Raw genomic sequence first — 56599 nt, 5'->3', positions numbered from 1 at the left:
CAAGCTGCGCCAGAAGATGGGGATGGTGTTCCAGCACTTCAACCTGTTCCCCCACATGACGGTGAAGGAAAACCTCTGCATGGCCCCCACCCTCCTGAAGCTGAAGTCCAAGGAGGAAGCCGCCCAGAAGGCGGAGGAACTGCTGGCCCGCGTAGGCCTGTCGGACAAAGCCGACGTCTACCCCGCCAGCCTGTCCGGCGGCCAGCAGCAGCGCATCGCCATCGCCCGGGCCCTGGCCATGGACCCCGACGTGATCCTGTTCGACGAGCCCACCTCGGCCCTGGACCCCGAGATGGTGGGCGAGGTTCTGGCCCTGATGAAGGAGCTGGCCCACACCGGCATCACCATGCTGGTGGTCACCCACGAGATGGGCTTTGCCCGCGAGGTGTCCAACCGGGTGATCTTCATTGATGAGGGAACCATCCAGGAGGACGAGCCCCCTGAGGAGCTGTTCTCCAACCCCAAGAACCCCCGGCTGAAAGCATTCCTGTCCAAAATGCTCTGATAGCAACAAAAACCCGGCAGACGGTGCCCCGTGCACTGCCTGCCGGTTTTTTTGTTGGGTTATTTCTGACGAAGATACTCGAACCCATCCAGCAAAAAACCGGCAGCCCATGTTTTCCACAGGCTGCCGGGGAAGGGTGAAAAATTACAGGTTGCTGTTTTCCGAGCCGGCGTCGGTGCCGGTCTCCTGGGTGTAGAGGATCATCAGATGGCTGGCGCTGGCCTCCAGGGTTTCCTTGGCCTGGCGGAGGGCGGCCTCCTCGGCGTCGTTCATCTTCTCAGGGTGGTCCTTGCGGATGCTCTTGCGCAGGGCGGCCAGATCCGCCTTGATCCGGTTCTTTTCCTCTTTGTCGATCTCCTTTTTGCACTTGGAGAGGGCCTCGTCCACCTTATAGGCCAGAATCTCGGCCTGGTTGTGGAGCTCCAGACGGCCCTTCCGGCGGCTGTCCTCCGCCTCATAGGCGGCGGCGTCCGCCATGGCCCGCTGGATTTCGCTCTCGGACAGGTTGGTGGAACCGGTGATGGTGATGTTCTGTTCCCGGCCGGTGCCCAGATCCTTGGCCGAGACCTTCACCACGCCGTTGACGTCGATGTCAAAGGTCACCTCGATCTGGGGCTTGGAGGAGAACCCGGCCCGAATGCCGCCCAGCTTGAACTTGCCCAGAGACTTGTTGTCTTTGGCAAAGCGGCGCTCTCCCTGCAGGACGTTGATTTCCACCGAGGTCTGCATGGGACGGGCGGTGGTGAAAATCTGGCTCTTGCGGGTGGGGATCATGCTGTTGCGGGTGATGAGGGGGGTGGCGATGCCGCCCAGGGTCTCAATGGACAGGGTCAGGGGGGTGACGTCCATCAGGACCAGGCCCTGCGCTGCCGCGCCGGTGGCGCCGGCCAGCTTGCCGCCGCCCTGCAGCAGGCCGCCCTGGATGGCGGCGCCCATGGCCACGCACTCGTCGGGGTTGAGGGTGTGGCTGGGCTCCATCCCCAGCAGCTCCTTCACCTGGCGGGTCACCGCCGGCATCCGGGTGCTGCCGCCCACCAGCAGGACCCGGCCCAGATCGGAGGCCGACAGTCCTGCATCCCGCAGGGCGTTGTTCACCGGCTCGATGGTGCGGGCCAGCAGGTCGCTGGTCATCATCTCAAACTGCGGACGGGTCAGGGTGGCGTCGATGTGATGGGGGCCATCCTTGCCCACCGCGATAAAGGGCAGATTGATCTGGGCCGAGGGGGCGCTGGACAGCTCCTTCTTGGCCTTTTCGGCCTCCTCTTTCAGACGGCCCATGGCGGCGGGGTCCCGGGTCAGGTCGATGCGGTCGGTCTTTTTGAACTCCTGCACCAGCCAGTCCACGATCCGGGCGTCAAAGTCGTCGCCGCCCAGCCGGGTATCGCCGCCGGTGGCCAGCACCGTAAAGGTGCCGTCCTCGATCTCAATGATGGACACGTCGAAGGTGCCGCCACCCAGGTCATAGACCAGAATCTTCTGAGGGGCCTCGTTGTCCAGACCATAGGCCACTGCGGCAGCGGTGGGCTCGTTGATGATCCGCAGGACGTTGAGGCCCGCAATGCGGCCGGCATCCTGGGTGGCCTTGCGCTGGCTGTCGTCAAAGTAGGCCGGCACCGTGATGACCGCCTCGGTGACCTTCTCGCCCAGATAGCTCTCGGCGTCCCGGCGCAGCTTGGACAGAATCATGGCGCTGATCTCCTGGGGAGTCAGATCCTTGCCGTCGATATGCACCCGGTAGTCGCTGCCCATCCGGCGCTTGATGCTGGACACCGTCCGGCCTGCGTTGGTGGCCAGCTGGCGCTTGGCCGCGCCGCCCACCAGACGCTCTCCGTCCTTGGTAAATGCCACCACCGACGGGGTGGTGCGCTCGCCCTCGGCGTTGGTGATGACCACCGGCTTGCCGCCCTCTACCACCGCCACACAGGAATTGGTGGTGCCCAGGTCGATCCCGATCACTTTGCCCATATGTGAAACCCTCTTTTCCTTCTATGCCTATGCCGGGACAAAACGCGCGTCCCGATTTCAGTCTTTGTTTCCCCTTTATTGTAGCGTGTGAATATGGCTGTTTTTCAGCTTAAATGTAAAGATTCTATGTTCACCTGGGCTTCCAGCTCCTTCATCCGCTCGGGAAGCCCCGCGGTGCCGGCGTAGGTCTTGCGGATATAGGCCTGCATCTCCCGGACGGCGGTGCGCAGTTCCCGCTCCACCGCCTCGTCCTTCTCCTCCCGGGACAGCAGATTCAGTCCGTGGATGGCCTCGGCCAGAAGCCGGACCATCCGGTCGGTGTCGGTGCTGCTGGCCTCGGTCTGGGCCAGCCGCAGGCACACCACCGGCCAGCTGGTGATATCCATATCCATCTCGGCCATGGACCGGGCCTTGCGGTAGGCCATCAGGGCCTTGCCAGGGTCCCCCGGGGTCCGGGCGGTGCCTGCGCCGTACCGGTCCCCCAGAGCCACCTGGGCCAGCACATCCCCCCGGGCGGCGGCCTTTTTCCACAGGCTCAGGGCCTTGCGGCGGTCTTTGGCGATGCCCAGGCCCCGGTCATAGCATTCGGCCAGACGCCGGATGCCCTCGGGATAATCCAGGGCCGCCGCCGTGGCGAAGAGGGGCTCCGCCTCCTCCCATTTGCCCTGGCCGGCCAGTTCCTGCCCGCGGCGGGTTTCGGCCTCGCCGGGGGTATCCTCACCGCCCCGGGCATACACCAGGCCCCGCATGATGCTCTTGTCCAGCGCGGCCGACCTGCCCCAGGGATTCACCACCAGGCCGGTCCAGTCCTCCCGGCCCAGAGCGTCCTCCAGCACCTGCTGGAAGGGCAGCTGCACCACCGGCAGGCCCAACGTGGCGGGGTTGCCGTCCGCCTCCTCCGGCTTGGTGAACACCGGCAGCATCTTCTGACCCTTGGGGGTGGTGAGCACCCAGAAGGGCAGTCCTTCCGCCCGCTGGGCCGGGATGGGACTGCCCGCCCAGCTGAACTGGCTCCGCTGCCCGCCGGGGGACAGCTGAACCGGCACCAGCACCTGGGTCTGCATCTGCAGGGCATAGTTCAGCCCCTTGATGAGGGCCCAGAAGCGGTTTTCCCGCTCGGCGTCCCCCGCCTGATACAGCCGCTGGATGGCCAGTTCCACCGCCGGGCACCCGGTAAACACCGGGCTGTACCGCAGCGGCGCAGGCTCTTTTCTCCGGTTTTTGACCGGCCGGTACCGGATCTGTTTCTTCCCGCTTGCCATGGGTGACCTCCTGCCTCTCCATCGGCGCGCCGCAGACGGCACGCCCTCCGGGAACGCCCGCGGCGGAGCCGCGTCCTTCCGGCGTTTCCCGGGGCCGTCCCGAGCAGTTTTTCTGCCCCTGAAGGACGGCGTTTAAGGCTTTTTTTCTGTATTTGCTTTAGTATAGCAGGATTTTTCCCTTTCGACAACCAGTTCCCGGGGAGCTGAAACGCGGTCTTGGCTCTTTTGCCGAAAATCAGGACTTATATCTGGTAATTTCGCCCGCCGAGCGGTATAATGAAATCAAAACCAATCACATTACAGTGACAAAGCGCCGGGAAAGGAGCGTTATTCATTTGAAACAGATGCTTGTCTATCTGAACGGCTACAAAAAGGAGAGCTTCATCGCCCCCCTGTTCAAGATGCTGGAGGCCTGCTTTGACCTGCTGGTTCCTCTGGTGATGGCCGACATCGTCAACGTGGGCATCGCCGCAGGCGATTCCCGCTACATTCTGACACGGTGCGGGCTGCTGCTGTTGCTGGCTCTGGTGGGCCTGGCCTGCAGCGTCACCGCCCAGTATTTCTCCGCCAAGGCGGCGGTGGGCTATGCCACCGCCCTGCGGCACGCCCTGTTTGCCCACATCCAGTCTCTGGGCTTCTCCGAGATGGACACCATCGGCACCAGCACCCTCATCACCCGGATGACCAGCGACATCAACCTGGTGCAGAGCGGCCTGAATATGTTCCTGCGCCTGTTTTTGCGCAGTCCCTTCGTGGTGATCGGCGCCATGGTCTGCGCCTTCACCGTCAACATCCAGGCGGCCTTGATCTTTGTGGTGACCATTCCGGCGCTGTCGGTGGTGGTGTTCAGCATCATGGCCGTCACCCATCCCCTGTACAAAAAGGTACAGGGCAAGCTGGACAAGGTCTTGGGCCTCACCCGGGAAAACCTCACCGGCGTCCGGGTGATCCGCGCCTTTGGCAAGGAGGCCAGCGAGACCCAGCGCTTTGAGGAGACCAACGGCGGCCTGACCACTCTCCAGCTCAAGGTGGGCCATCTGTCCGCCCTGACCAATCCCCTGACCTATGTGCTCATCAACCTGGCCATTGTGGCCCTGCTCTACACCGGCGCCATCGAGATCAACGTGGGCCGGATGGCCTCGGGCGACCTGATCGCCCTGGTGAACTATATGAACCAGATCCTGGTGGAGCTGGTCAAGCTGGCCAACCTGATTGTTCAGATCAGCAAGGCGGTGGCCAGCGCGGGCCGTGTCCAGGCCATCCTGAACACCAAGCCCGGCATGGCCTTCCCCCAGGTCATCACCGGCAAGGCTCCCGCCCGCGACGGGGACGCCGTCCGCTTTGACCATGTGGGCCTGACCTACGCCGGAGCCGGCGCACCCAGCCTCACCGGCATCACCTTTACCGCCCGCCGGGGGGAAACCATCGGCGTCATCGGCGGCACCGGCGCCGGCAAGTCCAGTCTGGTGAACCTGATTCCCCGCTTTTACGACGCCACCGACGGCGCAGTGGAACTGTTCGGCCGGCCGGCCTCGGCCTGGCCCCGGGAGATGCTCCGCAGCCGGGTGGGCGTCGTCATGCAGAAAGCCCAGCTGTTCACCGGCACCATCCGTTCCAACCTGCTTTGGGGCAACCGCAGCGCCACCGACGCCGACCTGTGGGCGGCTCTGGAAACCGCCCAGGCCGCTGAATTCGTCCGGTCCAAGCCTCTGGGTCTGGACGAGCCGGTGGAACAGGGCGGCCGGAACTTCTCGGGCGGCCAGCGCCAGCGCCTGACCATCGCCCGGGCTCTGGTGTCCAAACCCGACATCCTGATTCTGGACGACAGCGCCAGCGCTCTGGACTTTGCCACCGACGCCGCCCTCCGGAAGGCCATCGCCGCCCTGCCCGGCAGCATGACCGTCTTTATCGTCAGCCAGCGGGCCGCCAGCCTCCAGCACGCCGACCGGATTCTGGTGCTGGACGACGGCCACATGGTGGGCTGCGGCACCCACAGCGAACTGCTGGAGCGCTGCCCCGTCTATCAGGAAATCTATGAGAGCCAGTTCAAGAAGCCGTCCGAACTGCTGAAAGGGGGTGCCCCGGCATGAGTAATCCCAAGAAAAAGAGTCCTCTGTCCTCGGCCGAGAGCCAGGAGGCCATGCGCCGGGTGCTGGCCTATATCCGCCCCTACCGCATCTTTGTGGCGGGCAGCCTGCTGGTGGCCGCCGTCAGCGTGGCGGCCCAGCTGTATATTCCTCTGCTGTGCGGCGACGCCATCGACCTGATGATTGGTCCCGGCCAGGTGGACCGCTCGGGGGTGTGGGGCATCATCCTGCAAATTCTGGTGGTGATGGTGCTGGCCGCCCTGGCCCAGTGGCTGCTGAGCGTCTGCAACAACAAGATCACCTTCTCGGTGACCCGGGACCTGCGCAACGACGCCATTCACAAAATCCAGTCCCTGCCCCTGTCCTATCTGGACAGCCACCTCTCCGGCGACATCGTCAGCCGGATGGTGGCCGACGTGGACACCTTTGCCGACGGCCTGCTGATGGGCTTCACCCAGCTGTTCACCGGCGTGCTGACCATTCTGGGCACCCTGCTGTTCATGTTCCGGGAGAATGTGCTGATTTCCCTGGTGGTGGTGCTGATTACCCCCCTGAGTCTGGTGGTGGCGGGCTTCATCGCCCGGCACTCTTACGGCTATTTCCACCAGCAGAGCGCCGTCCGGGGCGAGCAGACCGCCCTGGTCAACGAGATGATCGAGGGCCAGAAGGTGGTCCAGGCCTTTGGCCACGAGGCCGAGAGCATGGCCGCCTTTGACGAGGTAAACCAGCGGCTGCAGGATGTCAGCCTGAAAGCCACCTTCTTCTCCAGCCTGACCAACCCCGCCACCCGCTTTGTCAACAACATCGTCTATGCCGGCGTAGGTCTGGTGGGCGCCTTCTACGCCGTGGCGGGAGGCATCACCATCGGCCAGCTGAGCGTCTTCCTCAGCTACGCCAACCAGTACGCCAAGCCCTTCAACGAGATTTCGGGCGTGGTCACCGAGCTGCAGAACGCCCTGGCTTGTGCGGCCCGGGTGTTTGCCCTGCTGGACGCCCAGGACCAGATCCCCGAGGCGGCAGACGCCGTCACTCTGACCCCCGACGGCCACGTCCAGCTGCAGGACGTCTCCTTCCGCTATCTGCCCGACCGGCCCCTGATCGAGCATTTCACCCTGGACGTCCAGCCCGGCCAGCGGATCGCCATTGTGGGCCCCACCGGCTGCGGCAAAACCACCCTCATCAACCTGCTGATGCGGTTCTATGACGTGGACGGCGGCAGCATCTCGGTGGCCGGCACCGACATCCGCCAGGCCACCCGGGCCTCTCTGCGGGGCAGCTACGGCATGGTCCTGCAGGACACCTGGCTGCGGGCCGGCACCGTCCGGGAGAACATCGCCTACGGCAAGCCCGACGCCACCGACGAGGAAATCATCGCCGCCGCCAAGGCCGCCCACGCCCACAGCTTCATCTGCCGTCTGCCTGAGGGCTACGACACCGTTCTGGCCGAGAACGGCGGCAACATCAGCCAGGGCCAGAAACAGCTGCTGTGCATTGCCCGCGTCATGCTCTGCCTGCCCCCCATGCTGATTCTGGACGAGGCCACCAGCTCCATCGACACCCGCACCGAGGTCCGCATCCAGAAGGCCTTCGCCAAAATGATGCAGGGCCGCACCAGCTTTATTGTGGCTCACCGGCTGTCCACCATCCGGGAGGCCGACGTCATCCTGGTGATGCGGGACGGCAAGATCATCGAGCAGGGCACCCACGACACCCTGCTGGCTCAGGACGGCTTTTATGCCAAGTTGTACAACAGCCAGTTTGAAGGGGTGGACCAGGCCGACAGCGCCTCCTGATCCCTGTTTTTTCGCGCTCCTGCGCCCTCCGGGCGCGGGGGCGCTTTTGTTTTCACTTTTTTAACACTTTATCCATGCCTGTGCCGCATAACAGGGCTACACTTAGCATGTCAAGAAAATTGTACGGTAACGTACAATCCACCCAGAGGAGGAGACTGCAGTATGAAAGAAGTCAAAAGTCCCAAAAAGCCTCTGATCTACTACTATGTGCTGGTGCTTGCCATCCTGTTTCTGTTCAATATGATTGTGCCGACCTTCCTGATGGCGCCGCAGATCGAGACCGTCGATTACGGCACCTTCATGGACATGATCGAGGAGCAGGACATTGGCCGGGTAGAGATCACCGACAACGAGATCACCTTTACCAACAAAGACGACTCCAAGATCTATCAGACCGGCGTCATGTACGACCCGGGCCTCACCGAACGGCTTCACGAGTCCGGCGCAACCTTTGCCAGCGATGTGGGGGACGAGGGTTCCCCCATCCTGAGCTTCCTGCTCTCCTTTGTGCTGCCGCTGGTGATTTTCATCGGCCTGGGGCAGTACATGAGCAAAAAGATGATGGAGCAGATGGGCGGCAAAAACGCCATGTCCTTCGGCATGGGCAAGAGCAACGCCCGGGTCTATGTCCAGTCCTCGGACGGCATCCGGTTCGCGGATGTGGCCGGCGAGGATGAGGCCAAGGAAAACCTGGCCGAGATCGTGGACTATCTCCACAACCCCAAGAAATACACCGACGTGGGCGCTTCGATGCCCAAGGGCGTCCTGCTGGTGGGCCCTCCGGGCACCGGCAAGACCATGCTGGCCAAGGCCGTTGCCGGCGAGGCCGGAGTCCCCTTCTTCTCCATCTCCGGCTCGGAGTTTGTGGAGATGTTTGTGGGCATGGGCGCATCCAAGGTGCGCGACCTGTTCAAGCAGGCCAAGGAAAAAGCCCCCTGCATTGTGTTCATTGATGAGATCGACGCCATCGGCAAAAAGCGCGACGGCCAGCTGAGCTCCAACGACGAGCGGGAGCAGACCCTCAACCAGCTGTTGACCGAGATGGACGGCTTTGAGGGGAACAACGGCGTCATCATTCTGGCGGCCACCAACCGGCCCGAATCCCTGGACCCCGCCCTGACCCGGCCCGGCCGGTTTGACCGCCGGGTACCGGTGGAGCTGCCCGACCTGGCCGGCCGTGAAGCCATCCTGAAAGTCCACGCCCGCAAGATCAAGACCGAGCCGGATGTGGACTTCCACACCATCGCCCGGATGGCCGCCGGCACCTCGGGCGCCGAGCTGGCCAACATCATCAACGAAGCCGCCCTGCGGGCGGTGCGGGCCGGCCGGACCACCGTATGCCAGGCCGACCTGGAGGAGAGCATCGAGGTGGTCATCGCAGGCTACCAGAAGAAAAACGCCATCCTCTCGGACCAGGAGAAAAAGGTGGTGGCCTACCATGAGATCGGCCACGCCCTGGTGGCGGCCAAACAGTCCCACTCGGCGCCGGTGCAGAAAATCACCATCATCCCCCGCACCTCGGGTGCGCTGGGCTACACCATGCAGGTGGAGCAGAACGACAAGAACCTGCTGACCAAGGAGGAGCTGGAGGACAAGATCGCCACCCTCACCGGCGGCCGGGCCGCCGAGGAAGAGGTCTTTGGCCAGATCACCACCGGCGCTTCCAACGACATCGAGCAGGCCACCAAGCTGGCCCGGGCCATGATCACCCGCTACGGCATGAACGACGAATTCGATATGGTGGCCTTTGAGACGGTGAACAACCAGTATCTGGGCGGAGACACCTCTCTGGCCTGTTCCGCCGAGACCCAGCAGGCCATCGACCAGAAGGTGGTGGCCCTGGTCAAGCAGCAGCACGCCAAAGCCCGCAAGATTCTGGCGGACAACCGGGAGGCCCTGGACCGTCTGGCCCGGCACCTGTACGAAAAAGAGACCATCACCGGCGAAGAATTCATGCAGCTTCTGGCGGAAGGGGGCGCACAGCAATGAGAGGTCGTTCCGGTTTTGGCTGGAGCCAGTTCCTGATGGGAATCTGTCTGATTCTGCTGGGCGCCTTCACCTTTATACGGCCCCGCAGCATGTTCACCGGCATTGCGGTCCTCTACGGCATCGCCGCCGTGGTCACCGGCATCTATGACATTGTCATTTACATCAAGGAGGAGCGGTTCACCGGCTTTGGGCCGGTCATCTCGCTGGTGTCCGGCATTCTGAGCATCATGACCGGCATCGCCCTGCTGGCCTACCCCGGCATCGCGGAGGGCATTGTCTCCCTCCTGTTCCCCCTGTGGTTCATCACCCACTGCATCAGCCGCTTGACCCATGTGGGCATCATCCGGCTGCTGGGCGGCTCCTTCTACTACTATTTCTCCCTGATCGTGAACATCCTGGGGCTGATTCTGGGCTTTATGATGCTGTTCCAGCCCTTCCTGGCCCTGTTTACGGTGGGGTATCTGGTGGCGTTCCTGCTCATTGCCTTCGGGATTGACTGCATCCTGATGGCCTTCACCGACATGGGTTCCCGCTGGTAAATTGCCATTCCCCGGCCCATTCCATGGGCCTTCCTGCCAAAACACCCCTGCCTCCCTTTCGGGAAGCAGGGGCGTTTTTTCTGGTCATTTTTTACAGGGTGTCCACCACCGTGGGTTCTGCCGGAGGGTCCAGCAGGGTGGAGTGGGCCACAATGTAGGCGGCGGCCCGCTGGGCGGCCAGTTTCTGACGGACCTTTCGGGCGTCGTTGGCGGGGAAGGTCTTTTCCCCGTCCCGGCGAGGGTCCCAGGCTTCCAGCTGTGCCTGGACCTCCTCCTGGGTGGGCCAGAAGCCCTCCTTGTCCGCCACCATCAGCAGGCCCAGACGGCTGCGGAGGTTCCGCTCGGCCTCGGCGTGGAGCTCGGCCCGGAATTCTTCCACCGTCTGGCCCCGGACCTGCAGGTACTGGTCAAAGTTGACCCGCTGGGCCTGCAGACTCAGGTTGAAGCGGCGCTGCTCGGCAAAGTAATTCCCCGCCACCAGCTGTTTGGGCAGGGGGCCGGTGACCTGGTCGCCCAGCTGGGACACCAGTTTCCGCTCGGCCAAAAGCCGGGCCTGCTGGCACCGTCTGGCGTAAATCTCCGCCGTCACCCGCTGGCGCAGGGCGGCTTTGCCGGCCTCGTCGGCGGCCCGGTCCTCGGCGCCGTGGCGCTGGTTGATTTCCAGCTCCAGGGTCAGCCGGCGGATGGGCCGGGGCTCAATGGCCTGGACAAAGCCGGTATACCGGCCCAGGGTCAGGGGCGGCAGGGCGAAAAACTCCGCCTCCGCCCGGAATCCCTCTTCCTCGTTGACCGCCAGCAGGCTGAAGTCCGGGTCGGTCACCGGCACCAGATCCGCCTGGGCCACTGCCTGAGCCCAGACCGGCGAAAAGCCATCCGGCGCCAGAATCGCCGCGTTGACCGCCTCGGCCAGCTGGTCCTCTTTGGACTGTTCGGGGTGGGCGGCCTGCTGGGCCGCCAGGGCCCGGCCCAATTCCTCTGCATCGGCCCGGAAAGTGATCTTCCAGGCCCCCGGCTCGCCCTGATAGAGATGTTCCAAAAGCATTGCGTTCTCCCCCTTACATTCCCATCAGCACAAAGCCCAGCAACAGCAGCAGCGCCGCCAGCACATAATAAATCGCCTCGGCGCCCAGCACCGCCTTGTCCCCCTCCACATAGACCTTTTCGGGGTGGTCGGGGTCATAGTAGAGGGTCACCTGGCTGCCCTGGGAAAAGCCCTTGGCCTTGCGGGGCATGGGGTAGGGCAGACGGCGGGTATTGCCCGCCGGCGTGGTAAACTCCAGCGCCAGGGATATGCCCTCCCGGGTCTGGATGGTGCCGGCCACCTGGGCCTGGACCTTCTCCCCTCTGGTTACCAGCGCGCGGCGGCTTTTGGTGGCCCGCAGGCCCATCACCAGCATCAGCAGCGCGCCCGCTGCAAAAATCACAACATTCATTCCATGCTTCTCCTTTGATGCGATAAGATGGATTTTATTGTACCATATTTGCAGCGCGCAGAATGCAGCAAAATCCGCCCGAAAATTTGTCAGAAAAATTTGAAAAAGCCTGTTGACAACCGCCGCCTTTTGCGCTATAATAGCAAACGTTCCGGGCGACCAGACAACACAAACAAAACAAAATATGCGGATATGGCGGAATTGGCAGACGCGTTAGATTCAGGTTCTAATCGGGGCAACTCGGTGGAGGTTCAAGTCCTCTTATCCGCACCAAGACGATCTCAGAAATGAGATCGTCTTTTGTTTTATCCGGCAGCCGGCGGGCGTCCTGACAGGGCGCCCGCTTTTTGTTTTGCAGAGCAGCAGGCTCTCCCCTGTTTTGCGGTCGGCTGGAAAACATGGTATAATACCCGAAGGATATGACTTTTGACCGGCGCACAGCCAGGAGAATCACACAAAACAGGAGAATGACTATGAAGCCTTTTCAGTACGATGTCCGGCCCGGGCGTTACCGCCATTTCAAGGGAAACGAATACCAAGTGATCGGGATGGCCCGCCACAGCGAGACCGAAGAAGAAATGGTGGTCTACCGTCCCCTGTATGGGGAGGGCGGCCTGTGGGTGCGTCCGGCCTCCATGTGGTGCGAGCAGGTGGACCGGGACGGCAAGGTGCAGCCCCGCTTTACCTATATAGGAGAATAAGGCCTATGCAGATTTATGATGCCTTTGGGTCCCGGCCGGGCTGCGGCCCGGCCCGGCTGCCGGACGGCACCCCGGCGGTGCTGGCCTGTGAGCATGCGGCTTCCATCCTGGTCAACGGACAGCCTGCCTTCCGGGTAGTGTGCACCCCGGCGCTGCTGCCCCAAATGGCGCTGGGCCGTCTGCTGACCGAGGGCTGGATCGCATCGGCCGGAGAGGTGGACCGGATTTCGGTCTGCGCCGACGGGTCCCGAATCGAGGTGGAGCTGATCCACCCGCTGGCGGCCCCCCGGGCCGCCGTCCAGGAGGTGGCCAGCAGCACCGACAACCTGCCTCTGGCCCGGCCTGCGGAACTGCATTCCCTGCGCCCCTCTCCTTCCCTGGCCCTGGAACCCGAATGGGTGGACACCCTGACCGCTGCCATGAGCGCCGGGCTGCCCCTGTACCAGGCCACCCGGTCGGTTCACAGCTGTCTGATCATGCGCCGCGGGCAGATTCTGTACCAGTGCGAGGACATCGGCCGCCACAACGCCCTGGACAAGGCGGTGGGCTGTGCTCTGCTGGGCGGTGTGCCGCTGGCTGAGTGCATCCTGTACACCAGCGGCCGGGTGCCGGAAGACATGGTGCGAAAAGCCATCCGGGCCGGGGCCGGAGCCCTGGTCAGCAAGAGCATGCCCACCCTTTCCTCCCTGGATTTGGCAGGGAAATACGGCCTGCAGCTCCTGTGCGCCAGGAAGCACCCGCGCTCTGTGTCATAAAATGTAAAAGGATGGCTACAAAATGAGAAAAATTTAACAGTTTGCGTTGACTTACTTTTCAGACCCATGATAGAATACCAGTGAGGAGACCGTTCCGCTTGTTGCAGCAGGCCGAGCGGTCATTTTCATGGAGGGATCTTTCCCCTATGCAGACAAAAACAGGTAGGTGATAGCATGAAGCAGGCAACCAACCCGTTTGCCCCGGCTCCGCTGTGGCGCAAACGACTGCCGGGCTATGCGGCCATGGGCGTTGCGACCATTGCAATGGCGGTCGGTCTGATCTCCTTGCAGAACGCACGCACCACGGTTGCAGGTACTCTGCTGCCGGTGTCTGAGGCGGATGCAGCCGCCTACGGCATCAGCGCAGTGTACCAGCTCGACGATGGCAGCTACCGCGTGGAGGGAACCAAAAAAGGCTTCCAGAGCGATGTGCAGGCTGCCGTGACCATGGACGCGGAGGGCAATGTTTCCAAGGTGGAGATTCTCTCTCAGGGAGAGACCGACACCCTGGGCGGCCAGTGCGTCAACCCGGAGTTTACGTCCCAGTATGAGGGCGTGGCTCCCTTCACGCTGGCAGGCAAAACCTACACCGTGACCGATCCGGCCACCGGTGCAGTCTATGCCGCTGCCGGCGCAGCGTCGGAGGAAGCTCCTGCCGCCGAGGACTTCGACCCCACCCAGTGGAATGTGTCGGATACTTCCGCGGAAGCAGAGGCCACCCGCAAGATGTATGCAGCCGGTCTGACCCTCTCGGCCATGAACGGCCAGCCCCTGAGCGATGAACTGGCTCCGCCGCTGGACTCCAGCCCCGAGGCTGTGGCACGGCGCAACCTGTACACCGCCGGCCTGAGCAAGAGCGCCATGGACGGCCAGGAGCAGGCAGTACCCTTCGCCGATCAGACCCCCGAGCAGCAGGCCGCTTACCGCATGGCTCAGGCTGGTCTGACCACGACCCAGACCGAGTCCGGCGCGGTGGGCGCCAACCTCACCGAGGTGGACGCCCTGTCCGGCGCCACCATTACCTCTGCGGCGGTAACGGACATCGTCAACAATTCGTATTTCTATGTGACCGAGGTGCTCTGCGCAGAGTGACCTCAACGGAGGAATAGAAGCTATGGCAAAAATTGATTTTCTGACGGCTGACATGACCCGCCGCCAGTTCATGAAGATCTCGGGCAAGAGCCTTGCAGGGCTCACCCTCTCTGCATCCATGCTGTCCCTCTTCGGCTGCTCTCAGGAGCAGGTGGACAGCGGCGCCGTGGCCACCTGGGCTCTGCCCCAGGGCCTGCTGGTGGTCAATGCAGACCTGTGCACCGGCTGCCAGCGCTGCGAGATCAACTGCACCCTGTCCAATGACGGCGTATGCTCCTCTTACATCAGCCGCGTCAAGATCCAGCGCCGCCTGAACCTGGACGGCGCCGGCAACGGCCTGCTGTCGGGCGACGAGAACTGCTGGGTCTACTTCCCCGACACCTGCCGCCAGTGTGAAGATCCCGCCTGCGGCAACGCCTGCCCGCAGAAGGCTATCACCACCAATGCCCAGGGTATCCGCGTGGTGGATACCGACAAGTGCATCGGCTGCGGCGCCTGCGTCGAGGCCTGCCCCTGGCACATGCCCACCGTCAACCCGGAGACCGGCAAGTCGTCCAAGTGCATCGCCTGCGGTGCCTGCGTGGCTGGCTGCCCGTCCGGCGCTCTGTCCATCGTGGACTGGGATGCCGTCACCAGCGCAGCACAGGCTGCTTACATGGAACTGTAAGGAGGAACTACAATGGCTGAAACTTATGGCTGGGCAGGTAAAATCCTGCGCGTCAACCTGACCACCGGTGAGATCACCACCGAGGACGACACCAAATACCATGAATATATCGGCGGCATGGGCATGGGCTACCGCATCATGTACGATGAGGCTCCCATGGATCTGGATCCGTACGATGAGAAGACCCCCATCATCTTCGGTGTGGGCCCCCTGACCGGTTCCGGCGTGCCCTGCTCCGGCCGCATGAACGTCACCTTCCGTTCCACCTGGTCCAAGGGCAAGTCCATCATCGACGGCCACATCGGCGGCCACATCGGCCCCATGCTGAAGTATGCCGGCTACGACGGAATCGTCATCACCGGTATCTCCTCCACCCCCGTCTACCTGCGCATTGAGGACGACCAGGTCTCTCTGGAGGACGCATCCGCTATCTGGGGCAAGGGCACCTTTGCTTCCAACAAGTGGCTGATCGAGCAGACCGGCCGCGAGTTCGAGTCTGCTTCCATCGGCCCCGCCGGTGAGCACCTGGTGGACTACTCCACCATGAACACCAGCTTCGGCAACTCCGCCGGCGCCGGCCTGGGCGCCGCCATGGGCAACAAGAAGCTGAAGGGCATCGCCGTCCGCGGCACCGGCAGCGTCAAGGTTGCCGATCCCCAGAAGGTTCTGGAGCTGTCCAACTACATGCTGGGCAACCTGATCGGCGGCAACAACAACCACAACGTCCCCGCACAGCCCCAGAGCTGGGCTGAGTACAGCGCCACCTCCGGCAAGAACCGCTGGTCCGGCGCTCCCGGCCGTATGTGGAAGAAGGCCCCCGGCGGCCCCATCGACACCGGCGAGCAGCCCTACAACGACATCAACAAGATCGCTCTGCGCTGCTTCAAGGGCTACTTCGACTTCGGCGCTCCGGCTGCTGAGTACACCGTCAAGAACGGCGGCTGCTCCTCCTGCCCCATCCGCTGCTACACCGAGTACGACATCGATCCCCTGGCCGATTACGATCTGCCCACCCACAACTCCAACACCTGCATGCCCGTCCTGTACGGTGACCGCGTCTACCCCTACGGCCTGCACGACTTCAAGTACGAGGGCGACGCCAAGCTGGTCATCAACCTGGCCTGGGCTCACGCTGTGGACGATATGGGCGTCTGGGACAACTACGGCAACCTGAACCGCGACCTGCAGTGGTTCCTGAACCTGCCCCGCGAGGAGGCTCTCAAGTACGTCAGCGCCGAAGAGTACGATTCCCTGCCCTGGGAGTGGTGCAAGGCCGGCGATCCCCGCTGGGAGGTTGAGCTGATCCGCCGCATGGCTTACGGCGAGGGCGACCTGTCCGTCATCGCCAAGGGCACCCTGGCCATGATGGAGAAGTTCGGCCTGCCCAAGAGCTGGCTGGACCGCGACGACGGCACCACCAACTCCAACCTGATGTACAACGGCTATCCCAACCACCACGGCCCTGCTGAGGCATGGCAGGTCGGCATGCTGTACAACCTGGTTTACAACCGTGACTGCATGGTCCACGAGATCGTCTGCGAGACCGGTTCGGGCGCGCCCTTCGAGGTGACCAAGAAGGTCATGGAAGACTTCTTCGGCGAGGGCTGCTACGACCGCGCCAAGGCCTACACTCCGATCAACGAGAACAAGGTCAAGCTGGCTGCCTACTGCGTCAACGACAAGAATTTCCACGACTCCGCCACCCTGTGCAACTGGATGTGGCCCATGACCCAGTCTCCCTCCAAGGAGCGCAACTACAAGGGCGACCTGGATCTGCAGGCCGATTTCATGACCGCCGTCACCGGCGAGACCTACACCCAGGCCAGCCTGCAGGAGACCGGCGAGAAGATCACCCAGATGCTGCGTGCCATGACCGCCATCAGCTTCCAGCTGAACTGCGGCAGCGCCAACCTGCGCCAGGAGCACGACGCCATCTGCGACTGGGTCTTCGACAAGGAGCCTGACTTCCAGGCCTTTGAGGAAGGCACCACCAAGCTGGACCGCGATGACATGAAGAAGGCCATCGACATGTTCTACACCCACTACGGCTGGGATCTGAACACCGGTGTTCCCACCCGTGAGACCCTGGAGAAGTTCGGCCTGTCCGACATGGCCGACGATCTGGAGGCCCGCGGCATCTACAGCCAGAGCACCGCTGCTGCCGAGACCACCGCAGAATAATCCATACTTCAGAAACGAGAGGAACCAATCATGCTGTTTGGCAGACGTAAACCCGGTTACACCACCACGGTGGACGGCTCGGACCCGGAGCAGATCATTCTGGACCTGCAGAAGGCCGAAATGGCAGCCAAGAAAAAGCCCAAATCGGAGGTTTTTGACATGGACGCCGCCAGCGAGACCGCCCGCCGCCTGAAGGAGACCGGAAGTGTGTTTGATGGCAGCGCCGCCAAGACGGGCGAGGACGTGATCGCCGCCGTGGAAAAGGAGACCGCGGCCCTTGCTGCAAAGCAGGCCGCCGCATCCGACGCTGCAGCCGCATCCACCCCGGAAGCCGCCGCGGAGAATCCGGCCGGGCAGGACCTGCTGGATTTCCTGGCAGCTGCCCCAGAGGCAACCAACGACCCCTTTGCGGATCAGCCCACCGTCACCGCCCCTGAGCTGCCCCAGCTGACCCCCGCGCAGGAGCTGGCGGGCTATATCCGCTCCCGCTCCGCCTCCGCGCTGGTCACGCCCCATGCTCTGCTGGTGAGCGAGGTGGAAAACGCCGACGAGCTGCTGGCTCAGATGCCGGAGGATCCCCAGTGCCAGGACATTGTGTCCCGCAAGGGCGCCAAGGACATCTACTACTACTCCAACGCCAACATGAGCGACAATTACGCTATGATTGCCCAGCTCATTGAGGACAAGGATCTGTGCACCATGGTGTCCGAGATGGTGCGGTTCAACGCCCGCATCTATCCCAGCGCCACCCCGATGCGGTATTTCCGCCGCTCGCCCTACAACCTGTCTCAGGAGGAGGTCGAGCAGACTTGGCAGGCCATGCAGGCCCGTCCGGAATACGCCGACATCGAGGAGCTGACCAACAACCAGAACGAGCGGTTCCTCTTCTCTACCAAGTATCTCACCCGCCGCTATGCCAAGGCCATCAGCGACGTGGACGATTACTGCGACTAATCTCTTTTCACAACTGAATACGGGTACAAGAGCTTCTTTGAGCAAAGGCGTCTAAACCCCGGAGGGGGCAGGACGCCGCGCCGCAATGCCAAGGGTCCGGCACCCCGGGCCGGCATTCAAGGGTGGAGGGGGAAACCCCGCCGCCTTCCCGCAGAAGAAACGCTGCAATTTGAAAAAAAGAACTCCTCCCATCCCACACAAGAGCCTGTGCTGACCGCAGGATCGCTGCCACTGCAAGGGCAGCCGCCAGCGGCGGGGGCTTCACCGGCGTGGCAGGCTGCAAACTGCTGTTTTGCCGGGCATTGTGCGGATATTCTGCGGAGGCGTTTTGGTTTTCAAAATCAAAACGTCTCCGCTTTTTTCACCTGCCTTTGAACAGAATATCCCCGGGCCGGGCCCTCTGAGCCATAGCAGAGCAGGCCCCGCCCGGGCCTTTTGGAGGATTTTTTCATGAAACAGCCTTTTTGCGCTCCCGCCAAGGCCCTGCGCTGCGTCCTGGACGCGGCGGCAGCTCTGCCCCGGCCCGAGGCGGAACTTGTTCCCCTGGACGCAGCCTGCGGCCGGATCGCGGCCCGGGACCTGTGCGCCCGGATGGACCAGCCTCCCTTCCACCGCAGCCCCCTGGACGGCTACGCTCTGCACAGCGCCGACACAGCCGGGGCCTGCCGGGAAAATCCGGTTTCTCTGCCGGTGGTGATGAAGCTCTACGCCGGTGACGCCCCCGCCGCGGCCCTGCCTGCCGGCTGCGCGGCCCGCATCATGACCGGCGCCCCCCTGCCCGAAGGGGCCGACTGCATTCTGATGCAGGAACTGACCGACGGCGGCGAGGAGACCGTCCAGATTTACGCCGCCCTCAAGCCCAACCAGAACGTGGTATTCCGCGGGGAGGATATTGCCGTCGGGGCTGTGATTGCCCCGGAGGGAACGGCCCTCACCCCGGCCCATCTGGGCGTGCTGGCGGGCCAGGGCTATGCCGAAGTGCCGGTCCACCGGACCTTCCGGGTGGGCGTGCTGGCCACCGGCAGCGAGCTGCTGGACCCGGGCGAGCCCTGGGCCCCCGGCAAAATTTACGACGCCAACGGCATCCAGAACGCCGCCCGCCTGGGCCAGATGGGCTTTGCCGTGGAGCGCCGCCACTGCTCGGACGACCCGGACCAGATCGCCCGGCAGATGGAGGAGATGCTGACCCGCTGCGATGCAGTCATCACCAGCGGCGGCGTCTCGGTGGGGCAGAAGGATTATCTGCCCCAGGTGTTGGAAACCCTGCACGCTGAAATTCTCTTTGCCGGGGTGGCCCAGAAACCCGGCAGCCCCATGCTGGCAGCCCGGTTGGAGGGAAAACTGGTGTTCTGCCTGTCGGGCAACCCCTTTGCGGCGGCGGCAACGCTGGAACAGTACGCCCTGCCCGCCCTGCTGCGGGCCGCCGGCCGCCGGGAGGAGGACTGCGTCCTCCCCCGCACCCGCCGCACCCTGACCACCGGCTTTTCCAAGGCCAGCAAGGGCACCCGCTTCCTGCGGGCCCGGGCCCTGGGCGGCGAGGTGGCCATCCCCGGGGAGGGCAACGCCGAAGTACACTCCTCGGGCAGCCTGTCCGCCATGATCGGCTGCAACTGTCTTGTGGAGCTGCCTGCGGGCAGCGGCCCGGTGGAGCCGGGCGAAACGGTGGAGGTGCTTTCCTTTGTACAGTGAAGAAAAACAGGCCCTTGCCGCCGAACTGACCTTGAAACAGCCCGCCGTGCTGGCGGTCAGCGGCGTCCACAACAGCGGCAAAACCACCCTGCTGGAAAAGCTTCTGCCCCTGCTGCGCCGCCGGGGCCTGAAGGTGGGCGTCATCAAGCACGACGGCCATGACTTTACCCCCGACGTCCCCGGCACCGACAGTTTCCGCCTGCGGGAGGCCGGCGCCGACGGCGTGGCGGTGTATTCCAGCCAGCGCTACCTGCTGACCGAGACTTTCCGCCTGACCGAACAGGATCTGCTGGCCCTGTTTGAGCGCCACGGCTACGACCTGGTGCTGCTGGAGGGCTTCAAGTCCAGCGGCTGGCCCAAGATCGAAGTGGTGCGCAAGGCGGTGTCCGAGACCCCCGTTTCGTTCCACCCGCTGGCGATTGTGGGCGACATTCCCGGCGCAGACTTTGGCCTGGAGGAGACAGAAGCCCTGGCCGACTGGATCTGCGCCCAGATGCCGGCCCTGTAAGGAGAACGTGAAATTATGAAACTGATCCGCACTGTTGACGCGGCAGGCCAGGTGCTCTGCCACGATATTACCCAGATTATCCCCGGCGAGTTCAAGGGAGCCCGCTTCCGCAAGGGCCACATCGTCCAGCCCGAGGACATTCCGGTGCTGCTGAGCATCGGCAAGGAGAACCTGTATGTCTGGGAGAAGACCCCCGGCATCCTCCACGAGGACGAGGCCGCAGCCCTGCTGTACAAGGCGGCCGCCGGCAAGAACATCCACGGCACCGAGCCCAAAGAGGGCAAGATCGAGCTGATTGCCGACTGTGACGGCCTGCTGAAGATCCGCCGGGAGGCTCTGCTGGCGGTGAACCGCACCCCCCAGATGATGATTGCCACCATCCACGGGGACCTGCCGGTGAAAAAGGGCCAGAAGCTGGCCGGCACCCGGATTATCCCCCTGGTGATCGAGCAGGAAAAGATGGACGCCATGCAGCAGGCTGCCGGTGACGAGCCCATCCTCAACGTGCTGCCCTTCCAGGCCAAGAAGTTCGGCGTGATTACCACCGGCAGCGAGGTCTTTAAGGGCCGCATCGAGGACAAGTTCACCCCCATTCTGGTGGGCAAGCTGGCCGAATACGGCTGCGAGATGCTGTTCCACAAGGTCTGCGACGACGACCCCGCCGGCATCACCGCCGCCATCCTGGAGGCCAAAGAGGCCGGCTGTGAGCTGATCTTCACCACCGGCGGCATGAGCGTGGACCCCGACGACCGGACCCCCCTGGCCATCAAGAACACCGGCGCCGAGATCATCACCTACGGCGCGCCGGTGCTGCCGGGCGCCATGTTCCTGGTGAGCTATCTGGACGGCGTGCCGGTGTGCGGCCTGCCCGGCTGCGTCATGTACGCCAAGCGGACCATCTTCGATCTGCTGCTGCCCCGTCTGCTGGCGGATGATCCCATCACCGCCGTGGACATCGCCCGTCTGGGCGAGGGCGGCCTGTGCCTGGGCTGCGCCAACTGCACCTGGCCCAACTGCGGCTTCGGCCACTGCTGAGCCGGTTTTCCACAAAAGAGACCACGGACGTTGAAACGTTCTGAGATAGAGAAAGAGTATTCATTCATGAACGAAAACAACCTGACCCATTTTGATGCCGCCGGCAATGCCGTGATGGTGGACGTGAGCGAAAAGCCGGTCACCGCCCGGGAGGCCACCGCCCACGGCATCATTACCATGAACGCCGAGGCCTTCGCCGCCGTCCAGAACGGCACGGTGAAAAAAGGCGACGTGCTGGGTGTGGCCCGCATTGCGGGCATCATGGCCACCAAGCGCACCAGCGAACTGATCCCCCTGTGTCATCCCCTGCCCCTGACCAAGGTGTCCATCGAGTTCAACCTCCTGCCCGAGCGGCAGGCGGTGGAGGCCCTGTGCACCGTCAAGACCAGCGGCGTCACCGGCGTGGAGATGGAAGCCCTCACCGGCGTTTCCACCGCCCTGCTCACCATCTACGACATGTGCAAGGCCGTGGACAAGGGGATGGAGCTGGGCGAAATCCATCTGGAGAAAAAGAGCGGCGGCAAGAGCGGCCTGTACATCCGGGCGGAGGGCGGCTATGTTTGATGCAACACAGCGGGACATCCACTACCTGCGCCTCTCGGTCACCGACCTGTGCAACCTGCGGTGCCGCTACTGCATGCCGGACGGGGTGGAGAAGCTGGAGCGGGAAGACATCCTGACCTATGAGGAGTTCCTGCGCCTGGCGGCCCTGTTTGCCGCCTGCGGGGTGGACACCGTCCGGGTCACCGGCGGTGAGCCCCTGGTCCGCAAAGGGGTGGACCAGCTGGTGGCCGGCCTCAAGGCCATCCCCGGCATCCGCAAGGTGACCATGACCACCAACGGCATCCTGCTGGCCCAGCAGCTGCCGGCCCTTTTGGAGGCCGGGCTGGACAGCGTGAACATCAGCCTGGACACCCTGTCCCCCCAGGTGTTTGCCCGCATCACCGCCCGGGACGAGTTCGCCGCCGTCCAGAAGGGCCTCCAGGCCGCCCTGGAAAGCCCCCTGCCGGTCAAGCTGAACTGCGTGCCCCAGGTGGGGGTCAACGAGGGCGAGCTGGAAGACCTGGCCGCCCTAGCCATCGACCGGCCCCTGCAGGTGCGGTTCATCGAGATGATGCCCATCGGCTTTGGGGCAGCCATGCCCTGCATCTCGGGGCCCGAGCTTCTGGCCCGGTTTGAGCGCCGCTGGCCCGGCCTGGCTCCCCTGCCCGAGGCCGAGAGCCACGCGCTGGGAGACGGCCCCGCCGTCTACTACACCGCCCCCGGCTGGAAGGGCAGCATCGGCCTGATTGCCGCCGTCCACGGCAAATTCTGCGGCCAGTGCAACCGGGTGCGGCTGACCAGCCAGGGCTTTCTGCGGCCCTGCCTCGCCAGCGAGGCGGGATGCGACCTGCGGGCCCTGCTGCGCAGCGGTGTCGACGACGCGGCCCTGCTGCAGGCCATCCGGAACACCATCTGGAACAAACCCCTGGAACATCACTTTGACAGCAAAGCCATCCCCGCCACCCGCGGGATGTATCGAATTGGAGGATAAAGGATCATGGGAAAGTTACTGGCTATCTGCACCAGCCCCCAGCGGGGCACCGTCAAGACCGAAGTGCCCAGCGCCACCCTCACCCCTGAATGGGGCATCGTGGGGGACGCCCACGGCGGCAGCTGGCACCGCCAGGTCAGCCTGCTGAGCGCCGAGAAAATCGAGGCCTTCCGCCAGAAGATCTGGGTGGACTACGGCGCTTTCGGCGAGAACCTGGTCATTGAGGGCTTTGATTTCCGCAGCCTGCCGGTCACCAGCCGGTTCGCCATCGGCGACGTGGTGCTGGAAATGACCCAGATCGGCAAGGAGTGCCACAACGACTGCGTCATCAAGCAGAAGACCGGCGAGTGCATCATGCCCCGGGAGGGCGTGTTTGCCCGGGTGCTGCAGGGCGGCGAGATTCATGTGGGGGACGAGGTGACCATGCTGCCCGCCCTGGAGAATCCCCCCCTGCGGGCCGCCGTCATCACCCTGTCGGACAAGGGCAGCCGCGGCGAGCGGGAGGACAAGAGCGGTCCCCTGATTGTGGAGATGCTCACCGCCGCCGGCTATGTGGTGGAGGAGACCATGATCCTGCCCGACGAGATGAAGCCCCTGAAGGCCCAGCTGATCCGTCTGGCCGACGGCCGCCAGGTCAACCTGATCCTGACCACCGGCGGCACCGGCTTCTCTCCCCGGGATATCACCCCCGAGGCCACCTGCGCCGTGGCCGACCGCAACGCCCCCGGCATTGCTGAGGCCATGCGGTACCACAGCCTGTCCATCACCCCCCGCGGCATGCTGAGCCGCGGCGCCAGCGTCCTGCGGGGCAAGACCCTCATCGTCAACCTGCCTGGCAGCCCCAAGGCGGTGAAGGAAAACCTGGAGTACATCCTGCCCAGTCTGGAGCACGGCGTGCGGATTGCCGCCGGCCTGGACGGCGAGTGCGCCCGCAAATAAGGTTTCCCGTCCTGTGCTTTTCCGGCCAGAGCGCGAACATAAAGGGAATGCAACCCATCACACCTTTAAAGGAGAAAATGTATGAAAAACAATCGGATCTCCCGCCGCAGTTTCCTGTATGCCGCCGGTCTGGCCGGCGCTTCCGCTGTGCTGACCGCCTGCGGAAGTTCTTCTTCCAGCAGCACCGCCTCTTCTGCCGCTTCTGCGGCCTCCTCGGCCGCACCGGCTTCTTCGGCTGCCGCAGCCGAGCCGGTGGAGCTGATCGTCTTTGCCGCCGCCTCCCTCACCGAGACCCTCACCGCCATCGGCGAGGCCTATTCGGTGGAGAACCCCGGCGTGACCTTCAGCTTCAACTTTGATTCCTCCGGCACCCTCAAGACCCAGATTCAGGAGGGCGCCGACTGCGACCTGTTCATCTCCGCCGGCCAGAAGCAGATGGACCAGCTGGACAGCGCCGCTTCCGCCGAGGTGAACACCGAGGGCCTGGACTGCGTGGACAGCGACAGCCGTGTGGACCTGCTGGAAAACAAGGTGGTTCTCTGCGTGCCGGAGGGCAGCGACAAGGGCATCGACAGCTTTGACGCCCTGGCCGAGCACCTGGAAGCCCAGGATATCCTGTTCTGCATGGGCAACAGCGACGTGCCCGTGGGCCAGTACACCCAGAAGATTCTGGCCTACTATGGCCTGGACGAGGAGGCTCTGGCCGCTGCCGGCGTCATTACCTACGGCTCCAACGTCAAGGAAGTCACCACTCAGGTCATCGAGGCCAGCGTGGACGCCGGCGTGGTGTACTGCACCGACGCCTACAGCGCCGGCATCACCCCGGTGGACGAGGCCACCAAGGAGATGTGCGGCCAGATCATCTATCCCGCCGCCGTGATGAAGGCCGCTCCCCATGCCGATGCAGCCCAGGCCTTCCTGGACTACCTGCGGACCGAAGACGCCGGCGCCGTCTTTGAGAGCGTAGGCTTCACCGCACTGTAAACCCAACGACACAGAACATTCTGTCATCTCGCCCTCTCTGTCTCCGTTCGGGGGAGAGGGCGGCTTTGTTTAAAGGGATCAACTATGGACTGGTATCCTCTCTGGAACAGCCTGCGCATTGCCCTCATCAGCTGCGCGGCGGTGTTCTTTCTGGGCATTTTTGCCGCCTATTACATAGCCAAACTCCCCCGCACCCTCAAGGGTGTGCTGGATGTGGTGCTGACCCTGCCCATGGTACTACCGCCCACCGTGGTGGGCTATTTCCTGCTGCTTTTGCTGGGGGCCAAGCGGCCGCTGGGCATCTTTTTTGCGGAGCACTTCGGCATCAAGCTGGTGATGAACTGGTACAGCGCCATCTTCGCCTCCATTGTGGTGGCCTTTCCCCTGATGTACCGCACCGCCCGGGGCGCGTTTGAGAGCTTTGACGAGACCCTGGCCTGGTCGGCCCAGACCCTGGGCCTGTCCAACACCTGGATTTTCTGGCGGGTGCGGATGCCCTATTGCCGCCAGGGAATTCTGGCCGGCACCGTGCTGGCCTTTGCCCGGGCTCTGGGAGAATACGGCGCCACCAGCATGATCGCCGGCTACACCCCCGGCAAAACCGCCACCATCGCCACCACGGTATACCAGCTCTGGCGCACCAACGATGAGGCAGGCGCCATGCAGTGGGTCCTGGTGGACATCGCCATCTCGGCGGTGGTGCTGCTGGCGGTAAACCTGCTGGAACGCAAACAGAAAGCAGGTGTCCGCGCATGAGCCTGGAAGTCAACATTGAAAAAGCCTTTGACGGCTTTACCCTCCGGTCCCGATTCACCGCCGGAAACACCGCCACGGCGATTCTGGGGGCCTCGGGCTGCGGCAAAAGCATGACCCTTCGCTGCATCGCCGGCATCGTCAAGCCCGACCGGGGCCGCATTGTGCTGGACGGCCGGGTGCTGTTTGACAGCGAAAAAGGCATCGACCTGCCGCCCCAGCAGCGGGGCGTGGGGCTGCTGTTCCAGAACTATGCCCTGTTCCCCAACATGACGGTGGAACAGAACATCCTCTGCGGCCTGCAGGCCGAAAAAGACCCCGCCGCCCGCCGGGCCCGCTGCCGGGATATGCTGCGGGCCATGCGCCTGGAAGAGGTGGCCCGGCACCGCCCGTCCCAGCTGTCCGGCGGCCAGCAGCAGCGCACCGCCCTGGCCCGCATCCTGGTGGGCCGCCCCCGCATCCTGATGCTGGACGAGCCTTTCAGCGCCCTGGACAGCTACCTGCGGGAAGAAGTGGAGAGCGAAGTGGGCAGCCTGCTGTCCTCTTTTGCAGGCACCACCCTGCTGGTCACCCACAACCGGGACGAGGCCTACCGCCTGTGCCGGGAGATGATCGTCATGGACGACGGCCAGGTGCTGCGGGCCGGCCCCACCAAGGAGGTCTTTGCCGACCCGCAGAGTGTCACCGCCGCCCGGCTCACCGGCTGCAAGAACATTCTGCCCTGCACCCCGGTGGACGGCCACACCGTCCGCCTGACCGGCTGGGGCGTCGATCTGCGCCTGGCCCAGCCGGTGCCCCCCGACTGCAACGCCGTCGGCGTGCGGGCCCACAACTTTACCCCCTGCCCGCCGGACGCCTGCAACGCCCTGCCGGTGAAGGTCACCTCCACCAGCGAAAATCCCTTCGACTGGAATCTCATCTGCACCGCCCCCGACGGCGAAACCCGTCTGTGGTGGAAGATCTCCAAGACCACCCTCACCGACGGCCAGCCCCTGGCCCCCGCCTGTCTGTCCGCCGCGCCGGAGGACATCATGCCTCTGCGGGGATAAGGCATCCGCAGGGCGCAGATCCAGGCCAAGCGGTCTGTCGTTATACAACAACCAGGGCGTCCCGCCGGGGACGCCCTGGTTTTGTTTTTCCGCTGTCCTGGCCGCATTTTAAGATTTCCTAAGAAAAATTTCATGGAAATCACAAGATCTCTCCATTATACTTAGATTGAGACTGAGATGATCCAGAGAGGAAGCGATACCATGGCAGAACAGACCATTTTGATTGCCGAGGACGACGCCGACATCCGGGACGGCGTGCGGATTTTGCTGGCCGGCGAGGGCTACCGCATCCTGGAGGCCGAAAACGGCCCCAAGGCCCTGAAACTATTCTCCTCGGAAGTGGACCTGGTGATCCTGGACGTGATGATGCCGGGCATGTCGGGGCTGCGGGTCTGTGAGGAGCTGCGGAAAATTTCCACCGTTCCCATCCTGTTTCTGACCGCCAAGTCCCAGGAATCGGACAAACTGCTGGGCCTGACGGCGGGCGGGGACGACTATCTGGCCAAACCCTTTTCCTTCGCCGAGCTGAGCGCCCGGGTCAAGGCGCTGCTGCGCCGCTACTGCGTCTATCAGGGCAAAGCCAAGCCCGGCGCGGCCCCTGCGGCCAAGCGGCTGTGCGCCCACGGGGTCCAGCTGGAGCTGGACTGCAACCGGGTCTGGGTGGACGGCCGGGAGGTCAACCTCACCGAGACCGAATACAAAATCCTGCGGCTTCTGATGCAGAACCCCCAGCGGATTTTCCCGGTCCAGACCCTCTACGAGCTGGTGTGGAACGAGCCCTATTACTATGTGTCCAACGGCACCGTCATGGTCCACATCCGCAACCTGCGGACCAAGATCGAGGAGGACCCCCAGTCTCCCCGCCGCATCTGTACCGTCTGGGGCAAGGGCTATCATTTCACCAACGGCGGAGAGGACGACCATGAATAAGCGGGACGGAATTACAGCCCAGTTCATCCGGCTGCTGGTGTTCGCCGGGCTGGGCTCTCTGCTGCTGTTTGCCACCAGCCGGCTGGCCTTCCGGTTTGCTCTGACCGCCTATGTGGACCAGACCAATTTCATCCAGCGGGAGACCGCTCGCCAGCTGGAGGAGTTTCAGACCTTTGTCACCGAGGAAAACCTGTCCAGCAAGGACGTTCGTCCCATCACCGACTGGGTCCAGAAGCACAACCTGACCCTGCTGGAGCTGTACCGGGACCACGTCCTGGTCTACAGCTCCTTTGCCCCGGGGCGGGAAATCAAGGGCGAACAGGACCAGCGGGTCCCCTTCTACGACTGGCAGCCCTATGCCACCATCCATTTTGCCGACGGGGACTTTGAGGCCCTGCTCTACTGCAACACCATCCGCACCTATGAGCTGCTGGGGACCACCGTCCTCCTGATCTTCTGTCTGGGGCTGTTCCTAGCCGTCTTCTTGCTGGGCTGCCGCCGGATTGTGCGGTACATATGTCTCTTGAGCGACGAAATCCAGGCCATGGAGGGCGGGGATCTGGATCACAGCATCACGGTCCAGGGCAGCGATGAGCTCACCACCCTGGCCTCCTGCCTGGACTCCATGCGCCTGACCCTCCGCCGCCAGCATCAGCAGGAGGCCGAAACTTCCGCCAAGGTCAAAAACCTCATCACCCAGATGTCCCACGACCTGCGCACCCCTCTGACCACCCTGCTGCTCTACACCGAAATCGTCCGGTGTCACAAATACCAGGACGAGCAGCAGCTGCAGGATTATCTGGCCAAAATCGACCGCAAGGCCCGCCAGATCAAACACCTGTCGGACAACCTGTTCGAGTATGCTCTGGTCACCCGGGACAGCCCGGTGATGCTGGACCAGCCCGCCAGCCTGTCCCAGATTTTCGAGGGGCCTCTGGCCGAAATGGTGGACCAGCTGCAGCAGCACGGCTTCATCTGTACTTTGAACCTGGGCAGCGAGGATTTGTCCCTGACCGTCTACGAGCCCTACATCCGGCGGATTCTGGACAACATTACCTCCAACATCCTTAAATACGCCGACCCGGCCCATCCGGTGTCGGTCACCTTTGTGCGGGAGGAGGACGACGCCGGGCTGGCGTTCGCCAACGTTACCCTGTCCGACACCGATTCGGTGGAAAGCACCAAGGTGGGCCTTGTCAGCATCCAGACCATGATGGAGAAAATGCACGCCGACAGCCGCGCCGAAAGCGACGGCCGCCGGTTCTGCATCACCCTCCTGTTCCCTGTCAATTCCTGAATCCAGCGCCCTAAAGCGGCGCAGCAGATGGGATAAACCCGCCTGCTGCGCCGCTTTTTGTGTCCCGGGTTCATAAAAACTTCACCCTCCTTAAGGCGTCTTAAGGTTTTTTTACGGCGATTCCTAAGATTCGTCCTGTATTCTTCAAACTGTCCAGAGGAGCCTGGCTGCCGGACCATTCCGACCGGCGTCGGATACAGGACCCACGGTCCCGGGCCCGGCACGCCGCTGGCAAACCCAAAAGGAGGGGCATCACATATCATGTTCAGGAAAAAACAACCGGAGGACTCCACCGCGCCGCGCCCGGCTGCTCCGGGCGGAAAGGGCCTTACGTCCTTTTTCAGGCGCCACTGGAAACCCACCGCCGCTGTGGTCTGTGTGGCCGCCGCAGGCGCTGCGATCCTCATCCCCAAGGTGATGGCGCAGCCGGCCTCCGCCGGTGTGGAGTACATCGAGGTGGAGCCGGAGCTTCGGAGCATTGTCAACGTATTCAGTGAGTCCGGCACCATCGAGGCCGCCGAAACCTACGAGGTCCGGTCCCTGGTCCGGGGCGACGTGCTGACATCCGACTTTGAAGAGGGCGACATGGTGGAGAAGGGCACCATCCTCTACACCGTCGACAGCTCCGACGCCATCAACAACGTGGAGAAAGCCGAGCTCTCGGTGGACCAGGCCCAGCGGGATTACGACGACGCCGTCAACGCCCAATACGTCCGCACCGACATCGGCGGCACCGTCATTTCCATCGACGTGGCCCCGGGAGACGCCGTCTCGGCCGGGCAGGAGATCGCCACCATTCGGGATAACTCCTCCCTGCTGCTGACCCTCAGCTTCCCCGCCGCCGACGCCGCCCTGTCCATCCCCAATGCCGCAGTGGTCCGGGGCGGCTACGTCCTGGTGACCGAGGACTCCCCCAGCGCAGCCAACGCAGCGGACGGCATGACCGCCCCCGACGGCTATGTCTACGTCAAAGTGGAGACCGGCGTCAGCGATGACAACTACATCGCCATCACCAGCGGCCTCCAGGAAGGCGACACGGTGGCCTATGACTCCACCGCCGCCACCATCTCCTCCACCGGCAGCGACGGCATGATGATGCCCGGCGGCATGGGCGGCATGCCCAGCGGAGGCGGTATGCCCAGCGGCGGCGCACCGGGAGGTGGGATGCGATGAGCGCACTGATTGAGTTTGATTCGGTCTGCAAGTACTACCAGATGGGCGATACCCTGGTGAAGGCCGCCGATCATATCTCGATGCAGATCAACAAGGGAGAGTTTGTGGCCATCGTGGGCCAGTCCGGCTCGGGCAAATCCACCTGCATGAACATCATCGGCTGTCTGGACGTCCCCACCGAGGGCACCTACAAGCTGAACGGCCGGGATGTGGGCAGCATGGGCACCAACGAGCTGGCCGAAATCCGCAACGAAATGCTGGGCTTTATCTTCCAGCAGTACAACCTTCTGCCCAAGCTGGATCTGATGGAGAACGTGGAAGTCCCCCTGATCTACGCCGGCGTTTCCACCTCGGAGCGGTACCGTCGGGCCAAAGCCGCCCTGGAACAGGTGGGGCTGGGCAAAAAGCTCCACAACAAGCCCAGCCAGCTGTCCGGCGGCCAGCAGCAGCGCGCCTCCATCGCCCGGGCCCTGGCCGGCGATCCGGCGGTGATTCTGGCCGACGAGCCCACCGGCGCGCTGGACAGCCACACCGGCCGGGAAGTGCTGGGGATGCTGCAGGAACTGCACCGCCAGGGCAACACGGTGGTCCTGATCACCCACGACAACTCCATCGCGGTGCAGGCTGAACGGATCATCCGGCTGGAGGACGGCCGCATCGTCTACGACGGCGACGCCCATTCCCCCGACGCGGTGGTCCATCCCAATTACGCGCTGGAACAGGAGGGCACCCCATGATCTATGAGACCTTCCGCCAGGCGCTGAAAAACATCTGGAGCAACAAGTTCCGCACCCTGCTGACCATGCTGGGCATCATCATCGGCATTCTGGCCGTGATCGTCATTGTGGGTCTAGGCAATGGCATGACCGCCAGCATGAAAGACAGCTTCTCCTCCATGGGCACCAACACCCTGACCGTCAACATCATGGGCTACGGCTCCCGCATGGTGTCCATCGAGGACGTTTACAACATTGTGGAGGAAAATCCCGACCTGTTCGAGGACATTTCCCCGGTGGTCAGCCTGGACGGCTCGGTCAAGATCGACACCGACACCTACGGTGAAACCAGCGTCAGCGGCGTCAGTGAGACCTATCTGGGCATCTCCAACTACACCATCGCCGAAGGGCGCGGCATCCAGTATGTGGACCTGGTGGACAACAAAAAGGTCTGCGTCATCGGCGACTACCTCAACCGGGTGGCCTACGGCGGAAACGGCATCGGCCAGACCCTCAAGGTGGGCCCCGAAAAGTTCACCATCGTGGGCGTCCTGGAGGCCCAGGTCTCAGACCCCACCTCCCAGGAGGGCAGCGACGACGACTGCGTCTTTATCCCCTATACCACCGCCCTGCGGATCATCAAGAGCACCTCGGCCAACTCCTATATAGTCACCCTGGTGGATGAGAACCAGGCCGCAGAGGGCGTGGCGGTGTTTGAAGCCGCCCTGACCAAGCTGCTCAACTCGGACGAAGGCTTCTTTGTCACCAGCATGAGCGAAATGCTGGACACCATGACCTCGATGATCAACATGGTCATCACCATCCTGACCGCCATTGCAGCCATATCGCTGCTGGTGGGCGGCATCGGCATCATGAACATCATGATGGTCTCGGTCACCGAGCGGACCCGCGAAATCGGCATCCGCAAGGCCCTGGGCGCCAAGGAGCGCTCGGTGCTAGCGCTGTTCGTCATCGAAGCAGCCACCACCTCGGCGCTGGGCTGCCTCATCGGCATTGTCCTGGGGTATCTGGTCTCGGCGGCAGCCAACCAGGTGCTGCCCATGATCCTGACCGACATGGAACTGACCGTCAGCCCATCGCCCAGCTCGGTGGTCATCGCCTTTGGCGTTTCGGTGGGCATCGGCATCCTGTTTGGCTATCTGCCCGCCAAGCGCGCAGCGCGGCTCAATCCCATCGAAGCTCTGCGCTATGACTGAGAACAGGGAGGAAATACAGAAGATGAGAAAACGACTTTGCTCGCTGCTGCTGGCGGTCTGCCTCGCATGTACCATGCTGGTGATCCCCGCCTCGGCCAGCGGCTACAACACGGCGGTTCAGACCGCCCTGATCCTGGGCGGCCTGACCTCCGACCAGGCCGCCAACCCCGAAACCTCTTTAACCCGCGGTCAGCTGGCGCAGCTGCTGGTAGCCTTCTCTCCCTACCGGGAGAGTGTCACGTCCCAGGGTACGACAGGCACCCTGTTCTCGGACGTGAACGGCAGCGACGCGCTGGCTCCCTATATCCGCATCGCAGTCCAGCAGGGATGGATGAGCGGCTACACTGACAGCAGCTTCCGCCCCGACAACACCGTCACCCTGGAGGAGGCCTGCGCCGCTGTCCTCAACCTGCTGGGCTATGATGTGACTACCCTGAGCGGCACCTTCCCCACCGCCCAGTTGAATAAAGCCAATGAGCTGGGCCTGCGGGACGACCTGCCCTGCACCCAGGGCGAGATCCTCACGGTGGAACAGGGCGCCCAGCTGCTCTACAACGCCCTCACCGTCCAGAACGCCGACGGCCAGCTCTACGCCGACACCCTGGGCATCACCATCACCGACGGCCGGGCGGATGTCTCGTCCATCCTGATGGGCAATCTGAAGGGCCCCTTTGTGGCTGCTGAGGGCACCCAGCTGCCCTTCACCACCACCGCCATCTACCGCAATGAGGAGGTCTCCGCCTCCGCCGAGCTGAACCAGTACGACGTCTACTACTACAACGAGAACACCCAGACCGTCTGGATCTACACCAAGAAGGCCGCCGGCCGGATCACCGCCGTAGGCCCCTCGGCCAGCGCCCCCACCACCGTGACGGTGGCCGGCACCGAGTACACCATCGGCACCTCGTCGGCTGCCTCGGTCCTCTCCTCCCTCAACGGCGGCGGCGTGGGCCAGGTGGTCACCCTGCTGCTGGGCATGGACGACGAAGTGGTCCGGGTTCTGACCGGCGAGCAGGCCGACCAGGTCTTCTACGGCGTGGTCCAGACCTCCTCCCGGAGCCTGGTCGAGAACAACGGAGCCGACGTGCTCCAGAGCGTCACCGTCGCCTGCAGCGACGGCGTCACCCGCACCGTCAACGTGGATAAAGACCTCAACTTTCCCGCCGGCTGGCTGGTCCAGATCACGGTGGACGAAAACGGCGAGAGCGTCAAAAGCATCGACGAGAAATCCACCAGCGGCACCTTCAACGACACAGCCACGGCTCTGGGCGGCATGACCCTGGCCGACAACGTGGAAATTCTGGATACGACGGCGGAGGGTGTAGCTGGGACGATTCGTCCCAGCCGACTAGCGGGGGTCACACTGAAGGGTGACGACGTCCGCTACTACACCACCAACGAACAGGGCGAGATCGACCGCCTGATTCTGGACGACGTCACCGGCGACCTGTGGACCTACGGCGTCCTGGACGACGTGCGCAACCTGGTGAACATTGTGGACGACAGCTCCGACACCACAACCACCACCGACAGTCTCAGCAGCCTGGCCGACAACGTCCTGCCCAGCACCAGCGAGATCCTCTACAGCATCATCGACGGCAGCATCGTCAGCACCCTGTGGGAGAGCCTCACCAGCAGCCCCAGCAGCATCATCAGCTACCTGCTGAATGTGGCTTCGGACAACACCAGCGGCGTCCTCAGCAGCGTTCTGGGCTACCTGGGCAAGGGCGCCAACTACGTCTGCTACATCGACGGCGAAAACACCACCCTGCAGACCTCGGTGAAGTATCCGGTGATTGCCGGCGGCATCGCCGTGGGCAAGAGCGCCAGCGGCACCGTCAAATCTATGGTCCAGCTGATGCCGGTGATGGTGGATCAATTGGGCGCGGCCTCGGTCAAGAGCGGCGACACCCGCTATGAGACCGCTGATGATATGCAGGTCTACCTCTGGTACAAAGGTCAGTACTTCCCCACCACCCTGTCCCAAATCAACACCGAGGACTACTATCTGATCGGCTGGTACGACAACTTTGGCTGCACCGCCGGCAACAAGATCCGCGTTCTGGTGGCAGTCCAGAAGAACTGACACCTCCTCCGCACAAAACTCAAGGAAAAGTCCAGGTTATATCAAGCCTGGCTCAAACACAACGTGGTATCCTGTGAGTGAACAATCCGGGAACGAGGCGGCGTAAAAACCTGCATACCGGAAAGGTGGTGATGCGGCCGCACAAGCGTTCCGCCCTTACAATCCGTCCCACACATCCACACACGCAACGAAAACGAACCCCTTACGGGGAGAAAGGTGAGAAAACGTATGAAAACCATGATGAAAACCCTTGCTATGCTCAGCCTGTCTGCCTGCATCCTGGTGGGCGGCGCCGTCTCCAGCTTTGCCGCCGGCACCAGCCACTACACCGCCAACATCCTGTCCCACCAGACCAACTCCTGCGAGGGCACCCAGTGGGCCGAGATGGTGGTCCGCTTCAGCAGCCCCTATGGCGCCACCCAGACCTACACCATCTGCGGCGAGTGCGGCGACGTCAACGGCGTCAGCACTCTGTCCAAGGTCAGCAACGCCACCGCCAACTTCAGCGGCCTGAAGATCTACCAGGGCACTCTGGACAACGGTGAGCGGATCATGACCGTCTCCTGCCTGAGCTCCGGATACACCGCCCTGACCAATGTCTCCGCCAACGTGATGATGCCCAGCTCCAGCATCGAGGGCTACGACCTGTATCTGGTCAACGCCGATGGTTCCGAGACCAAACTGGATATCTCCACCAGCAGTGCCTGGAGCGGAGATGACTGGGCTCACTTCGACGTCTATATGGACGGCGGCACTGCTCTGATCCGCATGGTTCCCCAGGCTTAACCCTTTTCTTTAACACACTTCCCTGTCAGGAAACAGTCGGTTTAAACCGGATATTTCCGGTTTACGGGCCGCCGCGCCAAGGGCAACGGGCGCGGCGGCCCGGTTTTTTGTGCCCGCATTTTCCGGCAAAAAAGGCGGGATGCCTCTCCTTAAGAAAGACAACCCGCCAGGGCAATTGATTTTGATTGATTTTCCCTCAGCGGGGGCCGCCCACCCAGAACAGGGCAACGGTGCCGGGGCCGCTGTGGGCGCCGATGACCGGGCCGATATCGCCCTGATGCAGGTCGGTGACACCCAGAGCCTGGAGCTTGTCCATCACGTACCGGCAGTCCTCCGGGCAGTCGCCGTGACTGATAAAGACGGTGCCGCCGGCGATGTCATCGGCAGTGGCCTGGAAGTGCTTGACCAGAGCATCCAGGCTGGCGCGGCGGCCGCGGACCTTTTCCATGGCGATCAGGTGGCCCTCGTCGTCCACATGCAGCACCGGCTTGATACCCAGCAGGGTGCCGGCCACGGCGGCAGCGCCGGACAGGCGGCCGCCCCGCTTGAGGAACATCAGGTCATCCACCGTGAACCAGGCGCAGACCCTGGGGGCCAGCGCCCGGGCATAGTCCACCGCCTCGTCCAGGCTTGCGCCTTCCAGCCGGCGGCGGCCCACCAGATAGACAAACAGGCCCTCGCCCATGCTGGCCTGGAGGGAGTCTATGCTGACGATCCGGCGGCCCGGGAACCGCTCCTGCAGCATCCCCGAGGCCACGCAGCTGGCCTGATAGGTGCCGGACAGGCCGCTGGAAAAGGACAGATACAAAATGTCCAGCCCCTGTTCCAGCACCGGGGTAAAGGCTTCTTCATATTCGGCCAGGGAAACCTGGCTGGTGGTGCAGGTGCTGCCTGCCCGCAGTTTGTCATAGAAGGCGTGGGAGCTGATCTCCCGCCCGTCGGGGTAATTCCGGTAATCCTGCCCATCCAGATGGAAGGTCATGGGCAGAACCTGCAACCCCGCCTGCTCAATCAGGGCCGGGGTCAGGTCGCCGGTGGAATCGGTGAAAATCACATAGGTCTGCATACGTTTTACACTCCTTTCACGAGGTTTCGCAGCAATTTTTGTTCGCTCGTCCATTCCCGAGAGTGAGTGTAGCACGGTTTTTTCACTGCGTCAAGCAAAATCAGGTCGCATTTCCGCCTCTCTTTTGAACCGAAACCCGGTCCCCTGCCCGCCGGATCACCCCACCAAAAAGCCGCCGCCCCACCGGGCAGCGGCTTCTTTTGCGGGAATTTACATGGCCCAGACCTGGGGATTGGTGGTGGATACCGCCACCGCTCCGGCTGACAGAGCGGTGATGACGTCCTCCTTATCCTGAATCAGGCCGCCGGCAATCACCGGCCGCCGGATACTCTGGGCCACCCGATGGATGGCCTTGGGCATCAGTCCGGGCAGCACCTCCACCACGTCGGCCGCTCCCGGGCTGAACTGTTCCATGCTGCTCATGGCCTTGGAATCCAGCAGGAAAAACCGCTGGATGGCCACCAGGCCCAGCTCTCTGGCCCGCCGGGTCAGCTGGGCCTTAGTGGAGATCACCCCATCCGCCGCGGTGGTCCGGGCGATGAAATCCGCCGCCACCTCCTTGGGGGCCAGGCCCTCCACCATATCCAGGTGCACAAACACCTGCTTGCCGCTCTGATGCACCCGCTGGGTCAGCTCTCCCACGCTGAGAATGGTCCCATACAGCAGGAAGATCACCCCCACGTCGCTTTGGAGCGCCTGCTCCAGTTCCTCGTCGTTCTTCACCGACGCGATGATGGGCTGGCTGCTCAGAATTCCCAGCAATTCCTCTGTCTTCAAATCATCCACCTCACTTGCTTGCTCCAAACGAAAAAGCCCGGCGCAAACCTTTCCCCGGCTCACCTCGGGCTCTTTCTTCCGCTCTCCAGAGCGCTGGCTGTCGGGGCCTCAGGGGTTTTGCCGCCGCCCCCGGGCCCCGGATTGTGTTCTGTTTTTCCCCGCAGCGTTTCACCCTTTGGACGCCGGCGCATCGCCGTCCCGCTCCTGGATCGCCTTCTGCAGCACCTGGCCCAGCAGGTGGAAGTCGATGGGCTTGGAGACGTGGCCGTTCATGCCGGCCTTGGTGGTGCGGTCAATGTCCTCCGCAAAGGCGTTGGCCGTCACGGCAATGATGGGCACCCACTGGGCATCAGGCCGGTTCATGGACCGGATGATCCGGGCGGCCTCGCAGCCGTCCATTTCCGGCATCTGCATATCCATCAGGATAACGCCGATGGAATAGGGCGCCGCCGCCGAGAAGAGATGGACCGCTTCTGCGCCATTGGAGGCGGACAGGACCTCGGCCCCGCACATGGTCAGGATCTCGGTGGCAATCTCCATATTCAGCTCGTTGTCCTCCGCCAGCAGAACTTTCCAGCCCGACCAATCAAAGGGCTGCTCCCTCTGGGGCCGGACCGCAGCCGCCGGGCCGCCGGTCTGGGTCTTGACCGCCTCCAGCGGGAGGGTGACGGTGAATTTGCTGCCCTGGCCCAGGGCGCTCTCCACCGAGATTTCGCCGCTCATCTGCTGGACCAGGCTCTTGACGATGGGCATGCCCAGGCCGGTGCCTACGGTGGGATGGACCGTAAACGCCGTCTCCCGGCTGTAGGGCTCAAACAGATGCTCCAAAAAGCTGGGTCTCATGCCGATGCCGGTATCCTGCACCACAAACTGATATTTGCTGTGCTGCTGGAAATCAAACTGCCGCGCTTCCAGCCGGATGCTGTCGCCGGGGTTGCTGTACTTGATGGCGTTGGACAGCAGGTTGTTGATGACCTGGGAGATCTTTTTGCTGTCGCCCACCACCCGTGTGTCGGTCAGGTCCAGGCTGTAGGTAAAGGTTTTCCCCGCCGCCTGGGCTTGGTCGTGGAAGATCTCGGCGTTGTTTTCCAGCAGTTCCTTCAGGTCAAACTCGGCCTGCTGCAGGTTGTCCTTGCCTGCCTCCATCCGGGACAGCTCCAAAATGTCGTTGATGAGGGTCAGCAGCTGATTGCCCGCAAAATCAATCTTGCGGATATAATCCTGCACTTTGGCGGTGTCGCCGCTTTCCTGGCTCTTTTGGGCCAGGCCGCAGTAGCCGATGATGGCGTTCAAAGGGGTGCGCATATCGTGGGACATGCTGTTGAAGAAGTTGGACTTGGCCTTGGTGCTCTTGCGGGCCGCCTCCAGGGCGTCCTGCAGCAGAATCATGTGCTGCATCTGCTGGCGGCGTTCGGCGTCCACATCCCGGAAGCAGAGGGTGACCTCATCCTTCGCAATGTTCTTGTCGTACAGGGTGCGGATATTCACCCAGCGGTAGGTATCCCCGAACCGGCGCTGATAGTCGCCGCCGTAGTCGGCGATGCCCTTGTCCACCCGGCGCTGGATTTCGGCCAGGGAAAAGCTCTGCTCAAACTCCTGATAGGTGCTGAACTTGACAAACTTGCGGATGTACTCCATCAGCTCGCTGTAGCTGCCCCGCTGGGGCAGGGTCGCGCCCTCGTCCTCCTTGAGCTTGATGGCCTCATAGCTCTCTTTTTCAAAGTTCACCCGGAAGATGGCATAGAAGGAATCCCCCAGCATATGGATGGCGTCATCCGCCTTTTTCATCCGGTAATCCTGGATGGTATCCCGGATGGTCAGCGCTCCCAGCAGGACAAACATCACTGCCGCAATGAAGGCGATGACGTAGATGAACACGTTCTCCTCGCCCAGTAGAATCAGGTTGAAGGGGATGGTCATAATGACCACCCAGCCGTTGCTCATCTGATGGAAATAGGTACCCCGCTCGTCCCCCACATAGTCGGTAAAGGTGGCGTCATATTTCACCAGCGAGCCGTTTTGGATGCCTTCCAGCAGATACCGGGCATTTTCCCGGTCATGGCTCTGGTCCCGCTGCCAGGGGGTCTTGGCATAAATCAGCTCGCCGTCCCCGGTGCAGAGGTAATAGGAATATTTCTCCGGCATGGCCAGCGCCGAATTGTGCAGGGTGGGATTTTCGATGTAGACATCCATCGCCATCACATCCCCCGGCGTCTCCAGCGCCTTGGAAATGGTCATCACCAGCTTGCCGGTGATGGCGTCGGTATAGACCTCGCTGCACACCACTTCGCCCCGGGCCTCGATGGCCTTGGTATACCATTCGGTGGAGCCAAAGTCGTAGTCCTCATCTCCTGACCACGGGTTGGCCCTGATGCTCTCCCCGTTGATGACGGCATAGGGGTCCACCATGTTCTCCCCCAAAATATCGGTCATCTTGACAAAATAGCCCTGGAGCCAGCTCTGGATCTCCTGGCCGGTGCCGCCCCCGGCGTTGATCTCCTCCACATACTGGCTGGCCAGCTGGGCGATCCGCTGCAGGTTGGTGATGTTGACTTCTTCCTCCAGAGCGTAGCTCTCGGTCAGAGCCATGCCCAGATCCTGGGCGTTCTGCAGCAGTTTGATCCGCACCAGCACAATGCTCAGAACCAGCAGCAGGGCCACAAAGAACAGCACCAGAAAACTGATGATGCGATTGGAAATTTGGGGAATCTTATGGTGTTTCATCTCTGTTCACTCCTCGTCGGGTACAGGCTGCCCCGTCCGGCCGGCGCCGCCGGCGTCCACAAGCGGACGCCCGGGTGGTTCCGGTCTGTGACGACCCAATCCATATAGCCTCCCTTTTCATTATTTTTGCACAAAACCGCAGAAAAGACAAGTAAAAGCTTCAAAAACCACATCCTTTCCCCGCCCTGGACCGGCCGTCCCGCCCCTGCCGGGGCGGCCCGTACAAAGACTGCCCGGTCTTTTTGTGCAAGAGGTATAATTTTCCATTTTGACCCGGCCGGGCCATTGAATTTTTGCGTTTTGTGTGCTATTGTAAAAATACAAATGTGAATATTCCAAATGCTAGATTTGTGTGAGAGATTGAGAAGCGCAAGGCAAACCATTTTCTATGGGGTGTCCTGCGCTTTTTTGTCTTTATCCAGCCGCCAAAGACAGAAATCGAGGTTTTGCTTATGTACGATGTACTCATCATCGGCTGCGGCATTGTGGGCGCCGCCGCGGCCTTTGAGCTCTCCAAATACCAGGTCCGGGTGGGCATTCTGGAGAAGGAAAACGACGTGGCCAACGGCACCACCAAGGCCAATTCCGCCATTCTCCACGCCGGCTACGATCCCCTGCCCGGCACCCTGATGGCCCGGCTGAATGTGCGGGGCGTGGCTCTGGCCAGGGAGCTGTGCCAAAAGCTGGACGTCCCCTATCGGGCCTGCGGCTCGTTTGTGCTGGCCTTCACCCCGGAGGAGTGCGCCACCCTGGACACCCTCAAGGCCCGGGGCGACGCCAACGGCGTGCCCGGCCTGGGAATCCTCACCGGCGACCAGGCCCGCAGCATGGATCCCCAGCTGTCGGACCAGGTACAGGCCGCCCTCTACGCTCCCACCGCCGCCATCTGTTCCCCCTGGGAATACTGTCTGGCGCTGGCGGAAACCGCCGTCCGCAACGGGGCCCGGCTTCATCTGGAAACCGAGGTCACCGGCATCGAGAAAACCGGCGGCGGCTGGCTGGTCCACACCAGCCAGGGGGATTTCTCCGCCCGCTATCTGGTGAATGCCGCCGGCGTCCACGCCGACGCCGTCCACGACATGGCCGCGCCCCATGCATTCACCATACGGCCCAGCCGGGGCGAATATTATCTGCTGGACAAGGCCGAGGGCAGCCGGGTTTCCCACACCATCTTCCAGTGCCCCAACCGGAACGGCAAGGGGGTTCTGGTGAGTCCCACCGTCCACGGCAACCTGATTGTGGGCCCCAACGCCGCCCCGGTGGAGGGCGACGACACCGCCACCACCGCCGCCGGGCTGGACTTTGTCCGGACCACCGCCCTGAAATCGGTGCCGTCCATTGCCTTTGGGCAGTGCATCCGCAATTTTGCGGGGGTCCGGGCCAATACCGAAATCCACGACTTTATTTTGCAGGAAAAGGACGGCTTTGTGGACGCTGCCGGCATCTGTTCGCCGGGCCTCTCGGCGGCGCCGGCCATTGCAGAATATCTGGTCCAGCTGCTGAACGACGCCGGCCTCGCACTGGAACCCCGGCCCGACTTTGTCTGTGAGCGGCACCGCACCCGCTTCAAGGAACTGTCCCCCGCCCAGCGGGCGGACCTGGTGGCCAAAGAACCCGCCTTTGGCCGGGTGATCTGCCGCTGCGAGACGGTAACCGAGGGCGAAATCCTGGAGGCCCTCCACGGGCCCATCCCGCCCCGCTCGGTGGACGCCGTCAAGCGGCGGGTCAACGCCGGCATGGGCCGCTGTCAGGGTGGCTTCTGCGGGCCCCGGGTGGTGGAAATCCTGGCCAGGGAACTCCATCTGCATCCGGAAGACATCCAGCAGGACAAAAAGGGCACCTGGCTGCTCTGGGGCGAGACGAAGGGAGGCAGCGCTCATGTATGATCTGATTGTCATTGGCGGCGGCCCCGCCGGGCTGGCGGCCGCCTGTTCCGCCTGGGACAAGGGCCTGCGCAGCATCCTGATTGTGGAGCGGGACCAGGAGCTGGGCGGCATTCTGAACCAGTGCATTCACAGCGGCTTCGGCCTGCAGTATTTCAAAGAGGAGCTCACCGGCCCCGAGTACGCCGCCCGGTTTGTGGACCTGCTGTCCCAGACCGGGGTGGAGGTGCGTCTGGACACCATGGTGCTGGACATCACCCCCCAGCGGGAGGTCCACATGGTGGGCAAAACCACCGGCTACCGGGTGGAACAGGCCCGGGCCATCGTGCTGGCCATGGGCTGCCGGGAACGGACCCGGGGCGCCATCTCCATCCCGGGCACCCGGCCCGCCGGCGTATTCACCGCCGGGGCGGCCCAGCGCTATGTCAACGTGGAAGGCTACCTGCCGGGCAAGCGGGTGGTGATTCTGGGCAGCGGCGACATCGGCCTGATTATGGCCCGCCGGATGACCCTGGAAGGAGCCAAGGTGCTGGCCTGCGTGGAGGTGATGCCCTATTCGGGCGGCCTGAACCGGAACATTGTCCAGTGCCTGCAGGACTTTGACATCCCCCTGTACCTCTCCCACACCGTCACCGACATCCGGGGCAAAGACCGGGTGGAACAGGTGGTGGTCAGCCAGGTGGGTCCCGACCGCAAGCCCATTCCCGGCACCGAGATGATCTTTGACTGCGACACCCTGCTGTTATCGGTGGGCCTGCTGCCCGAAAACGAGCTGACCCAGCAGGCCGGCATCGCCCTTGATCCCCGCACCCGGGGCGCGGTGGTCTATGAAAACATGGAGACCTCCATGCCGGGTGTCTTTGCCTGCGGCAACGTCTGCCACGTCCACGATCTGGTGGACTACGTCACCGCCGAGAGCCAGCGGGCCGGCGCGGCCGCGGCCGCCTACTTGATGGAGGACGCCAAACACGAAAGCCGGGTCATCGAGATCCAGAACGGCCCCGGCGTCACCTACACCGTTCCCCAGCACATCCGGCCCCAGCGGGTGGACAAGAGCTGCGGGCTGTTCTTCCGGGTCAACCGCATCTGCAAGGACTCGGAAATCCTGGTCACCAGCGGCGATGTTCCCATCGCCCGCTTCAAGCGGGAGCATCTGGCCCCCGGCGAGATGGAACACATCACCCTGCCGCGGGCCCTGCTGGACAAGGCCGGCCCCACCCTGACGGTATCCATCCGGGAGGTAAACTGATATGAAGGAACTGATCTGCATTACCTGCCCTCAGGGCTGCCACCTGAAGGTGGACGATGAAAACGGCTACACCGTCACCGGCAACCGCTGCCCCCGGGGCGAAGCCTATGGCCGGGCCGAGCTGATCCATCCCACCCGGATGGTGACCTCCACCGTCAAATGCACCGGCGGCAGCCGGCCCCGCTGCCCGGTCAAGACCAGCGGCCCGGTGCCCAAAGACATGGTTTTTGCCGTGGTGGCTGCCCTGGATGCGGTGGAGCTGACCGCCCCGGTCCGCATCGGGCAGGTCGTTCTGGCCAACGTGTGCGGCACCGGCGTGGACATTGTGGCCACCAAGGATATCTGACCCCCATCCAGACACAAAGAAAAGTCCAGACTGTACCGTCAGCGGTACAGCCTGGGCTTTTTCTGTCTTCGGGGCGCACAGCGCCGCCGGGTTTGTTTTTAGAACCGCACCATAAGCCGGCAGCAGCTTACAGCTGCTCATAAGAGCGGATCTGGACGCAGTTTTGATTTTCGTCAAAGGTACATTCCACGATCCAGGGCATAACGTCTTTGATCCGGACGAAGTCGTCGTACCCAAACCCGGGACGGTAGTAATGGAGGATGGTGCACAGCGCCGTCCCATGGGTTCCAATCACAATGTTTTTGCCGCGGTACTGTTCCAGAACCGTTTTCAGCGCGGCTATGTTCCGGTCCTGAACTTCCTGGAGGCATTCGCCGCCGGGCCGCTTATAAGAGAAGTCCGCCCACTGTTTTTGGGAGAATGCGGTGAAGTCCTTAATCCAGCCCTGGTCCACCTTTCTCTCCCGAAAGTCCTCGACGGTCCGGACCGAAAGCCCATACCGGTCCGCAAAATCCCGGACGGTATCCACCGCCCTTTTATAGGGGCTGGAAAGAACCGCGTCAATCTGCCTCCGGGCCAGAAAAGCAGTCACACGCTTCCTGTCCTCCAATCCCTTGGGAGACAGCTCCCGGAGCCTGTCGTCACGGCTATCGTAATTCGGCTCCGCATGGCGCACAAAAAATATCGTTGTCATTGCATCCTCCATGTCAAGTGATGCTTTTACTGTAGCACAGAAAGCCCCCTGTGTCACGCCTTTGTTGTGCAAGCGCCTTTTCTTTTTTCATGACGGAAAAAGCGTTGTTTGCTGCATTTGGGTTGAGAAACGCTCTTTTTGTGTTACAATCAAAGCAGCATTTATCTTTTCAAGCGAAACTGCTTCCATGATGGCGGCTTTTCGAACACACGGGCGGGAGGATTCTGCATTTTCCCGGAATCTTGTGTCGGACAGCCATCATGAACCCCTGGGAGGGATGGAACATGAAGATTCTGGTCTGTGATGACGACCAGAAGGCCCTCGGCCGGGTCACTGCGCTGCTGGCTGAGCCCTGCCGGAAGATTCAGGCCCAGCTGACGGCCACAGAGCATCCGGAACAGCTGAAAGACCTTTCCGGGTTTGATCTGGCTTTCCTGGATATCGACATGAAGGGCCTGAATGGGCTGACCCTGGCGCGGCGGCTGCGGGCCGCCCGGTCGGACGCAGTCATCGTCTTTGTGACAAACTTTATCCAGTACGCCCCCGAAGGATACGAGGTACAGGCGTTCCGCTATCTGCTGAAACCCACCCTGGAGGAAAAACTCCCCGCCTGTTTCTCCCTCGCCGTGGAGGAGATCAAACGCCGGCGTCAATCCATCGTGGTGCGGTCCGATGGAAACATGGTCGAGCTGCATCTCCGGGATGTGCTCTACTTTGAGTCCAATCAGAGGATTGTCACCGCGTTTCTGTCCAGCGGCGAAAGCGAACCCTGCCGCTTCTATGCCAGCCTGACCGAATTGACCCGGCAGCTCGAAGATGCAGGGTTCCTGCGCATACAGCGCAGCTATCTGGTCAACATGGCGTATATTCAACAGTTCCAGTACGGCTCTGTGGAATTGCAAAACGGGGTGCGGCTGCCGGTCAGTGCCAAAAACTATGCCCAGCACAAACAGCAGTATCTGCTGTGGAAAGGGCAGACGACATGGAGATTTTTCTGAACCATAAGAAAGCAGCCATTCCCTTTCCCCCTGTCATCTCCCGTTGAAGAAAACCCGACAAACCAACCAAGCGCCCGGCTCTTTGCAGAGCCCGGTGCTTGTATTGTTTTCAGATGAGCGGCAGCTCGCCTGCAAACTGGAACCATCCATCCCCGTACTGCATGGCGCAGTCGCCTTTGTATTTCTGCACCATGGCTTTCACATTGGGCAAGCCGAAGCCATGGAGTTCGGGGTGGGGCTTGGTGGTGGAGATTTGGCCGTCCCGGATGGTCACCGGCAGGGACGTATTGCGGACCGAGAAGAAGAAGCTTTTCTCTTTCAGGGCCCGCACCTCGATGATCCGGGGCTGTGGAGCCTTCTCGCATGCCTCGACGGCGTTGTCCAGGAGATTGGACAGCAGAACCGTCAAATCCGCCGGATCAAAGGGCAGCTCCGACAGGTCATTGACCTCGAAACGAACTTCCACGCCCCTGGACTCTGCCGCACCGGCTTTGACGTTAAACAGGGCGTTCAGGACAGGATGGCGGCAGTCCACCAGAACCAGCCGCCGGGCCTGGCGCCCGGAGACTGCCTGCAGGTATTCCTGCGCGGCAGCATAATCCTGCTCCTGCATGAGCTGGCCCAGGACATCCAGCTGCGCCTGAAATTCGTGGGAGGCCCTCCGCTGGGCCTGGTAAAGTTCCCGGTCCGACTTTGCACCGCCATCCGGATGTTCTGCCGGAATCCAGTCCGAAACAATCCGCCCGTCCTCCATCTGCAATACCCGATCGGCCGACCGGGCCAGGTCCGGGTCGTGGGTCACATACACCACCGTCTGGTGCTGTTCCGACGCCACCGTCCGCAGCATGGCGAAGACTTCCTCACTGTTCCGGCGGTCCAGGTTGCCGGTGGGCTCATCCGCCAGCACCACCGCCGGCCGGGCGATCAGGGCCCGGGCGATGGCAGCCCGCTGCTGCTGCCCGCCCGAAAGCTGGCCGGGCTGCCGGTGCAGAAGCTCTTTCAGGCCCAGCCGCTCCACCAGAAAGTCCAGATACTCCCTGTCCGGCTTTTGGTTTTCCAGCATCAGAGGCAGGAGGATATTGTCCCGGATGGTGTACTCGGGCAGCAGGTGGAACGCCTGAAACACAAAGCCCAGCCGGGTCCGCCGCAGCCGCGCCAGTTCCTCGTCCGGCAGAGAATACAGGTCCTGTCCTTCCAGAAAAACCTGTCCTCCGGTCGGAACGTCCAAACCTCCCAGCGCCTGCAGCAGGGTGGATTTTCCGCAGCCGCTTTTGCCGATGATGGCGGTGAAACTGCCCCGCTGAATCTCCACATCCACCCCCCGCAGGGCGTGAACTGCGCTGCCGTCTTTTCCATAGACCTTGGTCAGAGCTTTTGCTCCCAAAACAATCTCGCGCATGGTTTAGACCCCCTCCTTCAGGTTTTGCATGGGGCTTTGCTGGATGGTGCGGACCAGGGGCCAGAGCTGGAGGCACAAAACCACCAGAAGATAACCGAAACAGACCGCTGTGTGCAGGGTCCAGGGATATTCAGCCGCCCGCATGGGCAGGGCGGACAGGACGTAAATGTCCCCTCGCTGTTCGGTTATCAGCTGGGCGCTGGTGAATGACCAGAGCAGCGCCACCGCTCCGTTGCCCAGAACCAGGGCTCCCAGCCCCGCGGCCGCCCCCTGCCGGAGGCCGCTGCGCCAGAACATCCGCCGGGCTGCCCCTTCCGCCTGGAACAGGCCCACCCGCTTTTGCTGGTTCTGCCAATACATCTGGAACAGATTCCACAGCAGGAAGAATGCCAGGGCCACGCTGAGAACGCCCGCCGCCCCGCTGAGGAACGCAGAGGCAGAGCCCTCCTGAAAGAGGCGGTTTGCGGTTTCATATCCGTTGGAGCGCAGCACACCGCCCCGCCCTGTTGCCAGAGAAGCAATGGACTTCTGGGTGGCATAGGAGGCGTTCTCGGCCAGGCGGACATTGATGGTGGTGTAGCCGTAGCTGGTCCCCACCTCATCCGCCCAGAGCTGACGGCCCAGAGTCTCGCTGCAGAAAACGCTGTAGGCGGTCAGAAACATTCCGTTGGCGGCCAGCATCCCCTCCGGCAGGGCGCTGAAGCAGCCCCCGATGGTCATCTCTCTGGCGGCCTTGCCGCCGTTCAGGACCGGGTAGTGCAGGGTCATCTGTTCCCCGGTGAAGTCGGTGGTTTCTCCGATCCACTGGGTTACCCCTGCCTCGTTCAAGGCAAACGTCTGGGTATAGAGCAAAACGCTCTCGCCCCGGAGAAGGCGGTCCATGTCCACCTCGCTCAGGCAGGCCTCTGCCAGCTGCCGGAGGTCCTTCTCCGGCAGGGCATAGACCCGGGTCTCCACCGTGGATTCATCCTGCATCCGGAAGGAGGTGACGCCGCTGGGCTGGTTCATGTAAAGGGTCCAGTAATCCTCCCGGGCAAAGACCTCCCCGGTCAGCCCGCTCTGGAACGGCAGATCGGTCCGGGCGGCGGTCTGTTCCACATCCGGCAGGCGGTCAAGATCCTGCATCAGGCCCTCGGTCAAGGCATCCCGCCCCGAGAGGATATTCACGGCGGCGTTCTCTGCCTGCCGCTGATAGGGCAGCATCTCCCAGGCGGCCAGAAAAACGCAGCAGAGAGCCAGCATCAGGCCGGCCGCATTCAGGACCACCACCCGCAGCGGCATCGGGGAAAGCAGCCGCACCTTCCGCCGGAGTTTTACGTTTTTCTGGGGCAGATGGGTCCGCTTTTGCCCCGCCTGGCGCGCCGCCGGCAAAAGCATACCGGCCAAAACCGCCGCGCTTCCCAGCGCCAGGGCCCCGCAGAGGGAAAGGACCGGAAGGGTCAAACAGGCCGCCTGGCCCTGAACCGCCAGCCCGGCCAGGCAGAGCAGCAGACCCAGCACTACCCCCAGCGGCAGGCTGGCCGCCAGAAGAAAAAGCGCCTCCCACAGACAGATACGGAAAATCATTCCCTTGGCTGCGCCGATCATCCGCAAAGCGGTCCATCCTTCCTCCCGCCGCCGGAGCTGGATGGAACACATGCCATACACGGCGCAGAGGGTCAGAAAGGCGCAGCCTGCCACAAACACCGCGAGCCCCTGACGGGAAGCCGGGTCCTCCGGGTAAGCATAGGTATTTTTGACCCAGGTGGGGTCCTGCGCGCCGTCCAGATACGGGACCACAGGAACCGCCCCGTCATAGCGGCAGAGCAGCTGGACGGCAGGCCGCCAGCCGGCGGGCAGTCCTTCGGTCCCGGAAAGGACCGCATCCACCGGCAGATTGCCATCCACCGCCCAATAGGCATCATAGGAGGGCAACACGCCGCAGAGGGTATAGCGGAGGGCGACCGGGTCGCCGTCGCCGTTTGCTGCCCAAAACGAAACCGTCTGCCCCAGCTCATAAGAGGCCCCAATACCGTCCAGCACCGAGGTGGTCATGGCGATTTCGGATTCGTTCTGCGGCAGGCGGCCGCTCAGCAGTTCCAACCGGCCGCAGGAAAAATACCCGGCATCCGCTGTGCCCAGCGCACCGAAGGCCAGTCCCTGTTCATTGACCAGAAAAGCGTACTGTTCTGCCCGGCCCACGGCGGCGGGGTCTGTCTCCTGGATGAACTCCGCCGCCTCGGATTCGCTCAGGGCGTAGCGCGCAATCTGCCACTCGCCATAGATCGACTTGCGGGTCTCCTCCATGGCCACCGCACCGCTGCTGTCATAGCAGAGCATAGCCGTCATCAGGGCAAACGCTGCCGCCAGGACACAAAGCATCATCCCGGTGGCTCGCCGGCGGCCTTTCAGGCCCTTCCACGCAATGTTCGAAAAGACAGTCCGCATTTCATCCACCTCGCTTTTCGATTGCCGGGGCGGCAATCCTCCACCATTCGGCTCACCGCCTTTCATCGTCTGATGGGCGGCTGTGTTTTTATTACAGTATAGCATAGAAAAAAGCAAAGTCATCGAAATTGCAGCAAACGCCGAATAACTGGTACTGAAGTGAAGACAAGATATTTGAAGCGGACCACTGGGCCAGACATTCTGGATTTCTACCAGAGCGAGGAAAGCAAACAATACAGGGCCAAATTATTGAACGGCTCCAAACAAAATTCCCAGGGCCCGGCAGATGCCGGGTGTATAGCAAAAAAGCAGGTACACCCTGTTTCAGGGTATACCTGCCTCGTTTTCTGGTTTGCCTCAGACGGAAGCCCCGCCAATGCGGAGCACTTCATCCATAGACACCGAAAAGCCAAATACGCCATTCCAAATAAAAAAATTGCTCGAACACCCTAAAGTGTTCGAGCAAGTCTCTAATGGTGGAGAATTAGGGACTCGAACCCCAGACCCCCTGCGTGTGATGCAGGTGCTCTAACCAGCTGAGCTAATCCTCCGAATCGGAACAGGCATATTATAGCATGAAGGCTGAAAAATTGCAAGCCCTTTTTTGCATTTTGGTCCAAAAATTTTTCCTGTTCCGCAAAGCGACGTTCAGTCGGTGTTTTTTGGGGTCAGGCATTGCCCCCGGGGTCAAAATCGTGTATACTAGAAGCCATCCGAACCGCTCCGCAGGCCCTGGCCGGCGGAATTCGGGCGGTTTGCTCCATCTCACACAGAAAAGAGGTTGTTTCTATGCTGACGGTGCGCGGGATCATCACCCTGGTGGTTCTGATCGTTCTGTTTGCCCTGGCGGTGGTCTGGATCTCCAAAAATGGCGGCTGGAAGGGCGAAGGCTGCGGCGGCAACTGCGCCTCCTGCCACCAGCGCTGCGAATCCCCCCGGACAACGGACAAAGATCCCCCTCAGACCTGACACCACAAGCCCCTGCCCGGCCTCTGCGCCGCCGGCGGGGGCTTTTCTGTTGGCTGCCCCCGGCCTACAGCGCCCCTTCCTGGGCGGCGTAGACCGCCAGGGTGCTCATCAGGTCGGTGTTGGCCTTTTGATAGGTGGTGCGGCCAATGTGCAGTTCTTCCAGTACCTGTTCCTCAGTCCGGTGGCGGCGGTAGCGCTCCTTCAGGATGCCCGCCCGGATGGGGTCCCTGCGCTCATAATAGGCCGCGGTGCGGCGCAGCGCCTGGGCCCAGCTGAGGTTCCGGGGATCGGTCTGGCGCTCAATCAGTTTCCAGTGCCACAGCGCCGCGCGGCACTTCTGTCGGTCTTCAATGGTCATGAATCCCCTCCCATTTTGGATGATTTTCAATCTACTTTAAGTACCAGAAACACCGGGTCTGTTCCTCCGGGCTGAGGCCCAGAAGAACGCTCAGCCGCTGGGCTTCGCTCAGCTTGAACTCGCTTTTTCCCTCCAGTTTGTTCCGCAGCGAGCTGTCGCTCATCCGCATGGCCCGGGCCAGATACTTCCGCTTATAGCCGCTGACCTGGACCCTCTGATTCAGTCGTTCACGATCAATCATTCTGTGCCTCCTTCTCAAGTTGTTTGGTTGATTCTCGATCTACTTGCAAGTCTACCACAAAGGTGATTTATTGTCAACATCTATTGGGTATTTCTCTGAAAAAGTTGATTTAAATGCAATTTTATGGTATACTCAGGGTGCAAAACCCATCGTTCACCCTGCAAACAAAAGGAGGCATTCCCATGTCGGTCCTGTCGGTCCGCATCCGCCAGAGGCGGGAGGAGCTGGGCATGAGCCAGGAAGAACTGGCCGCCCGGATGGGCTATCGGTCCAAATCTTCCATCACCAAGATCGAAAAGGGGATCAACGACATCCCCCAAAACAAGCTCGAGGACTTTGCAGCCGCCCTCGAGACCACCACCGCCTGGCTGCTGGGTCTGGAGGCGGAGGCCGTCCCGGTCCCCGCCGGCTTTGAGCCCCTGCCCCGGATGACCCAGGTGCCCCTGGTGGGGTCCATCGCCTGCGGCACCCCCATCATCGCCGAACAGAACATCGAGCGCTACATCGGCGTTCCCGCCGACTGGCACGCCGACTTTGCCCTCACCTGCCACGGGGACAGCATGTCCCCCACCATCCGGGATGGGGATATCGTCTGCATCCGGCTTCAGCCCGAGGTGGAACAGGGCGAGATTGCGGCGGTGCGCATCGGGGAGGAAGCCACCCTCAAACATTTCCACCGCCAGGGGGACACCGTCATGCTGCTGGCCGACAACGCTGCCGTCTGCCCGCCCATGATCTATGCCGGGCCCCAGCTGGCCGAAATTCAAATCGAGGGCAAGGCCGTGGGCCTTTGCCGCAGCTTATAAGGAGGTGTTTCGATGGCAGACCAGGATTTTGTCCTCCATCCCATCGCCCACATCGAGAGCGATTTCGCCGATAAATTCGGGATTCCCCGCCAGAGCGGCCTGGTGGACGCGCTGCGGGCCCGCATCGTCTTTGAGCCGGAATACCGGGACTCCAGCGCCTTCCGTGGACTGGAACAGTTCAGCCACGTCTGGCTGCTGTGGCAGTTCACCCAGGCGGTCCGGGACAAGTGGTCCCCCACCGTCCGGCCGCCCCGGCTGGGCGGCAACACCCGGGTAGGAGTGTTTGCCACCCGTTCCCCGTTCCGGCCCAATCCCATCGGGCTGTCCTGCGTCCGGCTGGAAACCGTCCAGCAAGACCCCGTCCTGGGGCCGGTGGTGTGGGTGCGGGGGGCCGACCTGCTGGACGGCACCCCCATCTACGACATCAAGCCCTATATTCCCTATGTGGACAGCCATCCCGACGCCGCCGAGGGCTACACCGCCCAGACCCGGACCTATCATCTGGCGGTGGACTGTCCCGCGGAGCTGCGGGCCATGCTGTCTCCCGCCCAGTGGGAGGCTCTGGCCGGCGTACTGGAAAACGATCCCCGCCCCTCCTATCAGAACGATCCCGAAAGGGTATACGGGATGCGGTTTGCGGGGTTTGAAGTCCATTTCACGGTGGCGGAAGGGGTTCTCACCGTCCGCCAGATCACCAGGGAGTGAGCCATGGAACTGCGCAACATCAACACCTTTCTTCATGTGGCCGAACTTCACAGCTTTTCCCGGGCGGCCCGGGAGCTGGGGTATTCCCAGTCGGCGGTATCCAGCCAGATTGCCCTCCTGGAGGAGGAGCTGGGGGTGCCGCTGTTTGACCGGGTGGCCAAGTCGGTCCGTCTCACCGACGCGGGCCAGACCTTTCTGCAATACGCCCGCACCCTGCTGACCACTGCCCAGCAGGCCAAAGCGGCCCTGCAGCCCACCCCCGAGGCCCACGGCACCCTGCGGGTGGCCATTGCGGACAGCCTGTGCAGCGCCCTGATGCCCCCGCTGCTGGAACAGTTCCACGCCCTGTGTCCCCGGGTAGAGGTGAGTTTCATCACCTCCAACACCCAGACCATGCAGGATCTGCTTTCCTCCAACCGGGCCGACCTGGCCTACACCTTTGACCTGCCCCTGACCAATCCCTCCAACCGGGTATTTCTGGACGAGCCGGAGTCCTGTTGTTTTCTGGCGCCGGCCGGGCATCCATTGGCGGGGCGGAACGACCTGGTTCTGGCCGATCTGGCGGGGCAGGAGTTTCTTCTCACCGAGCGGGGCATGAGCTACCGCGAGGCTCTGGAACAGCTGCTGGCGGCCCGGCAGCTGGCGCTGCGGCCTTATCTGGAGTTGGGAGATGCCGCCCTGCTGTGCCGGATGGTAGAGCAGGGGCTGGGGCTGAGTTTTCTGCCCCGGTACATGGTGGAAACCTGTCTGACGGGGCGGGCGGTACCATTGGAGGTGGCGGACTGCCGCATCGAGATGCGGCGGCAGCTCTTTTGCCACAAGGACAAGTGGATCACACCCCAGATGGAAATTTTCATCTCCCTCTGCGGCCGCCAAACGGCGGCGGGCAATTCCCCCATCCCTGCGGGATCGCCCCAGTGGGGCTCTTAAGACACAGATTTATCCATCAAGAGAAAACCCCTGCTTCCACAGAGGAGCAGGGGTTTTATTGCAGGCAATGTTAAAAACCCCGCCCGGAGTGGGGCGGGGTAAAACGCTATGGATTATCACTTGGAGAGGGTGGGCAGACTGTTTTTATCGCCGTCCTGAGCAAACTTCCAGCTAATACCTTCTTCACTCAGTTTTTCATTCATACGCTCTACAGCCTCTATCCAAGTAACACCATCTCCAACTTTCGTTGCTCCAGTATGGGCAGAGTTATTGCCGACACCCCAGCCATGTTCGGCGGTTCCTTCCTTGATGGTTCCTGCCCAGTAGCAGGCATTATAGCTACCACCATCGTCGTATCCAATCACACCGCCGGCATTACCTTGGGCGTTGGAGATATTTACATTACAGGAAGCATAACAGGCGGTAACCTGCGAAACAACGTTTCGTCCAACTACACCACCGGCATAAATATTACCAGTGCCATCTCCAGTTATAGCACCACCCGTATGATAACAGGCAATGACATAAGAGCTACTCATGTTACTTCCGACAATACCGCCGACTCGGCCAGCTTGGCCATCGCCGGTTACAGAAGCTGTCGAGGAACAACCAATAATTTTTGCTTTAGAACTGCCGCCTACCACGCCGCCAACGCTGAAACCCAAACCCTGCCCGTTTCCGGTTACAGTGCCCGAAACCACGCAGTTTTCAATTGTGCCGGTGCTGTATCCCGCCACTGCACCCACATACTTGCCGCGGTTTACGGATACTTCTATGTCTACATCTCTCAGCTCCAGGTCCTTCACCGTTCCAGAAATCTGGGCAAACAAACCAGCCTTATTGCCGTCCGTATTCCTGATCTTCAGCCCGGAAATGTATTTGTTGTTGCCGTCAAAAGTACCGGCGAAGGTTGAGCTGATGGGGGTCCAATCGCTCGTGAGGGTGATGTTATCGGTCAGGGTGCAGTTGAGGTAGGGGTTATTTGTCGCCGCTTCTGCCCAGGCTCTCAGGCCATCTTCGTTGTACACAGAATAGCCGGTGATATTGCCCTGGCTGTCGGTTGTTGTGGTATAGCCGGGGTCTGGGCCAACGGTGACCGTAACCGTTGCGGTTTTAGGAATGTTGCTTTCCTCATAAGTGATGGTTACCGTTATACTTCCCTCGGTCTCAAACTTTTCGGGCGAAACGGTATAACCAGTAACTTGCTTGGAAGTCGAATTACTATAATAAGCCGTGACAACCATACCGTTCCGATCAAAGGTTTGCCCTACATGGTATTCTATCTTGAACTTGCCGCTCACCGAAATTTCGGTCAGTACCACCGGTCCATCCTCTTCATCATCCTGGTTGGACCGGCCTGCTTTCACCACGGTTACATCCACGGCAACATAATAGCCCCCGTTTTCCTCCACCATGGAAACATGGGCCTCATACTGACCGTCTGAGGGCAGGGAACCAAAAATCCTGCTCCATTCAGCCATGGCCTGCCGTGCCGCCGCATCGGGGTCTGTGCCCAGCTGAAAAACAACATCCAGCGCATGATCTCCCTGCTGTCCGTCACCAAGCCTTGTAAATTGAATGCTGCTTCCGGTCAGATTCATGCTGTTGATGATCCGAGCAAGGATTTCCTCCTCGGTGCCTCCCTGGTCTACCGCTTCTCGCAGAGCTTTTTCCAGATCGGGGTCACTGTCAACCGCAATATTTTTATAGTAACCGTCCAGCAAATCCAGGATAACCTCCGTCAGGGGGCCGCTTCCTCCACATCCTGTCAGTACCAGGCACAGAGCCAGGGCCACCGACAGCAGCACAGCCATACATTTTTTGAGACACATTTTCCTTCCTCCTTCTGATTTTTGTTCGGCAAAGTGTACTTTTCCGAACAATTTCAGAGGAGAAATTCATTCTCTTGATGTATTGCTATTATGTAGAATTTTTGTTATAATTTTAGCAAGAAACTCCATGTTTTGCCCGTTCGGAAAGGTACACTTTTTCGAACGGGTTTTCTTTTCCGCAGACACAGAAAACCGCCGGCACAACGTGCCAGCGGCTTTCTGCGTTAGGAGAAGCTTACGTCTCTATGATGAGGGGATCTATGACAGATTCAGTGGGTCCCGCACAGGCGGGGCCAGGGCCGTCTTAGTTCAGGACGGTCAGCTCGGTCTCCACGTCGAAGACATGGACCTTGCGAGGATCGAAGGCAACGCGGACGGTATCGCCATGGCGAGCCTTGGAGGTGGGGGACACACGAGCGGTCATCTTGTTGCCCTTGTAGTCCAGGTACAGGTAAATCTCGGCGCCCATCATTTCGGAAACCTCGACCTCAGCGTTCAGCTGGCAGTCGGTGTGCTTTGCCATAAACTCGGGCTCGTCGTCGATATCCTCGGGACGGATGCCCATCTTGACCTTCTTGCCGACATAAGCGTCCAGCTTGCCGTCAGCGGTCTTGTCCTTGGGCAGGGGAACGATGTCGCCGCCCAGGTCGATGCCGTACTGGTCGCCCTTCTTGGTGACGGTGCCGTCCAGGAAGTTCATCTGGGGGCTGCCGATGAAGCCTGCGACGAAGGTGTTGCAGGGGTAATCGTACAGGTTCTGCGGGGTATCGACCTGCTGGATGATGCCATCCTTCATGACGACGATGCGGTCGCCCATGGTCATAGCCTCGGTCTGGTCGTGGGTAACGTAGATGAAGGTGGTAGCCAGCTTCTTGTGCAGCTTGATGATCTCGGTGCGCATGCTGGTACGCAGCTTAGCATCCAGGTTGGACAGGGGCTCGTCCAGCAGGAAGACGGCCGGGTTACGGACCATGGCGCGGCCCAGGGCGACACGCTGACGCTGACCACCCGACAGAGCCTTGGGCTTGCGGTCCAGCAGGTGCTCGATCTCCAGGATCTTGGCGGCCTCGTGGACGCGCTTGTCGATCTCATCCTTCGGGGTCTTGCGCAGCTCCAGGCCGAAAGCGATGTTCTTGTAAACAGTCATGTGGGGGTACAGAGCGTAGCTCTGGAACACCATGGCGATATCACGATCCTTGGGAGGAACGTCGTTGATCAGGCGGCCGCCGATGTACATCTCGCCCTTGGAGATCTCCTCCAGGCCGGCGATCATGCGCAGGGTGGTGGACTTGCCGCAGCCCGAGGGACCGACGAAGATGATGAACTCTTTGTCCTGGATCTCGAGGTTGAAGTCGGTGACGGACGGGGCGGTAGCGCCCGGATAAATCTTGTAGATGTGCTGGCAGCTAATCGAAGCCATGGTGTTGCCTCCTATATACAATGGACGGTGTTTCAAACGTTCTTGGATGGCCCTTGACGGGGCTCTCACTTGCTGGTACTATAATAGCAGATATTTTTGTGATATGATATAGCATTTTATTGATTAGAGGTGTCGGATATTGATTTATCATTGGGAATCCACCGCCGCCCTGGCTGCCGTGCGGGACGAACAGACCGACGCCCCCCTGATCCTGTCCGGCGAAGGGCTGTGGGTCTGTCTGCTGTCCAGCGGCAGCTGCACCGCCGCCATGGGGGATCTGCCGGGCTCTCTGCCCCCGCTTCCCCCCAAGCCGGTGGAGGCCGGCGGCCTGATTCTGAGCCGCGGTCCCCTGGTGCTGACACCGTCGGGCGAGTGTCATTTTCTCTGTCTGATGCTGACCGGCTCGGCCCCGGCCCAGATGCTGGCCGGCCTGCCGGAACAGCCCTTTTCCGCCCGGGGCGAGACCTGCCCCGGCGCCGCCGAGCTGATGGGCCGTCTGGCCGGAGAGGAAGCCGGTTCCAGCCGGTCGGTGAGCCAGCAGGTCTTTACCCTGCTGTGCGAGCTGGCCACCGCCGACAGCGCCGCCCCTCCCCTGCCCCCGCTGGCCGCGGCGGCCATTGAGGACATCCGCCAGAACTACGCCGGCCTCTACGGCGTGGAAGAGCTGAGCGAGCGGCTGGGCGTCTCCAAAAGTCATCTGATCCGGGTATTTACGGCGGCGGTGGGGGTACCGCCGGGACGCTATCTCACCGGGGTGCGGATTGAAGCCGCCATGAAGCTGCTGCTGCACCGGGAATACAGTCTGGACGTGGTGGCCAGCCTCTGCGGCTTTTCGGGAGCCAACTACCTGTGCCGGGTCTTTAAAAAGGAGACCGGCCAGACCCCGGCCCAGTGGCGGGCCGCGGCGGCCCGCACCGCCATCGCCGACCTGTCCGCCGACGAGCGCACCCGCGAACAGGAAATGTTCATCTGACCCCTGCGGCCTTGACAAACGCTGCAAAGGGTTTATAATATGTAATTGGTTACCTATTTATGAGAGGTGGGACAAAACGGACTATGATGCCTTTTGGTCTGAAAATCGCCATCATCAACCGGGCTTTCCGCAAGAAGCTGGACGAAAAAGCCGCCGCCATGGGGCTGACCTCGGTTCAGCTGC

Annotated in this window: 51 protein-coding genes, 2 tRNA genes and 1 riboswitch (2 of these 54 only partly in view); of the genes, 38 read left to right on the top strand and 15 right to left on the bottom strand. The window is 62.1% G+C overall.

Annotation, left to right across the window (positions count from 1 at the left end; translation table 11 throughout):
* Positions 1-505 carry the 3' portion of an amino acid ABC transporter ATP-binding protein gene (locus B5E67_RS04205; RefSeq protein WP_087363956.1) on the top strand. 266 nt of this gene lie to the left of the window's left edge, so the window shows 505 of its 771 coding nt (coding positions 267-771); the start codon falls outside the window, past its left edge; its stop codon occupies positions 503-505.
* A gap of 144 nt (positions 506-649) precedes the next feature.
* On the opposite strand, the gene dnaK is transcribed toward B5E67_RS04205, so the two are convergent.
* Complete coding sequence (gene dnaK, locus B5E67_RS04200) at positions 650-2470, bottom strand: molecular chaperone DnaK (protein WP_087383131.1); 1821 nt, start codon at positions 2468-2470, stop codon at positions 650-652.
* 104 nt (positions 2471-2574) lie between these two features.
* Complete coding sequence (locus tag B5E67_RS04195) at positions 2575-3732, bottom strand: SseB family protein (RefSeq protein WP_087383128.1); 1158 nt, start codon at positions 3730-3732, stop codon at positions 2575-2577.
* A 335-nt stretch (positions 3733-4067) separates the two neighbouring features.
* Between B5E67_RS04195 and B5E67_RS04190 the strand changes: the two genes are divergently transcribed.
* The 4 genes from B5E67_RS04190 to B5E67_RS04175 all read left to right on the top strand — a co-directional run bounded on the left by B5E67_RS04190 (position 4068) and on the right by B5E67_RS04175 (position 10140).
* On the top strand, positions 4068-5822 hold the full coding sequence (locus B5E67_RS04190; protein WP_343286509.1) for an ABC transporter ATP-binding protein: 1755 nt from the start codon (positions 4068-4070) through the stop codon (positions 5820-5822).
* Positions 5819-7612 (top strand): ABC transporter ATP-binding protein, encoded by a 1794-nt coding sequence (locus B5E67_RS04185; RefSeq protein ID WP_087383125.1) that lies wholly within the window; start codon positions 5819-5821, stop codon positions 7610-7612. The genes B5E67_RS04190 and B5E67_RS04185 overlap by 4 nt, the downstream gene beginning before the upstream one ends.
* A 162-nt stretch (positions 7613-7774) precedes the next feature.
* Entirely contained in the window at positions 7775-9601 is a 1827-nt protein-coding gene (gene ftsH / locus B5E67_RS04180; protein ID WP_087246703.1) for an ATP-dependent zinc metalloprotease FtsH, read from the top strand.
* A complete protein-coding gene (locus B5E67_RS04175; RefSeq protein WP_087383122.1) occupies positions 9598-10140 on the top strand; it encodes a DUF308 domain-containing protein in 543 nt (180 codons plus the stop codon). The genes ftsH and B5E67_RS04175 overlap by 4 nt, the downstream gene beginning before the upstream one ends.
* A 91-nt stretch (positions 10141-10231) precedes the next feature.
* Here B5E67_RS04175 and B5E67_RS04170 read toward each other — a convergent pair whose 3' ends face one another.
* Positions 10232-11182: an FKBP-type peptidylprolyl isomerase gene (locus B5E67_RS04170; RefSeq protein ID WP_087383119.1), complete on the bottom strand. Its 951-nt coding sequence runs from the start codon at positions 11180-11182 to the stop codon at positions 10232-10234.
* A 13-nt stretch (positions 11183-11195) separates the two neighbouring features.
* Positions 11196-11573 (bottom strand): DUF3592 domain-containing protein, encoded by a 378-nt coding sequence (locus B5E67_RS04165; protein WP_087383116.1) that lies wholly within the window; start codon positions 11571-11573, stop codon positions 11196-11198.
* Positions 11574-11759: 186 nt separating this feature from the next.
* Here B5E67_RS04165 and B5E67_RS04160 point away from each other — a divergent pair.
* The 23 genes from B5E67_RS04160 (at position 11760) to B5E67_RS04050 (ending at position 34619) form a co-directional block, all read left to right on the top strand.
* Positions 11760-11846, top strand: a tRNA-Leu gene (locus tag B5E67_RS04160).
* 200 nt (positions 11847-12046) lie between these two features.
* Complete coding sequence (locus B5E67_RS04155; protein WP_087246707.1) at positions 12047-12274, top strand: DUF1653 domain-containing protein; 228 nt, start codon at positions 12047-12049, stop codon at positions 12272-12274.
* A gap of 5 nt (positions 12275-12279) precedes the next feature.
* Entirely contained in the window at positions 12280-13029 is a 750-nt protein-coding gene (locus B5E67_RS04150) for a formate dehydrogenase accessory sulfurtransferase FdhD (protein WP_087383113.1), read from the top strand.
* Between the two features lie 174 nt (positions 13030-13203).
* Positions 13204-14121 carry an FMN-binding protein gene (locus B5E67_RS04145; protein ID WP_087246709.1) on the top strand — a complete coding sequence of 306 codons (918 nt, stop codon included), beginning with the start codon at positions 13204-13206 and terminating at the stop codon, positions 14119-14121.
* Between the two features lie 22 nt (positions 14122-14143).
* Complete coding sequence (locus B5E67_RS04140) at positions 14144-14788, top strand: ferredoxin-like protein (protein ID WP_087363929.1); 645 nt, start codon at positions 14144-14146, stop codon at positions 14786-14788.
* A gap of 12 nt (positions 14789-14800) precedes the next feature.
* Positions 14801-16969: an aldehyde ferredoxin oxidoreductase N-terminal domain-containing protein gene (locus B5E67_RS04135; protein ID WP_087383110.1), complete on the top strand. Its 2169-nt coding sequence runs from the start codon at positions 14801-14803 to the stop codon at positions 16967-16969.
* A gap of 30 nt (positions 16970-16999) precedes the next feature.
* Positions 17000-17923 (top strand): hypothetical protein, encoded by a 924-nt coding sequence (locus tag B5E67_RS04130; RefSeq protein WP_087383107.1) that lies wholly within the window; start codon positions 17000-17002, stop codon positions 17921-17923.
* Positions 17924-17956: 33 nt separating this feature from the next.
* Positions 17957-18106: riboswitch (molybdenum cofactor riboswitch) on the top strand.
* Positions 18107-18373: 267 nt separating this feature from the next.
* On the top strand, positions 18374-19612 hold the full coding sequence (gene glp / locus B5E67_RS04125; protein WP_087383104.1) for a gephyrin-like molybdotransferase Glp: 1239 nt from the start codon (positions 18374-18376) through the stop codon (positions 19610-19612).
* On the top strand, positions 19602-20120 hold the full coding sequence (gene mobB, locus B5E67_RS04120) for a molybdopterin-guanine dinucleotide biosynthesis protein B (RefSeq protein ID WP_087246714.1): 519 nt from the start codon (positions 19602-19604) through the stop codon (positions 20118-20120). The genes glp and mobB overlap by 11 nt, the downstream gene beginning before the upstream one ends.
* Positions 20121-20135: 15 nt before the next feature.
* The gene (locus tag B5E67_RS04115) at positions 20136-21155 is read left to right on the top strand and encodes a molybdopterin-binding protein (RefSeq protein WP_087383101.1); all 1020 of its coding nucleotides are present in this window, start codon (positions 20136-20138) and stop codon (positions 21153-21155) included.
* A 66-nt stretch (positions 21156-21221) separates the two neighbouring features.
* Positions 21222-21719, top strand: coding sequence for a cyclic pyranopterin monophosphate synthase MoaC (gene moaC / locus B5E67_RS04110; protein WP_087383098.1), 498 nt, complete (start codon positions 21222-21224; stop codon positions 21717-21719).
* Complete coding sequence (moaA, locus tag B5E67_RS04105) at positions 21712-22689, top strand: GTP 3',8-cyclase MoaA (RefSeq protein ID WP_087383095.1); 978 nt, start codon at positions 21712-21714, stop codon at positions 22687-22689. The genes moaC and moaA overlap by 8 nt, the downstream gene beginning before the upstream one ends.
* Before the next feature lie 6 nt (positions 22690-22695).
* Positions 22696-23628, top strand: a complete 933-nt coding sequence (locus B5E67_RS04100) for an MOSC domain-containing protein (protein ID WP_087383092.1) — start codon at positions 22696-22698, stop codon at positions 23626-23628.
* A gap of 81 nt (positions 23629-23709) precedes the next feature.
* Positions 23710-24612, top strand: coding sequence for a molybdate ABC transporter substrate-binding protein (gene modA / locus B5E67_RS04095; protein WP_087246719.1), 903 nt, complete (start codon positions 23710-23712; stop codon positions 24610-24612).
* A gap of 84 nt (positions 24613-24696) precedes the next feature.
* Complete coding sequence (gene modB, locus B5E67_RS04090) at positions 24697-25368, top strand: molybdate ABC transporter permease subunit (protein WP_087246720.1); 672 nt, start codon at positions 24697-24699, stop codon at positions 25366-25368.
* On the top strand, positions 25365-26414 hold the full coding sequence (locus B5E67_RS04085; RefSeq protein WP_087383089.1) for an ATP-binding cassette domain-containing protein: 1050 nt from the start codon (positions 25365-25367) through the stop codon (positions 26412-26414). The genes modB and B5E67_RS04085 overlap by 4 nt, the downstream gene beginning before the upstream one ends.
* Before the next feature lie 201 nt (positions 26415-26615).
* Positions 26616-27344, top strand: a complete 729-nt coding sequence (locus B5E67_RS04080; RefSeq protein ID WP_087383086.1) for a response regulator transcription factor — start codon at positions 26616-26618, stop codon at positions 27342-27344.
* Entirely contained in the window at positions 27337-28641 is a 1305-nt protein-coding gene (locus B5E67_RS04075; RefSeq protein ID WP_087383083.1) for a histidine kinase dimerization/phospho-acceptor domain-containing protein, read from the top strand. Before B5E67_RS04080 ends, B5E67_RS04075 begins: the two co-directional genes overlap by 8 nt.
* Positions 28642-28902: 261 nt before the next feature.
* Positions 28903-29814, top strand: coding sequence for an HlyD family efflux transporter periplasmic adaptor subunit (locus B5E67_RS04070; RefSeq protein WP_087383080.1), 912 nt, complete (start codon positions 28903-28905; stop codon positions 29812-29814).
* Complete coding sequence (locus B5E67_RS04065) at positions 29811-30551, top strand: ABC transporter ATP-binding protein (RefSeq protein WP_087383077.1); 741 nt, start codon at positions 29811-29813, stop codon at positions 30549-30551. Before B5E67_RS04070 ends, B5E67_RS04065 begins: the two co-directional genes overlap by 4 nt.
* Complete coding sequence (locus tag B5E67_RS04060) at positions 30548-31747, top strand: ABC transporter permease (protein ID WP_087383074.1); 1200 nt, start codon at positions 30548-30550, stop codon at positions 31745-31747. Before B5E67_RS04065 ends, B5E67_RS04060 begins: the two co-directional genes overlap by 4 nt.
* A 22-nt stretch (positions 31748-31769) precedes the next feature.
* Complete coding sequence (locus B5E67_RS04055; RefSeq protein ID WP_087383071.1) at positions 31770-33833, top strand: S-layer homology domain-containing protein; 2064 nt, start codon at positions 31770-31772, stop codon at positions 33831-33833.
* 228 nt (positions 33834-34061) lie between these two features.
* Positions 34062-34619, top strand: a complete 558-nt coding sequence (locus B5E67_RS04050; protein ID WP_087383068.1) for a hypothetical protein — start codon at positions 34062-34064, stop codon at positions 34617-34619.
* Positions 34620-34815: 196 nt separating this feature from the next.
* On the opposite strand, the gene B5E67_RS04045 is transcribed toward B5E67_RS04050, so the two are convergent.
* From B5E67_RS04045 to B5E67_RS04035, 3 genes are all read right to left on the bottom strand, one after another.
* On the bottom strand, positions 34816-35685 hold the full coding sequence (locus B5E67_RS04045) for a DegV family protein (protein WP_087383065.1): 870 nt from the start codon (positions 35683-35685) through the stop codon (positions 34816-34818).
* Between the two features lie 210 nt (positions 35686-35895).
* On the bottom strand, positions 35896-36471 hold the full coding sequence (locus tag B5E67_RS04040) for a glycerol-3-phosphate responsive antiterminator (protein ID WP_242956760.1): 576 nt from the start codon (positions 36469-36471) through the stop codon (positions 35896-35898).
* 159 nt (positions 36472-36630) lie between these two features.
* Entirely contained in the window at positions 36631-39186 is a 2556-nt protein-coding gene (locus B5E67_RS04035; protein WP_087383062.1) for an ATP-binding protein, read from the bottom strand.
* Positions 39187-39638: 452 nt separating this feature from the next.
* Here B5E67_RS04035 and B5E67_RS04030 point away from each other — a divergent pair, with 452 nt between their 5' ends.
* The 3 genes from B5E67_RS04030 to B5E67_RS04020 are packed head-to-tail and all read left to right on the top strand — an operon-like array spanning position 39639 to position 42664.
* A complete protein-coding gene (locus tag B5E67_RS04030; protein WP_087383060.1) occupies positions 39639-41072 on the top strand; it encodes an NAD(P)/FAD-dependent oxidoreductase in 1434 nt (477 codons plus the stop codon).
* Positions 41065-42318 (top strand): FAD-dependent oxidoreductase, encoded by a 1254-nt coding sequence (locus tag B5E67_RS04025; protein WP_087383057.1) that lies wholly within the window; start codon positions 41065-41067, stop codon positions 42316-42318. Before B5E67_RS04030 ends, B5E67_RS04025 begins: the two co-directional genes overlap by 8 nt.
* A 1-nt stretch (position 42319) precedes the next feature.
* The gene (locus B5E67_RS04020) at positions 42320-42664 is read left to right on the top strand and encodes a DUF1667 domain-containing protein (RefSeq protein WP_087363866.1); all 345 of its coding nucleotides are present in this window, start codon (positions 42320-42322) and stop codon (positions 42662-42664) included.
* 127 nt (positions 42665-42791) lie between these two features.
* Here B5E67_RS04020 and B5E67_RS04015 read toward each other — a convergent pair whose 3' ends face one another.
* The gene (locus B5E67_RS04015) at positions 42792-43358 is read right to left on the bottom strand and encodes a histidine phosphatase family protein (protein ID WP_087383054.1); all 567 of its coding nucleotides are present in this window, start codon (positions 43356-43358) and stop codon (positions 42792-42794) included.
* Positions 43359-43642: 284 nt separating this feature from the next.
* On the opposite strand from B5E67_RS04015, the gene B5E67_RS04010 reads away from it, so the two are divergent.
* Positions 43643-44356, top strand: coding sequence for a LytTR family DNA-binding domain-containing protein (locus B5E67_RS04010; protein WP_158098844.1), 714 nt, complete (start codon positions 43643-43645; stop codon positions 44354-44356).
* A gap of 109 nt (positions 44357-44465) precedes the next feature.
* Here B5E67_RS04010 and B5E67_RS16080 read toward each other — a convergent pair whose 3' ends face one another.
* From B5E67_RS16080 to B5E67_RS03995, 3 genes are all read right to left on the bottom strand, one after another.
* Positions 44466-45755, bottom strand: a complete 1290-nt coding sequence (locus tag B5E67_RS16080) for an ATP-binding cassette domain-containing protein (RefSeq protein WP_087383048.1) — start codon at positions 45753-45755, stop codon at positions 44466-44468.
* Between the two features lie 3 nt (positions 45756-45758).
* On the bottom strand, positions 45759-48182 hold the full coding sequence (locus tag B5E67_RS04000; RefSeq protein ID WP_242956758.1) for an FtsX-like permease family protein: 2424 nt from the start codon (positions 48180-48182) through the stop codon (positions 45759-45761).
* A 474-nt stretch (positions 48183-48656) separates the two neighbouring features.
* Positions 48657-48733, bottom strand: a tRNA-Val gene (locus B5E67_RS03995).
* Positions 48734-48971: 238 nt separating this feature from the next.
* Here B5E67_RS03995 and B5E67_RS03990 point away from each other — a divergent pair.
* Positions 48972-49151: a FeoB-associated Cys-rich membrane protein gene (locus tag B5E67_RS03990; RefSeq protein ID WP_087246361.1), complete on the top strand. Its 180-nt coding sequence runs from the start codon at positions 48972-48974 to the stop codon at positions 49149-49151.
* Positions 49152-49215: 64 nt separating this feature from the next.
* Here B5E67_RS03990 and B5E67_RS03985 read toward each other — a convergent pair whose 3' ends face one another.
* Together B5E67_RS03985 and B5E67_RS03980 are read right to left on the bottom strand one after the other, a co-directional pair.
* The gene (locus B5E67_RS03985; protein WP_164488764.1) at positions 49216-49509 is read right to left on the bottom strand and encodes a SqdX protein; all 294 of its coding nucleotides are present in this window, start codon (positions 49507-49509) and stop codon (positions 49216-49218) included.
* Between the two features lie 31 nt (positions 49510-49540).
* On the bottom strand, positions 49541-49750 hold the full coding sequence (locus B5E67_RS03980; protein ID WP_087246360.1) for a hypothetical protein: 210 nt from the start codon (positions 49748-49750) through the stop codon (positions 49541-49543).
* Between the two features lie 182 nt (positions 49751-49932).
* Here B5E67_RS03980 and B5E67_RS03975 point away from each other — a divergent pair, with 182 nt between their 5' ends.
* Genes B5E67_RS03975 through B5E67_RS03965 form a run of 3 tightly spaced genes read left to right on the top strand, consistent with a single transcriptional unit; the run spans position 49933 to position 52191 of the window.
* On the top strand, positions 49933-50556 hold the full coding sequence (locus B5E67_RS03975; protein WP_087383045.1) for an XRE family transcriptional regulator: 624 nt from the start codon (positions 49933-49935) through the stop codon (positions 50554-50556).
* Positions 50557-50568: 12 nt separating this feature from the next.
* Positions 50569-51261 (top strand): tRNA (N6-threonylcarbamoyladenosine(37)-N6)-methyltransferase TrmO, encoded by a 693-nt coding sequence (tsaA, locus tag B5E67_RS03970; protein ID WP_087383043.1) that lies wholly within the window; start codon positions 50569-50571, stop codon positions 51259-51261.
* A 3-nt stretch (positions 51262-51264) separates the two neighbouring features.
* Positions 51265-52191: a LysR family transcriptional regulator gene (locus B5E67_RS03965; RefSeq protein ID WP_087383040.1), complete on the top strand. Its 927-nt coding sequence runs from the start codon at positions 51265-51267 to the stop codon at positions 52189-52191.
* Between the two features lie 116 nt (positions 52192-52307).
* On the opposite strand, the gene B5E67_RS03960 is transcribed toward B5E67_RS03965, so the two are convergent.
* Both B5E67_RS03960 and ugpC read right to left on the bottom strand, forming a co-directional pair.
* Positions 52308-54023, bottom strand: coding sequence for a bacterial Ig-like domain-containing protein (locus B5E67_RS03960; RefSeq protein WP_087383037.1), 1716 nt, complete (start codon positions 54021-54023; stop codon positions 52308-52310).
* A gap of 304 nt (positions 54024-54327) precedes the next feature.
* Complete coding sequence (gene ugpC, locus B5E67_RS03955; protein WP_087246356.1) at positions 54328-55443, bottom strand: sn-glycerol-3-phosphate ABC transporter ATP-binding protein UgpC; 1116 nt, start codon at positions 55441-55443, stop codon at positions 54328-54330.
* A gap of 139 nt (positions 55444-55582) precedes the next feature.
* Here ugpC and B5E67_RS03950 point away from each other — a divergent pair, with 139 nt between their 5' ends.
* Positions 55583-56416 carry an AraC family transcriptional regulator gene (locus B5E67_RS03950; protein WP_087383034.1) on the top strand — a complete coding sequence of 278 codons (834 nt, stop codon included), beginning with the start codon at positions 55583-55585 and terminating at the stop codon, positions 56414-56416.
* Positions 56417-56499: 83 nt separating this feature from the next.
* Positions 56500-56599 carry the start of a MarR family transcriptional regulator gene (locus B5E67_RS03945; RefSeq protein ID WP_087246354.1) on the top strand. 332 nt of this gene lie beyond the right edge of the window, so 100 of the gene's 432 nt are visible here — the first part of the coding sequence; its start codon is at positions 56500-56502; its stop codon lies off the right edge, out of view.

The sequence above is a fragment of the Faecalibacterium sp. An122 genome (assembly GCF_002160895.1).
GTDB lineage: Bacteria > Bacillota > Clostridia > Oscillospirales > Ruminococcaceae > Faecalibacterium.
Note: the sequence above shows the minus strand (reverse complement) of the source record. Positions and strands in the feature narration are given on the sequence as shown.

Coding starts and splice junctions, on each gene's coding strand:
- dnaK (WP_087383131.1), bottom strand. CDS start 2,470: ATGGGCAAAGTGATCGGGATCGACCTGGGCACCACCAATTCCTGTGTG.
- B5E67_RS04195 (WP_087383128.1), bottom strand. CDS start 3,732: ATGGCAAGCGGGAAGAAACAGATCCGGTACCGGCCGGTCAAAAACCGG.
- B5E67_RS04185 (WP_087383125.1), top strand. CDS start 5,819: ATGAGTAATCCCAAGAAAAAGAGTCCTCTGTCCTCGGCCGAGAGCCAG.
- ftsH (WP_087246703.1), top strand. CDS start 7,775: ATGAAAGAAGTCAAAAGTCCCAAAAAGCCTCTGATCTACTACTATGTG.
- B5E67_RS04175 (WP_087383122.1), top strand. CDS start 9,598: ATGAGAGGTCGTTCCGGTTTTGGCTGGAGCCAGTTCCTGATGGGAATC.
- B5E67_RS04170 (WP_087383119.1), bottom strand. CDS start 11,182: ATGCTTTTGGAACATCTCTATCAGGGCGAGCCGGGGGCCTGGAAGATC.
- B5E67_RS04165 (WP_087383116.1), bottom strand. CDS start 11,573: ATGAATGTTGTGATTTTTGCAGCGGGCGCGCTGCTGATGCTGGTGATG.
- B5E67_RS04155 (WP_087246707.1), top strand. CDS start 12,047: ATGAAGCCTTTTCAGTACGATGTCCGGCCCGGGCGTTACCGCCATTTC.
- B5E67_RS04150 (WP_087383113.1), top strand. CDS start 12,280: ATGCAGATTTATGATGCCTTTGGGTCCCGGCCGGGCTGCGGCCCGGCC.
- B5E67_RS04145 (WP_087246709.1), top strand. CDS start 13,204: ATGAAGCAGGCAACCAACCCGTTTGCCCCGGCTCCGCTGTGGCGCAAA.
- B5E67_RS04140 (WP_087363929.1), top strand. CDS start 14,144: ATGGCAAAAATTGATTTTCTGACGGCTGACATGACCCGCCGCCAGTTC.
- B5E67_RS04135 (WP_087383110.1), top strand. CDS start 14,801: ATGGCTGAAACTTATGGCTGGGCAGGTAAAATCCTGCGCGTCAACCTG.
- B5E67_RS04130 (WP_087383107.1), top strand. CDS start 17,000: ATGCTGTTTGGCAGACGTAAACCCGGTTACACCACCACGGTGGACGGC.
- glp (WP_087383104.1), top strand. CDS start 18,374: ATGAAACAGCCTTTTTGCGCTCCCGCCAAGGCCCTGCGCTGCGTCCTG.
- B5E67_RS04115 (WP_087383101.1), top strand. CDS start 20,136: ATGAAACTGATCCGCACTGTTGACGCGGCAGGCCAGGTGCTCTGCCAC.
- moaC (WP_087383098.1), top strand. CDS start 21,222: ATGAACGAAAACAACCTGACCCATTTTGATGCCGCCGGCAATGCCGTG.
- moaA (WP_087383095.1), top strand. CDS start 21,712: ATGTTTGATGCAACACAGCGGGACATCCACTACCTGCGCCTCTCGGTC.
- B5E67_RS04100 (WP_087383092.1), top strand. CDS start 22,696: ATGGGAAAGTTACTGGCTATCTGCACCAGCCCCCAGCGGGGCACCGTC.
- modA (WP_087246719.1), top strand. CDS start 23,710: ATGAAAAACAATCGGATCTCCCGCCGCAGTTTCCTGTATGCCGCCGGT.
- modB (WP_087246720.1), top strand. CDS start 24,697: ATGGACTGGTATCCTCTCTGGAACAGCCTGCGCATTGCCCTCATCAGC.
- B5E67_RS04085 (WP_087383089.1), top strand. CDS start 25,365: ATGAGCCTGGAAGTCAACATTGAAAAAGCCTTTGACGGCTTTACCCTC.
- B5E67_RS04080 (WP_087383086.1), top strand. CDS start 26,616: ATGGCAGAACAGACCATTTTGATTGCCGAGGACGACGCCGACATCCGG.
- B5E67_RS04075 (WP_087383083.1), top strand. CDS start 27,337: ATGAATAAGCGGGACGGAATTACAGCCCAGTTCATCCGGCTGCTGGTG.
- B5E67_RS04070 (WP_087383080.1), top strand. CDS start 28,903: ATGTTCAGGAAAAAACAACCGGAGGACTCCACCGCGCCGCGCCCGGCT.
- B5E67_RS04065 (WP_087383077.1), top strand. CDS start 29,811: ATGAGCGCACTGATTGAGTTTGATTCGGTCTGCAAGTACTACCAGATG.
- B5E67_RS04060 (WP_087383074.1), top strand. CDS start 30,548: ATGATCTATGAGACCTTCCGCCAGGCGCTGAAAAACATCTGGAGCAAC.
- B5E67_RS04055 (WP_087383071.1), top strand. CDS start 31,770: ATGAGAAAACGACTTTGCTCGCTGCTGCTGGCGGTCTGCCTCGCATGT.
- B5E67_RS04050 (WP_087383068.1), top strand. CDS start 34,062: ATGAAAACCATGATGAAAACCCTTGCTATGCTCAGCCTGTCTGCCTGC.
- B5E67_RS04045 (WP_087383065.1), bottom strand. CDS start 35,685: ATGCAGACCTATGTGATTTTCACCGATTCCACCGGCGACCTGACCCCG.
- B5E67_RS04035 (WP_087383062.1), bottom strand. CDS start 39,186: ATGAAACACCATAAGATTCCCCAAATTTCCAATCGCATCATCAGTTTT.
- B5E67_RS04030 (WP_087383060.1), top strand. CDS start 39,639: ATGTACGATGTACTCATCATCGGCTGCGGCATTGTGGGCGCCGCCGCG.
- B5E67_RS04025 (WP_087383057.1), top strand. CDS start 41,065: ATGTATGATCTGATTGTCATTGGCGGCGGCCCCGCCGGGCTGGCGGCC.
- B5E67_RS04020 (WP_087363866.1), top strand. CDS start 42,320: ATGAAGGAACTGATCTGCATTACCTGCCCTCAGGGCTGCCACCTGAAG.
- B5E67_RS04015 (WP_087383054.1), bottom strand. CDS start 43,358: ATGACAACGATATTTTTTGTGCGCCATGCGGAGCCGAATTACGATAGC.
- B5E67_RS04010 (WP_158098844.1), top strand. CDS start 43,643: ATGAAGATTCTGGTCTGTGATGACGACCAGAAGGCCCTCGGCCGGGTC.
- B5E67_RS16080 (WP_087383048.1), bottom strand. CDS start 45,755: ATGCGCGAGATTGTTTTGGGAGCAAAAGCTCTGACCAAGGTCTATGGA.
- B5E67_RS04000 (WP_242956758.1), bottom strand. CDS start 48,182: ATGCGGACTGTCTTTTCGAACATTGCGTGGAAGGGCCTGAAAGGCCGC.
- B5E67_RS03990 (WP_087246361.1), top strand. CDS start 48,972: ATGCTGACGGTGCGCGGGATCATCACCCTGGTGGTTCTGATCGTTCTG.
- B5E67_RS03985 (WP_164488764.1), bottom strand. CDS start 49,509: ATGACCATTGAAGACCGACAGAAGTGCCGCGCGGCGCTGTGGCACTGG.
- B5E67_RS03980 (WP_087246360.1), bottom strand. CDS start 49,750: ATGATTGATCGTGAACGACTGAATCAGAGGGTCCAGGTCAGCGGCTAT.
- B5E67_RS03975 (WP_087383045.1), top strand. CDS start 49,933: ATGTCGGTCCTGTCGGTCCGCATCCGCCAGAGGCGGGAGGAGCTGGGC.
- tsaA (WP_087383043.1), top strand. CDS start 50,569: ATGGCAGACCAGGATTTTGTCCTCCATCCCATCGCCCACATCGAGAGC.
- B5E67_RS03965 (WP_087383040.1), top strand. CDS start 51,265: ATGGAACTGCGCAACATCAACACCTTTCTTCATGTGGCCGAACTTCAC.
- B5E67_RS03960 (WP_087383037.1), bottom strand. CDS start 54,023: ATGTGTCTCAAAAAATGTATGGCTGTGCTGCTGTCGGTGGCCCTGGCT.
- ugpC (WP_087246356.1), bottom strand. CDS start 55,443: ATGGCTTCGATTAGCTGCCAGCACATCTACAAGATTTATCCGGGCGCT.